The sequence below is a fragment of the Proteus sp. G2675 genome (genome assembly GCF_963886535.1).
Classification (GTDB): Bacteria; Pseudomonadota; Gammaproteobacteria; order Enterobacterales; family Enterobacteriaceae; genus Proteus; species Proteus mirabilis.
Map to the genome: position 1 here is coordinate 1 of NZ_CAWPCB010000012.1, position 57,671 is coordinate 57,671.

Genomic DNA, 57,671 nt, shown 5'->3' on the forward strand with positions numbered 1-57,671 from the left:
AGACCGCCCGTCGAAGCAGGAACCCGCCGAGGTGATTCAGACATCAGTCTGAACGCAGTAGGGCTCCACGTCCTTTAGGGCGTGGAGGATGTCAAATGGCACAGCCAAATAGATAAGTTTGATTAGGGCGTTGGTAGTGGCCAACCACCTAATTTTTTCCAGCGGTTAACTAATTCACAAAACAGTAATGATGTACGATTGGTATCGTATAAAGCCCCATGAGCGAGTTTACTATCAAAGGGGATACCTGCAGTAATACAGGCTTTCGCTAAAATAGTTTGTCCTAGTACTAAACCACTTAAAGCCGCAGTATCAAAAGTAGCAAAAGGGTGGAAAGGGTTACGCTTTAAACCTGCTCGCTCAGCTGCCGCCATAACAAAGCTATGATCAAAATTAGCATTATGAGCCACAATGATCGCACGGTTACAGTTGGCGTCTTTCATTCCTTTACGTACCATTTTAAAAATGGCGTGTAACGCTTCATATTCGCTGACAGCACCACGAAGAGGATTTGTAGGATCAATTCCGGTAAATTCTAACGCCGCTGGCTCTAAATTTGCGCCCTCAAAGGGGTCGACATGAAAATGCAATGTATTATCAGGTTTTAACCAACCTTGCTCATCCATTTTTAAAGTGATAGCAGCAATTTCAAGTAAGCCATCTGTTTTGGCATTAAATCCACCCGTTTCAACATCAATAACGACTGGATAGTAACCTCGAAAGCGGTTACATAATTCATTAGGGTTTATTTTATCAGGCATTAAACTGTACTTATCCGATGAAAATAGCACATCAGAAATTAATAATAATCAGGAACCAGAAAAGCAATACACGCCTTTCTGGTTTTACTAATATTTAGTTACCCAGTGCTTGACTGGCACTTTTGTTTTCGATTAATTCAATTTTATATCCATCAGGATCTTCTACAAAGGCGATAATTGTTGTACCACCTTTAACAGGGCCTGCTTCACGGGTAACGTTACCCCCCGCTTGACGGATAGCCTCACAAGTTGCAGCTACATCATCAACCCCTAATGCGACATGGCCAAATGCAGTCCCCATTTCGTAGCTAGTCACACCCCAGTTATAGGTTAATTCAATAACAGCACCGCTACTTTCATCACCATAGCCAACAAAAGCCAACGAGTATTTATATTCCTCATTCTCACTGGTGCGTAGAAGTTGCATACCTAAAACTTTGGTATAAAAATCGATAGAGCGTTGTAAATCGCCTACACGGATCATGGTATGAAGTACTCGCATATAAACCTCTCGTGTTTGTTAAATATGACACCCGACAGTATAAACTGATGGTGTTGTACTATAACGCGTTACAGCCCTATAGTTCAATTTACGCTTTACTCATCAGTATTGTAGTAAATGGGCAGATAATATCTCTTTTTACTATACTCTATAGTAACAAATAATTGGGGAGAATAATCAATGCAAGAACAATTAGAATTCTTCGATATCCCAAGCCCTTGCATTGGTCGATGTGAATCTAATTTACAAGGGTATTGCATTGGTTGTTACCGTAGTCGTCAAGAACGCTTTAGTTGGTCAACGATGAGTCAACAAGAAAAACGAAATGTATTGAGACTTTGTCGACAACGATATTTAAGAGCTCAACAAAAAACAGTGTCTGAAACAGAAAAAGAGAATGAACAGCTGGATTTATTTTAAATTTATTATTTATTTTTAAATTTTAAAATAAAACTAACGTTTTAATATAATTTAATTGGTTTATTGATTATATTTAGTTAGTTCATTTTATTTAATTTTTAAGGTAAATAATATTCATTGTAAATATTTGTTTTGTTAATGATTTTTAATTCCGTGAATTGTAAGGTTTTTTTGTTTTCTCGGCATTTCTTGTGAAATAATAATGATTATTATGTAAAAAAATATAGATTAGTTTTTATAACAAGGTTATTCTTTATAGAGATTCATTCGTGGCGATAAATATACATAATTGGATCTTAAAAATAATTTCCTATCTAATAAATAGGATTCTAATATTATAAAAATAAGATAAAGAGGTCGGCTCATCAATCAATAAATAATGTAATTTACAAAATAGTGTTTTTAAAGAACATATCTAAACTTTGTAAAAGCTGAAAGAAAAGCGAATTTAAGGAGGGATAAGTGGAATCAACATTAGGAGCTGATTTAGCGCGTTTAGTTCGATTATGGCGTGCCTTAATTGATCACCGACTCAAGCCATTAAAATTGACTCAAACTCATTGGGTAACGTTGTATAATATTAGTCAACTGCCTCCAGAACAATCTCAAATCCAGTTGGCTAAAGCAATTGGTATTGAACAACCATCATTAGTGAGAACTCTCGATCAGTTAGAAGAAAAAAAACTGATTTGTAGACATACTTGTTCAAGTGATCGCAGAGCAAAGCGTATAACGTTAACAAAAGAATCAGAACCTTTTATTTCAGAAGTTTATGCAGTTATTGAGAAGACACGTCAAGAAATATTAAGTGGTATAAAGAAGGAAGAAATAGACAACTTGATTTATCTTATTAAAAAGCTAGAGAAAAATATAATTAGATTACATGACTAATTAAATTGGGCTAATTTACAGCAATTTTATTTCTAATGGTTTTATTTGTAATAATTCTATTTATTATTTAATTTCAAAGGATTTATTATAATTCTACTAGAGGGTAGATAAGATGATTTTATCTATGAAGTCTATTGTTGATCTTATAATAAAAGCGTTATCAATTAATAATTGATGATAAAAGACGAGTGATTTTTATCATTAATTAAAGATAGATAATGCAATGTTTGAATTAATTAATAAGTTATAAAACTGGTTATTATAAGTAAAATAATTTCTATTAATAAAACAGGCAACTAGAATGGTTGCCTGTTTTGCTTATCACACATCTCAAGTAAATAAACTTAGCGTGGAGAAACGGTGAGATTATTGCCGTTACCAATCACAGCAACACGTTGACCTTGTCTATAGGCAGTATTGTCTGCTTTTTGTACGACAACCACGGTTTTACCGCTATCTAAACGTACTTCCAATTGCACACCCTTGGTTGTATTTAAAGCACCTTGTGCTTGTTGTCCAGCCATACCACCAGCAATAGCACCCGCTGCGGTTGCTAGGTTACGGCCTGTACCACCACCAATTGTATTACCTAATAAACCACCTAATACGGCACCACCGATAGCACCAAGAACATTTTCATCACTACCGGCTTGAATATTTACTGCACGTACTGAAACAATGGTGCCATAAGTTACGTTTTGTGCTTGTTTAGCTTGACTTGCCGTATAAGTATCACCTGATAAAGAGCTTGTATTTACACAACCAGCCAGCGTTGTCACAGCAAAAAGACCAACAAGTAAATGCTTAAACATAATTACTCCTAATGGAAATCTGATAATAATTTTTCAGATTATATTAATTTAATTTAATATCAGTTATAGCTTATTTTTTGCATATGTCGACACTGATTTTAATCGTATACCTCTTACTATATAGTAAAGAGCGCAAGTAAACACAGAAGAGATTTCCGAAAAAAAGAATATAACATTATATGTTAAAAAGTTGCATCATCTTGATTATAAGGAAAAGGGCATGAAAGCAGGGCGATACATTGGTGTGATGTCTGGTACAAGTTTAGATGGTGTTGATGTGGTGCTGGCAGCCATTAGTAATAAACTGGTTGCTCAACAAGCCAACCATTTTTTACCTTATCCTCAAACCTTGCGTCAACGCATTTTAGCCGTTTGCCAAGGCCAACCTGTGACGTTGCATGAGTTAGGCTTATTAGATGCGCAACTGGGTGAACTCTATGCAAAAGCTATTATGGAATTATTAGCGAAAGCGCGATTAAGTGCTGCTGATATCACGGCGATAGGATGTCATGGTCAAACAATTTGGCATGAGCCAGAAAGTGATATCCCGTTTACCATGCAAATTGGTGATAACAATAGAGTGGCTGCCTTGACAGGAATAACCACTGTCGGGGATTTTCGTCGTCGTGATATGGCATATGGTGGGCAAGGTGCACCATTGGTTCCTGCATTTCATCTTGCAGTATTAGGCCATCCTACAGAAAAACGCATTGTGTTAAATATTGGTGGTATTGCCAATATTTCGCTGCTATTACCTGGCGTTGCAGTGAAAGGATATGACACAGGCCCTGGCAATATGCTGTTAGACAGTTGGAACTGGGTTCATAATCAGACAGCCTATGATGATAATGGGCAATGGGCAGCAACTGGAAATGTGAATACCCAATTATTACAGGAAATGCTGGCAGATCCCTATTTTTCTCGTTCAGCGCCAAAAAGTACGGGACGAGAATATTTTAATACCCAATGGTTACATTATCATTTGGCTAAAGTACCCAATGTATTTCCAGAGGATGTACAGGCAACTTTAGTAGAGCTAACCGCTATCAGTATTGCACAGCAAGTACAACTCAATGGTGGATGTGAGCGTTTATTGGTGTGTGGTGGCGGGGCAAAAAACGGTCAAATTATGCATCGTCTTGCTAGTTTATTACCGGGTACAGAAGTCTCGTTAACGGACAAATATGGTCTTAGTGGCGATGATATGGAAGCATTAGCTTTTGCGTGGTTGGCCGCACGAACAATGGCAAATGAACCCGGCAATTTACCTTCTGTTACAGGGGCATCACGAGAAACAATTTTAGGGGCGATTTATCCTACAAATCCTCGATAAGCGTGATATGCTGAGCACAGTATCTCAAAAGAGAGAGTGAAAAATGACAGATCTGGATTTTATTGATGTTGCTGATCTTCGACGTGAATATATGAAAGGTGGATTACGCCGTCATGAATTAACCGAACAGCCATTAGTTTTATTTGAAAAATGGCTTAAGCAAGCTTGTGAAGCTCGCTTAAGTGATCCTACTGCCATGTGTGTGGCAACCGTTGATGAAAATGGACAACCTTATCAACGTATTGTGCTGTTAAAGCACTTTGATGAAAAAGGTTTAGTTTTTTATACCAACTTAGGTAGCCGTAAAGCGAGTCATTTAGAACATAACCAAAGAGTCAGTTTACTCTTCCCTTGGTATCCTTTAGAGCGACAAGTCTGTTTTTTAGGGAAAGCTGAGAAACTTTCAGCATTTGAAGTCGTAAAATATTTCCATAGCCGCCCTAAAGATAGCCAAATAGCAGCTTGGGCATCAAAACAATCTTCTCGCATTTCTGCCCGTGGGGTGCTTGAAAGTAAGTTTTTGGAGTTAAAACAAAAATTTCAACATGGAGAAGTACCTCTACCCAGTTTCTGGGGAGGATATCGAGTCACTTTTGACTCTGTTGAATTTTGGCAAGGTAGAGAAAATCGTCTACACGATCGCTTTATATACCAAAAATCACCAGAAGGATGGTCTATTGAACGTTTAGCACCTTAATTGGGCTAATAAATTTGTATCAAAAAGGCTTTTTCTACTGGTACTTAATGTAGTGGCGCTTTATGCTATACCACTTGTGTTTCACTTATATTTTAAATAGACAAAAAACAATAAACCGATGGAGTCATTGATGTCTAGCAAGAACCTAATCACACAATTGCAGGAGCGTGGGCTTATCGCTCAGGTCACGGATGAGGCAGCTTTAGTGGAGCGTTTGGAGCAAGGTCCTATCGCTCTCTATTGTGGCTTCGATCCTACCGCTGATAGCCTGCACTTGGGGCATTTGGTTCCTTTGCTGTGTTTAAAACGATTCCAACTAGCCGGGCATAAGCCTGTGGCGTTGGTGGGTGGTGCAACGGGTCTTATTGGTGATCCTAGTTTTAAAGCCACCGAGCGCAAACTGAATACCCAAGATACTGTTCACGAGTGGGTAGAAAAAATTCGTAAACAAGTGTCACCTTTCTTAGATTTCGACCGTGGTGAAAACAGTGCGGAATTAGCAAACAACTATGACTGGTTTGGTCAAATGGATGTGCTAACCTTCCTGCGTGATATCGGTAAACACTTCTCTGTGAACCAAATGATCAACAAAGAAGCGGTTAAACAGCGTTTAAACCGTGACGATGTGGGGATCTCTTTTACTGAATTCGCTTATAATCTGTTACAAGCTTATGACTTTGCGTCATTAAACAAAAACCTCGGTGTCGAGTTACAAATTGGTGGCTCAGATCAGTGGGGTAACATTACTTCGGGTATTGATCTAACTCGCCGTTTCAACCAAAAACAAGTATTTGGTATGACAGTACCTTTAATTACCAAATCTGATGGTACTAAATTTGGTAAAACAGAAGGTGGTGCTGTTTGGTTAGATCCGAAGAAAACGAGCCCATATAAATTCTACCAATTCTGGATCAATACCGCGGATGCGGATGTGTATCGCTTCTTAAAATTCTTCACTTTTATGAGCATTGAGGAGATTAATGCACTGGAAGAGGAAGATAAAAACAGCGGTCAAGCACCTCGCGCCCAACGTGTGTTAGCAGAACAAGTTACACGTTTAGTTCATGGTGAAGAAGGTTTAACTGCCGCTAAACGTATTACCGATAGCCTATTTTCAGGAGCTATTGCAGATTTAACGCAAGCTGATCTTGAACAATTAGCGCAAGATGGTATGCCAACTATTGAGTTAGAAAAAGGCAATGATTTACAACAAGCACTGGTCAATGCAGAATTAGTTCCTTCTCGTGGTCAAGCTCGTACAATGATTGGCTCTAACGCAGTATCTATTAATGGCGAAAAACAGGATAATCCTGAATACGTCTTTGAAGAAAAAGATTTCTTATTTGGTCATTATTCCATTTTACGTCGCGGTAAAAAACATTACTGCCTTGTTATCTGGAAATAATTGACAACAAAAGGGCAACAGTAGGTTGCCCTTTTTTGATAACAATAAATAAATGTGTATACCTCGCCTATGATAATAAAGCTTGGGTGTTGTGTGTATTCACAATAATCGGTTTATGTCATGAAAAATATACTCTCTATTCAATCTCATGTAGTTTTTGGTCACGCAGGTAATAGCGCAGCTGAATTTCCAATGCGCCGTATGGGGGTAAATGTTTGGCCTTTAAATACGGTTCAATTTTCCAACCACACACAATATCCAGAAAAATGGACGGGTTGTGTGATGTCGGCGGAGCATATCACTGAGATCGTTGATGGTATCGCTGCTATTGGTAAATTAGCACAGTGTGATGCGGTATTAAGTGGTTATCTTGGCTCGGCAGAGCAAGGCCGACGCATTGTTGATATTGTAAAAAAAGTCAAACAAGCTAATCCTAACGCATGGTACTTTTGTGATCCGGTTATGGGACATCCTGAAAAAGGTTGTATTGTGCCTCCAGAAGTTTCTGGCGTACTTTGTGAAGATGCCTTGCCCATCAGTGATATTATTGCACCCAACTTATTAGAACTTGAAACATTAGCTGGTGGAGCAACGCTGCATAATGTTGACCAATGTGTAAAAGCGGCCCGTCAATTATGCCAGCAAGGGCCTAAAATTGTATTAGTAAAACATTTATCACGAGCAGGCTTTCGTCATGATCGCTTTGAAATGTTACTGGTGACTGCAGATCACAGTTGGCACGTGAGCCGACCGCTGGTTGATTTTGGTGAACGTCAGCCTGTTGGTGTCGGGGATCTAACCAGTGGTTTAATGCTGGTGGATTTACTAAAAGGTGTTGAGCTAAAAACGGCATTAGAGCATGTTGCTGCTGCTGTTTATGAAGTGATGTTAAAAACTAAAGAGATGAATGAGTACGAGTTACAACTCGTCGCCGCTCAAGATCAAATGGTGCACCCAACCCATAACTTCTGTGCAACGCAGTTAGATTAATCATATTGTTAATATAAAGCGGAAGTCATTAATTTCCGCTTTTTATGTTTATTAATAAGACTTGCCTTTATAGCAACTTACTCTTTTATTAATCCTTCCGTGACTAGTGCACTATGCACATTAGGGCGTTGTGCAATGCGTGCTAGATAGTCTTGTAAATGGCTTAAGTCGGTTAAATCTAGCGCCACATGAGGTGCCCATTGACTTAACGTAAACAGATACGCGTCCGCCACAGTAAAGTGATCACCACAAACACATTTTTGTTTGCTTAGTACATCATTAATATAAACAAATTTACTTTTTAGTTTGTTTTTTACCACAGGGAGATAACTTTCAGGCGTATCAGATGAAAATAGAGGGCTGTAGCCTTTATGAACTTCACTGGCAAGAAAGTTTAGCCACTCAATTTGATGATAACGTTCTAATGCTTTTGGTGGGGCAATAAGATTTCTATCTGGCTTCAGATCGGCAAGATACTGCACAATAGCAACACCCTCCGTTAAAATATCACCATTATCTAATTGAAGAACCGGAACTTGCCCTTTAGGGTTGATGGCAAGAAAATCTTTCCCTGACTCTGTTTTTTTGGTGCGTAAATCAATGCGCTCAATAGAAAAGTCGAGACCCGTTTCACGTAGAACGATATGAGGAGAAAGCGAGCAACTACCCGGCGTGTAGTACAATTTCATCTTAAATAACTCCCTATCAATGAATGGTGATACCCGTGAAGATAAGAAATACCCTCACTAATATTAGATAATAAGGCGTTATAAGAATTTAGCAAACGCAAATCTGGCAAATAAAATAGGCTTTTGTAAATCTGTGAACAGTACAACTTATTCGTGAAAAAAGAAAACCTCGAAGAATTTCGAGGTTTTCAGAAAGAATACAATGAAATAAAGGGAAATTATTTCAATTCTAATTCATTCATTGCGGCAATGCTAAAACCACCGTCTACGTGAATGATTTCACCGGTGATCCCGCCAGATAAGTCAGAGCATAAGAAAGCTGCAGTATTACCCACATCTTCAGTAGTGACTGTGCGACGTAAAGGGGTGACGGATTCGCAATGATTTAACATTTTACGGAAATCTTTGATACCAGATGCCGCTAAGGTACGAATTGGACCTGCAGAGATACCGTTAACACGAATACCTTCAGGACCCATAGCATTTGCCATATAACGTACGTTTGCTTCTAGAGAAGCTTTAGCTAACCCCATAACATTATAGTTAGGAATTGCACGCTCAGCACCGAGGTAAGTCAGCGTTAATAATGCAGAGTTTGGATTTAACATTGCACGGCTTGCTTTTGCCATTGCAACAAAGCTATATGCACTGATGTCATGGGCAATTTTAAAGCCTTCACGAGTGACAGCGTTAACATAGTCGCCATCTAATTGGTCAGCAGGTGCGAAACCGATAGAGTGAACAAAACCATCATATTTAGGCCAAACTTTTGCTAGCTCTGCATACATTGCGTCAATGCTTTCATCTTTTGACACATCACACTCTAATACGATGTTAGAATTTAATGAGGCTGCAAACTCTTCAACGCGAGGTTTGAGTTTTTCATTCTGATAAGTAAAAGCCAGTTCAGCGCCTTGATCGTGCATGGCTTTGGCAATACCATAAGCAATTGATAATTTGCTCGCAACACCAGTAATCAGAATGCGTTTGCCGGTCATAAAGCCCATAGCTGTATCCTTGTTTGTTCGTAAATTGCGATAATAACATCATGCAGAATTTTATTTATCTGTTAGGTTATCACGCTTATTGTTAATAAATCGTGGCTGATTCTACCACGACATTTGTAAATTTGTTTAATTTCCCTTGCACCTCCGAGGAGTTGAAGGAAAAAGGTGAAATAATAAACAATTAATATGATGTTAATGCTGTTTAATATTAAGGTAAATCTTGTCGCCAAGCTTCTGCCGTAAGTGCTTCCCCAAAATGACTAGCCACTAATCGACGAGTCACTTCATGTAAAGGCGATGCCAACACCTCAGCGGTGTTACCACGCTCGACCACTTCGCCATTATCCATCACCATGACTTTATCACTAATATGCTTAGTCATTCCTAAATTTTGTGTCACATAGATATAGGCAATTTCATGTGTCTCTTGTAGCTCTAACATCAAATTAATAATTTGTGAACGTAAAGACATATCTAAAGAGGCAATAGCTTCATCCGCTATAATCACCTGTGGCTGTAAAATAAGAGCACGAGCTAAGGCGATCCGTTGGCGTTGTCCTGAGGCAAACATATGTGGATAGTAATTAGCATGTTCTGGTAATAGTCCTACTTGCCGCAAAGTTTGATAAATGCGTTTTTCTCGCTCTATGCCACTAAGTTCGGTATTAAGTCGTAATGGTAAATCTAATGTTTGCCCAATACGCTGACGTGGATTGAGTGAGTTTGTGGGATCTTGAAATATCATCCGAATGCGTTGACTACGATAAGAGTAATCGCCAAAACTTAATTGATGACCGTTTATAAAAATATCACCACCCGTTGGCTCTGTAACGCCGGATAACATTCTAGCTAATGTTGATTTACCTGAACCATTAGCGCCAATAATCGCCAGTGTTTGCTTCGGTTCAAGAGTGAAACTCACCGGTTTTACCGCTTTCAACTGCTGGCGATGAAATAATCCTGTACGGTAACGAAATGTTTTTGATAAGTTTTTGACTTCAAGTAATTTATCGAACATCTGTCGTCTCCACATTTAATGGGAAATGACAAGCCACCGCATGATTTTTAAATGCACGTAATCGAGGTGCTTCAATACATTGACGTTGTGCATAAGGACAACGGGGGCCTAATCGGCACCCAACAGGTAGGTGCTCTAAAGAGGGGATCGCACCGGGTAGCGTATTTAAACGGCTTTTATGAGGCAAAGAGTTAGTAAAATCAGGAATAGAGCGGATAAGGGCTTGTGTATAAGGATGATAGGGGGTAACCAATAGTTCCTCAGGTATGGCGGTTTCCACGGTCTGACCACAATACATGACCGTAATTTTACTGGCTAATTTACTCATCCACTGCAAATCATGGCTAATTAATAAAATAGTCATATTATTATTTTGATTTAAACGGGTGAGTAAACGAAATATTTGTGTTTGCGTTGCCGGCTCCATCGCATTAGTTGGTTCATCGGCAATCAGTAAACGGGGTTGGTTAGCAATGGCAATGGCTATCATCACTTTTTGGCATTCACCCTCGGTTAATTCATAAGGATAGCTGCGCATGATATCTTTATGATCTTTAATACCAACCCGATGAAGTAACTCAATTGCACGGCGTTTTCGCCAATGAAAACGTTGCCACCAGTGGCCTTTAAATGTCCAACCAGGGATTGCTTGAATAAGCTGATGCTCAATTTTGGTCGCCGGATCAAGACAAGATTGAGGCTCTTGGAAAATCATCGACACATTATGACCAATTACCCGACGACGTGCTCTTGGTGACAATTTAAGTAAATCAATATCATCGAACCGAAAGCGATCCGCAGTCACTTTAATATTATCTTTAGTCACGCCACAAATTGCCTTAGCGATCAAACTTTTTCCGGAGCCTGATTCACCGACTAAACCTCTCACCTCTCCCTCACTGAGGGTAATGGAAACGCGATCTACCGCTTTTACTGGGCCATCGGGCGTCATAAATTCAATAGTTAGGTTGCGTATGTCTAATAATGGCATTATTCCACCCCCTCATTAATGGCACGTTGTAAGCCATCCCCTAATAAATTGACAAGTAATACACTGATCATAATGGTGGCTCCGGGGATAAGGACTGTCCAAGGTGCAGCATAGATTAACTCTAGGGAATCGCCGAGCATCGCCCCCCATTCAGGTGAAGGTAATTGAGCGCCTAAATTCAGAAAACCCAATGCCGTGATATCTAATATTGCGATAGAAAAAGCTCGAGTTAATTCAGAAACCAATACTGGGGTAATATTCGGCAATACGGTATACCATAAAATAGATATATTTGATGCACCATCAAGACGAGAGGCAATAACGTACTCTTTATTTAATTCATCATTTACCGCTGAATAGATCATTCTCACTAAGCGGGGGAGTAGTGCTAGCCAAATTGCTATCATGGCGTGCTCTAAACTTGCCCCTACAAAAGCGACCACAATAATGGCTAATAAGAGTGATGGAATGGATAACAGTGTATCTAAAATATGATTTAACACTGCGGATTTTAGGCCGTGGGTCATTCCTGCAAGGCAACCCATAATTAACCCCATAAGTGTCGCCGCAAAGGTGACAATAAAAGCGCCACCAAAGGTCATACTCGTACCAATTAAAATACGGCTAAAGACATCGCGCCCTAAATCATCAGTACCAAAAAAGAAGGTGACATTACCGTTTTGATACCAAGAAGGTGGTGTTAATTGATGACCGAAGAATTGTTGGTCGAGTGCATAAGGCGCAATATAAGGACCAACAATACTTAATATTAACAGGAAGATAACACCATAAAAGCCCACCATGGAGAGAATATCTTTAGAAAAACATTGCCAAATCACCGCAGCTGGTGATGGTGTTTTTTTCTCTTTATAAAACTGGCTATCTAAAGGCATATCCCACCTTGTGTTTCATTGGATTACTCATCGCACCGACAATATCTGATAACACATTGACGATGATAACCATTGAACCAACAACCATAACACCGGCTGAAATAGCCGAATAGTCTTGTTGGCGAATGGCCGTTACTAGCCAACGGCCTAATCCTGGCCAGTTAAAAACAATTTCGGTCACCATCGTCAGTGTTAACATGGTAGAAAACTGTAAGCCTAATTTGGGAATAATAGGGGGTAATGCATTATGTAGAATATGACGGCGAATAATAGTAAAGCGCGATAAGCCACGGGTTGCCGCTGCTTTCACATAATTCTCAACCATGATCTCTTCTGTACTATTACGCATCAACCTAATGACTTCCGTAGTAGGAGCAATAGCTAGTGTAGTCACGGGTAGAATTAAATGTTGCAAAACGTTTATGATCATCTGTTGACGATAAGGCGAATCCGATAGCCAAGCATCAACGACTGCGATCCCCGTTATAGGCTGTAAGTTATACAGTAAATCAATACGGCCTGAAACAGGTAGCCAACCTAGCTTTAATGAAAAGAAAAGTGTCAGTAATAATGCAAGACCAAAGACCGGAACTGAAAAGCCCAAAAGTGCGAGATGACTAATAAAAGTATCTGCAGGTTTATTGCGCCATACACCCGCGATGATCCCCGCAGGAATGCCGATAAGCAGGGCAAAGATAAATGCCAGTGCACATAACTCCATAGTGGCAGGAAATGCTTCAATAAGTTGTGCTTTAATGGGTTCGCCATTAATTGAAGAAATTCCAAAATCAAAATGGAACATATTGTGGGTATAAAAAAAGTAGGCATCAAATAAAGAAGCACCACTTAACGGCCCATTGGGTGTGTAATAGCTGAGACTAAAACTCACCAGTGACAAGAAAAAGAGCGTCACAATTAATAACAGTAAGCGACGTATCGAGTAGATAATCATGGGTTTGTTGTAGCCTCTTGGTTGTGACTATCCTCATCAACTTCTGCTTCGCGATACACACCGGCAAAAGAAGCGTTACCAAATGTACTTAATACAAGTCCTTTAATATCATAACGATAAGCCTGCATACGTAAAGAATTAGCTAATGGTAAAACCGGTAACTCTTGCGCTAAAATATCTTGTGCTTGGTGATAATAGTCTATACGAGAGGCCAGTTGTTGGCTATAAAGCGCCTGTTGTAGCACATTATCAAATGCCGGTGAGCACCAATGACTTAAATTGGTTTGCGAACTAATAGCCGCACAACTAAATAATGGGCGGAAAAAACTATCGGGGTCGTTACTGTCTGTTGACCATCCTGATAAAGTCATATCATGAGTTCTATCCATCAAACTGGTTTCTTGATAGCGACCTTCTATAGGTCGAATATTCATTTGGATACCTACTTGGGCTAAATCAGCTTGAATTAACTCAGCCATTTTTAACGGGCTGGGATTATAAGATTGCGGAGCACTGGGGACCCAAAGGTTTAATTTAAGTCCTTCAAGTCCCAACTCTTTTAATATTTGCTTCGATTTTTCAGGATTATATTCGGTAATTTTAGCGCGATTATCATAAGCCCAAGAGGCACGAGGTAAAACCGATGCGGCTGTTTCAGCCGTACCGTAATAAATAGATCCCATTAGTCGTTCATTATTAATCGCATAAGCGATGGCTTGACGCACTTTTAGATCGTTAAACGGTGGCTTATTAGTATTAAACGCAAGATAAGCAATATTCATTCCTGAACGTAATGTAAGGCGTAAACGAGGATCATCACGTAAGACCTTTAATTGGCTTGCTGCAGGATAGGCCAATACATCACACTCTCCCGTTAAGAGTTTAGATATACGTCCAGTACCGCCTGCACCCGTGTCTATAACCACTTGTTGCATTTTGGGCTGACCTTTCCAGTATTGCTCATTTCTCAGTAATCGAACAAATTGGCCTGGCTGAAATTCATCAAGATAAAAAGGCCCTGAGCCTACAGGTTTCCAATCAAGTTGCGATTGATTACCCGATTTTTCAAGGTTACTGGCATATTCTTCTGAAAGGATAGGCGCATAATGGGTTGCTAAATGCCATAAAAAAGAAGCATCAGGAGATTTTAGATTAAATTCAACGGTGTATTTGCCTAACTTTTTAATTGATTTGATATTATCCGCCAAACTTAAACTATCAAAATAGGGGTATTTACCACCATTAACTTGATTATAAGGATTATTGGCAGAAAACATGCGCTCAAAACTAAAGATAACATCGTCTGCGGTGAGTTTACGTGTAGGCGTAAACCAAGGTGTTGTCTGGAATGACACATTTTTACGCAAATAAAAGCGATAAGTTGCGCCATTATCGAGAGATTCCCAACGTGCGGCAATTTCAGGGATCAAGCGATAGGTATAAGGGTCAACATCTAAAAGACGATCGTAAAGTTGCGCGGCTAGGGGATCAATAATTAATCCACTACTTGAAAGTTGAGGATTAAAGGTATTTACACTGCCATCAACACAATAGACAAAGCCATTTTGATGAATGTTTGTAGGCTCTTGCGCGACAGATAGCTCTGTAGCTTTGGTAGCTATCTCTGCCATACAAGTCATACTTATTGAAGCTAGTAGCATAGTACTAATAAGTAAAATAGGGCGCATAATTATGTCTTTTAGATAAACGATTTGGCTATTGTAACTTAAAAAACTGGCTAGCCCAAAATTGTCAAAAAAAACAAATTGAGAAAAATTCTCAATAAAAAGCTTTACAAACGCTAATGATAAAGATTATCATCCGTATTGTCCTTTGGCGATAGAGGTTTTTCGCACAAGGGCACGACATTGCTCACATTGCTTCCAGTATTATTTTACTAGCCAGCTCGGGTGCTGGCTTTTTTTTTGTCTGTATTTAATTCTGTCTTTGCTCATCTTATACAAAACTAGACCGACAATTTTATGTGATGTTTTTTTATTAATCCGCGTAATTGATCATAGCTCAATGCTAATTTTTCTGCCGCCATCTTCTGGTTATAACGACTCTCTTTCAATGCTTGCTCTAGTAAGTTTTTTTCTGTGCTATGTTGCCACTGGCGTAAATCTAGCGGTAATGGTGGTAATGAAAAGATCATCTCCTTTTGAGGCTGAGGTTGCTCAGCTATGGTTGAAGACAAAAAGCGCGCAAAAGGGTCGATAATAATATTATCCAGTTCACGCTCACTGGTGCCATGGCGATAAACAGAACGTTCAACCACATTTTTTAGTTCGCGAATATTCCCCGGCCAACGGTAATCTAAAAGAATTTGGCGGGCATTGTCACTAAAACCGGGGAAAAAGGGCAACCCTAACTCTTGGCACATAGCAATTGCAAAGTTTTCAGCCAGTAGCATAATATCGGCTTTACGCTCTCTTAAAGGGGGCAGGCGAATTACGTCAAAGGCCAATCTATCCAGTAAATCAGCACGAAATTTACCCTCGTCCGCCATTGCCGGTAGATCTGCGTTAGTGGCACAGATAAGGCGCACATCGACATGCAGCGATTGACTACCTCCCACTCGTTCTAAATGGCCATACTCAATAACGCGTAGCAACTTTTCTTGCACCAGCATCGGTGCAGTGGCTAGCTCATCAAGGAAAAGAGAGCCGCCATCGGCACGCTCAAAACGTCCTTGATGGCGGTTTTTCGCTCCGGTAAATGCCCCCGCTTCATGACCAAACAGCTCTGAATCAAGCAAATTATCGTTTAATGCCGAACAGTTAATGGAAATAAATGGTCCTTGCCACCAAGGTGATAAATAGTGTAATCGATGAGCGATAAGCTCTTTACCAGTACCACGTTCACCAATAATCAATACTGGTTTTTTGAGTTGAGCGAGGGCTGAGGTTTGTTCTAAAACATCGATAAAATGACTATCAACACCAATTATTGTCTCTAAATTCTCTTGCATTGGTTAAAATCACCATATTGAGGTATTTCTCACCAGTCTATCAGTAGTGTAAAAAATAGGCGAGGAAAAATAAAATGTTATTTATTAATGTGTTAAGTTATTTTGAAAAGTTGGCACGCAAATTGTATTAACTATAGCAACTGGGCGTTATTGTTAATAACGCTATTTAATCAACACTCAAGGCTATTATTTATCATAGCTATTAAGGATAACATCATGGGTATATTTTCACGTTTTGCTGATATTATTAATGCCAACATCGCTTCTTTGCTGGATAAAGCAGAAGATCCTGAAAAAATGATCCGCTTAATGATCCAAGAAATGGAAGACATGTTAGTTGAGATCAGAACAACTTCTGCACGTACGCTAGCAGAGAAAAAAAGCTTAGAGCGTCGTATTGAGCAAGCAGAAAAACAAATTAAAGATTGGCAAGATAAAGCGGAACTCGCGCTGATTAAAGATAAAGAAGATTTAGCACGTGCGGCGTTAATTGAAAAACAACGTGTTGCTTCAATGTGCGATACCTTAAAACACGAACTAATTATCATTGATGAAACATTAGATCGCCTCAAAGGTGAAATCAGTGAATTAGAAAATAAACTGACAGAAACGCGTGCTAAACAGCAATCATTAGTGGTTCGCCACCAAGCTGCAAACTCTTCACGTCAGGTTCGTCGTCAATTAGATAGCGGTAAAATGGATGCGGCAATGGCGCGCTTTGAACAATTTGAGCGTCGAATTGATCATATGGAAGGCGAAGCGCAAAGCTATGGATTAGGTAAAGAAAAATCATTAGAACAACAGTTTGCTGAGCTGAAAGCCGATGATGAAATTAGCGCGCAATTAGCGGCATTAAAAGCTAAAATCAATACTAATAAAGAGTAACAGCAAGCGTAATAACCATCTTATAAAGGATATGTAATGGGCTATATATTTCTGGGAATACCACTGACAATTTTTGTGTTATTTATTCTTCCTATTTGGTTATGGTTGCACTATAACAGCCAAAAAGGGGGAGGGAAGGTTCAGTTAACCCAACAAGAAATGCAGCGACTGAGCGCGCTGGTGGATAAAGCTCAGCAAATGCAGGAACGCATTAAGACATTAGAAGATATTCTTGATGCAGAACATCCTAACTGGAGGCAATCATAATGACGATGCAGAGCAAATCATTGTATCGCTTGCCACAAGAAGGCATGATCCGTGGCGTATGTGCTGGGCTTGCCCATTATTTTAATATTCCTGTGCTATTAGTCAGGGTTATTGCGGTGATTGCACTCTTTGCTGGTTTTTTTGGCTTAACCATTGTTGTTTATCTTGTTTTAAGTTTCTTTATGGAGCCTGCACCTGATAATTATAACCAACATCAGGAACAGCAAGAGGATTTAAAAGCTATTTTAAAAGAAGTGGATAGTCAATTAACAAAAGGTGAAAAACGTTTACAACAAATGGAACGTTATATTACTTCTTCGACTTATCAGCTCAATAAACGCTTTCAAGATTTATAATTTTCTTGCCACTTAATCTAATATGACGCTCCAATACTAGGAGCGTCTTTATTTGGATATAAACCATTTGCTTATTAAGGAGGAATGATGAATTCCACTTTGATACCGACAACCGTTAAAACAAATAAACTCACTAAATGGGCGAAAAAAGGGGTAACATTTGCTTTAATGTTATTAACTTTATTTGGGCCAGCCGCAATAACCGGCGGTATATTAAAACGTGTGAGTTATAAACCGTTACGTTGGTTGGTTCTATTGATAGCTGAGCCTATGATAAAAATGGGGCTAGATAAGTTATCGCGTCACGTGTCTTGGGAGAAACATGAAACGCTTACAAAATGAACTAACTGCACTGATTAATCGAGGCGTAGATAGGCATTTACGCCTCGCTGTTACAGGGTTAAGCCGCAGTGGTAAAACAGCCTTTATTACCTCTTTAGTCAATCAACTCACCAATGTACATAGTGGGGCGCGTTTACCTTTATTTTCTGCGGCACGCAACCAACAGTTATTAGGGGTTAAACGTATACCGCAACATAACTTAAGTATTCCACGCTTTACTTATGATGAAGCTATGGAGTCACTTTACCATACGCCTCCTAGCTGGCCTGTTCCCACTAAGGGTGTCAGTGAAATACGTTTGCAATTACGCTATCGCTCTCATGAGTCTTTAACGCGTTTTATAAAAGAGACTTCATCGCTCTATTTAGAAATTGTTGATTATCCCGGTGAATGGTTACTTGATTTACCTATGCTTGAGCAAGATTATTTTGAATGGTCTGAGCAGATGAATAGAGTTAATCAACAACGAACGGCACCTGTGCAACAGTGGCAGTCGTTAATAAAAAAATGTGATCCCTTTGCCCCTGCTGATGAAACGCTGTTAGCCGAGATCGCCGCAGCTTATACTGAATACTTATTAGCCTGTAAAAAACAGGGACTACATTTTATTCAACCGGGACGCTTTGTTTTACCGGGGGAATTATCCGGCGCGCCTGTTTTACAATTTTTCCCTTGGGCTGACTTAACGCAATACGATAGTGCTAAATTAAAAAATGCCGATAAAAAAACCAATATTGGTATGTTAAAAAAGCGCTATGAATATTATGGTCAACATATTGTAAAAGGATTTTATCGCGACCATTTTCAAGGGTTTGACAGACAAATTGTCTTAGTCGATTGCCTACAACCCCTAAATCAAGGTGCGGATGTTTTTAATGATATGAGACAAGCGCTCACACAATTAATGCGCAGCTTTCATTATGGCAAACGAACCTTATTAAGACGTTTATTCTCCCCCTGTATTGATAAACTGCTATTTGCAGCCACTAAGGCTGACCATATCACGCCAGATCAGCATGAAAATTTAGTCTCTTTGTTACAGCAACTTATTCAAGATGCGAAACAGAATGCTATTTTTGAAGGAATAAGCATTGATTGTATGGGGCTTGCTTCTATTGCTGCGACAGAAAGTGGCATTGTCGATCATCATGGTGAAAAAATCCCAGCCGTAAAAGGCTACCGACTAACGGATAATCAGCCGCTCGTTTATTTTCCAGGAGAAGTTCCTAAGAGATTGCCTGAAAAGGCATTTTGGCAAAAGCAAGGATTTAGTTTTGAATCTTTCCGGCCTCAACAAATATCGAGAGACAGTGCCGTTCCCCATATTCGTATGGATAGTGCCTTGGAGTTTTTATTAGGGGATAAACTAAAATGAATGAGCCATTAAAATCACGTATTGATTTTAAACAATCAACCTTACAAAACGAAGAAATCAGCTTAAAAAAAGGGCTTGATTTCAATCAAGATGAACAATTTGTTCCCTACAATCCGCAATTAGAGGCACAGGAAAATGAAGGGCGTTTAGAAGGTGAGATCCAATCGGCCCTAAAGCCTAGAAAAAGTTTATGGAAACGCTTAATAACAGTGGCGAGTACTATTTTAGGTGTTAGTGTTATTGCTCAAGCGGGACAGTGGATCTATCAATCATGGATAAATTCTGATTGGATTGCTTTAGGTGCAGCCAGTGCGGGAGGATTAATTGTTATTGCGGGTATGGGATCGGTAATTACTGAGTGGCGTCGTATTTATCGTTTACGCCAACGGGCTGACGAGCGTGATAAAGCGAGAGAATTACTCTATAGTCATGCAATAGGGAATGGTCGCCCTTTTTGTGAAGATTTAGCCAAACAAGCAGGTATTAATTCACAACATCCTGCTTATATTCGTTGGCAAAGTACATTACATGATACGCATAACGATAGAGAAATTTTAGAATTATATAGCCAATTAGTACAACCGATTTTAGATAAGCAAGCACGGGCTGAAATTAGTCGTTCTGCAGCGGAATCAACCCTTATGATTGCAGTAAGTCCATTAGCAATGGTGGATATGGCGTTTATTGGTTGGAGAAATATTCGGTTAATTAATCGTATTGCACAAATATATGGTATTGAACTTGGTTACTATAGCCGACTAAAGCTATTTCGCTTGGTACTCGTCAATATTGCGTTTGCTGGGGCGACTGAATTAGTGAGAGAAGTGGGAATGGATTGGCTTTCACAAGATTTGGCTGCTCGGTTATCCACGCGTGCTGCTCAAGGTATTGGCGCTGGATTATTAACTGCCCGATTGGGAATTAAAGCAATGGAGTTATGCCGTCCATTACCCTGGATTGATAATAAGCCTAAATTGAGTGACTTTAGAAAAGAGCTTATCGGTCAATTAAAAAATACATTAGGTAATAAGAAGAAAGAGTGAGTTGCCTATCAATATATTCTTTAATTCAATATAAATTGAATAGCCTCAACAATAAGTATTATTGTTGAGGCTTTTTTATCGCTAAATTAATTGTTAGTGTATATAAAAGTGATGTGTGCATGAGTGCAAGGGAATAATTTATTTCTATCAAAAAATATACATTTTATTGTTGTAAAGTTAGTTGGTATTACATTGGTAAAAAAATAGTTATAAGTAAAGATTAATAGCTTTAAGATGCTTGGTTAACTCATTGTATTTATTTATTTTTATTTCTTTTTTAACATTTGGCTAACGTTTTTTTCTTTTTTTGATAGTAAAGCTTATTTACTTTAGTATGATAAATAGCGTCAACATAATATAAATGTATAACTGCGATGATGTTTAATATTAAATTATTAGCTGGTTAGTATTTTATATAATAGTGTTTTTATATTAGTTTATATCTAAAGTACGAGGAAAGAAAAATGAAGATTGAAACAATAAAAAAACTTTCAAAACAAAGACGCAAGTTTTATATTGGTTCTTCTTTGAATATTACTCATATTAACCGTCAATTGGCCTTTTTAACGCCTATTTTGGATGATGCAATTGATAAAATAAAATATGCACAACAAAAGCAAGCTCTATTATCACCAATTAAAGAAACGGCACAGATCTTTGAGTATGTAAAAAACAATAATAAAAAGAAAGCAGCGATATATGCACTAGATTATCTCATTTTTTGTTTTTCTCATGGTTGTTGTACAATCAAAAAATTTATAAGAAGAGAACTTATGTTTTTATTGGAAAGGATCAAGCATTTTATCGCTTATGAGTTAAAAGAGATCATTCAACCTTCAACATTTTTCTGTTTTAATTTTTTAAAAGCGTTAAAAAAGCATTTATAATCAAAATATCACCTCTTTTGTGTAAAAATAAATGCTAATAGTGTCAACTTTTGCTGACAAAGCCCTTTATTTAATTGATATTAATGTATAATATCAGCAATTAGTTCAGGGGCACTCAGTATTAAGAAGGTTTAAAATGCGCTTAGAAGTTACCTGTAAAGATCGCATCGGGTTAACCCGCGAATTACTCGATCTGCTTGTATTAAAAAATATCGATTTGCGTGGAATTGAAATCTTTCCTATTGGTCTTATTTATCTAAATTTTTCGCAAATCGATTTTAATATATTTCAACCTTTAATGGCTGAAATCAGAAGAATTGAGGGGGTTATCGATGTTCGTACTGTGGCTTTTATGCCATCAGAGCAAGAGCATCGAGCTATGTGGACACTATTAGAATCAGTACCTGTCCCTGTCTTTTCTATTAATACCAAAGGTCAAATTAAGTTATTAAACCCAGCTACACGGCATCTGTTTGAATTAGATGAAAATGATAAAAATGAAAAATCTTTTAACCAACTGATACCTAACTTTAATATCCATCGCTGGTTAGAACAAAAAGATCCTCATGCTGAAATTATCTCCATCAAATTAAAAAAACAACATTTTGATATGGAGATTGTGCCAATAAAACTGACTGATGATAATCAGTTTAATCATTGTGTTGGTGCGCTCATTTTATTGAAATATCGCGGAATAATTCATGAGCATCCGAAATTAATTGTTAATGATAATTCGGGGTTTGAACAAGTTATTGCTGTTAGCACCCCCATGAAACAATTAGTTGAACGCGCTAAAAAAATGGCAAAAATGGATGATCCTTTATTATTAGTGGGGGATACGGGGACGGGCAAAGATCTATTTGCTAAAGCTTGCCACTTATTAAGTCCTCGAGCCAGAGAGCCATTTTTAGGCCTTAACTGTGCCTCTATGCCTGATGATGTGGTTGAAAGTGAGTTATTTGGTTATGCGGCAGGTGCATATCCTAATGCTATCGAAGGTAAAAAAGGCTTTTTTGAACAAGCCAATCGAGGCACTGTTTTGCTGGATGAAATTGGCGAAATGTCGCCACAAATGCAAATTAAACTCCTGCGTTTTTTAAATGATGGTACTTTCCGTCGTGTTGGGGAAGAGCACGAAGTTAAAGTTGATGTTCGAATAATTTGTGCAACACAAAAAAACTTATGGGAATTAGTACAAAAAGGGCTATTTAGGGAAGATCTCTACTATCGACTTAATGTATTGACATTAACTCTACCACCGCTACGGGAAAGAAAAGCGGATATCATGCCGTTAGCACTGCATTTTATTAATCAATATTGTTTAGAGCAGAAAGCATCAAAACCTGTTATTTCCCCTGATTTATCTGCTTATTTAGTACAATATGGCTGGCCTGGTAATGTTCGCCAATTAAGAAACACAATTTATCAAGCCATGGCTCAGTTAGTAGGCAATACATTGCGACCTCAAGATATCGCCTTGCCTGAGCATACTGCGGATACTTTATTTGATGAAGATTTGCTTGAAGGCTCGTTAGATGAAATGACTAAGCGATTTGAAGCTTCTATTTTAAGGCGTCTATATCGTGATTATCCAAGTACACGTAAACTGGCTAAACGTTTAGGTATTTCTCATACCGCGATCGCAAATAAATTACGTGAATATGATTTAACAAGTAAAAAAGCGGATAAAACAGAGAAATAATACTATATTACAATGTGTTAATGGTTTTTATTTAAACAAACGGGCTGTATTAGCCCGTTTGTTTTTTACATTACTCGGTATGAATAACGTTATTGTCAATTATTTTAGTACAGCTAATGCTGCGTCATAATTAGGTTCAGTGGTGATTTCATCAACTAATTGGGTGTAGATAACGTTGTTACTTTCATCAAGTACAATCACAGCACGGCTAGTTAATCCCGCTAAAGGACCTGACGTAATCGCGACACCGTAGTTTTCTTTAAATTCCGCACCACGCATTGTTGATAATGTGACAACATTATCTAAACCTTCAGCACCGCAAAAACGTGCTTGTGCAAAAGGTAAATCTGCTGAAATACACAGTACAACGGTATTATTTAATTCGTTGGCTACTTTATTAAATTGGCGAACACTCGCTGCACAAACACCAGTATCTACACTTGGGAAAATATTTAATACTTTACGTTTGCCGGCAAATTGCGCTAAAGAAACATCATTTAGATCTTTACCTACTAAAGAAAAATCGGCTGCTTTTTGGCCTACAGTGGGGAAATTTCCAGCTAAAGTCACCGCATTACCTTGTAAAGTCACTTGATGTGCCATTGTTGTTCTCCTTTGTTACTTATTGAACTAACCATTATTAATACTAAATTATTAACGATAATATTCGTTAATGCGTAACCATGATTAAAATTTGTCTACATCTCTAAAATAAAAGAGTGAAAACGGTAAAATTGATAAAATTTTTGCAATCAGTGATTGTGCCTTTTTATCAGGCTTTTATAATTATTAAGTTAACTCGCTTATAGACTACAGGACGAAACAGACATGCGCAAAATATTCGTTATATCATGTGCACTTGTCGTTCAAGGATTGCTCATATCACAGGCTAATGCGGCAGTGGTGCCATCAGGAACGATACTCGACAAAAAACAGGAAGTAGTGCGACATTTAAAAGATGAACCCGCATCACTTGATCCCATTAATGCCGTAGGTTTAACGGAGGCTCAAGTTCAACGAGACTTATTTGAAGGATTAGTGATAGAAGATGAGCGAGGGCGTCCCATTCCTGGAGTGGCACAATCATGGCGAACAGAAGATAACCGGGTTTGGATTTTTACATTACGTGATAATGCTAAATGGTCAAATGGCGAAAAGGTGACGGCTTCTGACTTTGTTTATAGTTGGCAAAGATTAGTTGATCCAAAAAATCTTTCTCCTTTTGCTTGGTATGCAGCCCTAGCTTCTATTGAGAATGCCCAAAAAATTATTGATGGTAAATTAAAACCAACCGCGTTAGGTGTGGAAGCCATTGATGAAAAAACGTTAAAAGTTACCTTAGAACGACCTGTTCCTTATTTCCCTAGTTTAGCGACCAATTTTTCACTTTATCCTGTACCTAAACACACAATCGAAAAATACGGTTCAGAATGGATCAAAGTAGGTAATTTAGTCGGCAATGGGGCTTTTATACTAAAAGATCGCGTTGTGAATGAGAAAATTGTGTTAACGCCAAACCCTTACTATTGGGATCACCACAATACGGTGTTAACCAAAGTCACTTTTGTGCCTATTAATCATGAATCACAAGCGACTAAACGTTATTTAGCTGGGGATATTGATATTACAGAGTCTTTTCCTAAACACTTATATCACAAATTGATGAAAGATATTCCTGATCAAGTGTATATCCCTGAGCAGTTAGGTACTTACTATTATGCATTTAATACACAAGCAGGGCCTACCAAAGATATTCGGGTTCGCAAAGCGTTAGCTATGGCAATTGATAGAAAAATTATTACAGACAAAGTCCTTGGTACTGGAGAAAAATCAGCGAATCGCTTTACTCCTGATGTGACGGCTAATTTTACGCCTGAGCCAACACTATATGATGAATACAGTCAGGATGAATTAGATAGCCAAGCAAAAATATTGTTATCAGCAGCCGGCTATGGTCCTCATAATCCTTTAACTCTCTCTCTGCTTTATAATAATTCAGAAAATCATCAAAAGATCGCCATTGCTGTCGCTTCTATGTGGAAGAAAAAGTTAGGCGTAAAGGTAAACTTACGCAATCAAGAATGGAAAACTTATATTGATAGTCGTAATTCAGGTGATTTTGATGTGATAAGAGCATCATGGATAGGCGATTACAATGAACCCTCCACATTATTATCTTTATTAGGCTCTAAGCATGCTGGAAATATCCCAAAATATCAGAGCCAGCAATATGATGAGATTTTAGTCCAAGCCAATATGACGACAGATGAAGAGGAAAGAAATCGTCTCTATAATCGTGCTGAACAGGTTATTGCGGAAGAGGCGCCTATTGCCCCTATCTATCAGTATACTAATGGTCGTCTAATCAAACCTTGGCTAAAAGGTTATCCCATTGAGAATCCTGAAGATGTCGCTTATAGCCATATGCTGTATGTTATAAAGCATTAAATAAGTGTTACAGGCAATAAGATAAGAAAGCCAAAATATTAGCAAAGAGTACGTAATGATTATTGCGTACTTTTTTTTAGGGGAAGAGAGATAGAGAAAAAAAATCCCTCTGTTATGCAACAGAAGGAGACTCAAAAGGAATAAACATTGCAAAATTATGTTAATATAATTTTGCATGAATGTTTTGACTAATCGTGCAGTTGATGCAAAGTATAAATTTATACTTTTTATTTATAGGTATAACTACTTAATATAGCCTTATAATTATAATTTCAGTGGTCAGTAAACGTATTTTAACAACAAATAAAATTGATAAGATTATTTTTAACTTATGTTATCGTTTATTTATAAAACATTAAAAACGATAGCCTAGGGATAATTGGATACTATTTAGTCTAATATTATGTTTGTTTGACTCAGTATCTGAATGTAAATAGCCAAGATTAATGCCTACATTTTTTCTAAGGCTATAATCAATACCCGCTTGAAACATCACATTGGTGGTGTCGACGATAATGGTATCGGTTACCGCAACGCCTGAATAACTTTTATCAACTCGATATTTTAATTTTTTAGGCCCCATTTGGGCGTAGATAGCCAAAGAAGGTGTAATTCGATACGTTGGGCCTATTAACAATGCAGAAACCTTTGCATGTTCATCTTTTGTGCCTAGTTTAAGTGAGCTAGCGTCTATAAAATGGCTTTGATGTGTTGACTTGATATGCAGTAATGAAAGTAACATTCCCCAGTGAATATCGGATCCATAGTGATAACTTATTATTGCACCATTTGCTTTGTGGTTTTTTATTTTTCCATATATATAACCGCCATAAATTGCCTGATTATTCTCAAAAGCATGTAGTGATGGAGAGAAAGGTAAAATAAAGCTTATAAATAAAATAAGATTTTTTTTCATTATCGCGTATCTAATTTGTTGGAGATGGCGATATTTTTAGTGAGTTAATAACATATTTCAAGTTAATTTCTTTGGAATGATTCTTAAAAAAAACTAGCATTCTTATTGAGTTAAAAGAAATTATTTTGGTATTAATAGAAGGGTAATTACTATAATCTTAGATAATATAAGATATTTTATAAATAATCGTTATTATTATTGGATCTTATTTATAATTTATAGCTAAAGGAAAATGTAATAATAGCGAAATAAACAATGGATCCGAAAATCCATTGTTTAGCTAGTGAGTTACTTACTTTTTATCTAAGATCTCAACCAGTGTATATTTGATGCTTGGTGCATCCGCAGGAGGATTAGGAATATCTGTAACTTTGACTTTTACTTTGTACTGCGTTCCCGCTTGGTAATCAAATCCTTCGATATTTTGATAGAAGAAAGACCATTCACCAGCAGGTAATTCTTTTACTTTCATGCATTTCATTGGCGCAACACCAACACAATCATAAAGCTGAGAGTCAATAAGCAGTGTTTTTGTCGAATCGTTCATAACTTGGGTGTTGGTTCCTGTCGCTGTATTGCATCCTGCTAAAAGTAAAAATAAAGGAATGGTGAGAAACTTTTTCATATTAATAGCCTTATTTCAGGGGCGACAAATTAATTTAATATTTACGTTTATTTTAAGCAAATTTCATTTTTATGACTAATATCTAGTGCCAATCGATAACCTAAATATAGGCATATATTGAAAAATCTATCATAACCTAATAATTAATGCTTATTTTAGTGTAAAAATCTTAAAGTAGAAAATATTTTACTCAATAATGTTGTTGTAGATGGGGGAACGTGATGGCGTTAAGCTAGGCTAAATAGTGGCTTGATTTAACCTCTTGCAACATAATCAAATAAAGGCAATATTATTGATTGTTTACATGATTTTAGAAAAAAGCATAAAATTATATTTTAAATGATGGTATCAAGGAGGACGAATAATGAAAAGTGTCAATAACGCTATAATCGAAGATTCTGATGCTATCTATACGGCTCAGCTTAATGGGCATGGCGGAATTATGCCGATCACGGCTAATAGCATAGCAAGTAATGAAAGGCCTTTTTGGGTTCATCTCGATTATCGTAAACCCAAAAGTGATCAGTGGATTAATCAGACTGAGTTACTTCCTCCTATCGCAAAAGATGTGCTTTTAGCTGAAAATGTTCGACCTAAGGCACAGCGTATCGGGGAAGGGGTTATTATTAATTTGCAAACGATTAATAACAACCCCGATGATCGGCCGGATGAACTGATTGCGTATCGTATTTATATTAATGGTCAAATGATTATTTCGAGCCGACATCGTCGCGTTAATTCCGTTGATTCGGTGATCCACTCTTTAGAAGTGGGTGATGGTCCAGAAAATAGTGGTAGTTGGTTGATCACTATGGCCGATGCAGTGACAGATGAAATAGGTGATTTTGTTGAAACACTTCATGACCAATTAATTGAGTTGGAAGATATGATCCTCGATCAGCAAATTCCGGCTCGAGGTGAATTGGCATTGCTACGTAAGCAACTGATTGTGTTACGCCGTTATATGGCGCCACAACGTGATGTATTCTCTCGACTCTCTATCGAAAAATTACCTTGGATGAGCGACAGTGATCGCATTAGTTTGGTTGAAATATCAGAACGTCTCTCGCGTCGATTAGAAGATTTAGATAGTAGTATTTCTCGTACAGCCGTTATTGCTGATGAAATTACTTCAATGATGGCAGATGCGATGAACAGACGAACATATACCATGTCATTAATGGCGATGCTATTTTTGCCCACGACCTTTTTGACAGGACTATTTGGGGTTAATTTAGGGGGGATCCCCGGCAATGAATTTCCTTATGGCTTTGCTATATTTTGCTTTTCACTGTTTTTCTTGATTGTGATTGTTGCTTGGTGGTTAAAGCGTAGTAGGTGGTTGTGAAATTTCAGCAAATTAATCGTAACTAAATGGATTTAAAAAAGAATTCTCTAACTCTGTTTGAGATATATCAATTTTTTAAATGCCAACATCTGGCATTATAACTCTCGCAGGTGAATACAACGTTGAGCGATGAACGTTGTGCTCCATAATTGTAGTTTTTCTCATATTGAGTTCTTAATACAGAATAATTGACCATTATTACACCGATGTTAAATAAACATCGGTTTTTTTTTGCTTATTATTTTCGTCATAAGTAAAGCATATTAAACCCCAGCGCAACGACGATGGTTTGCTAGGGATAATACTGGCTATGCTTATTTTACCTCAACAACATCCAATCTAGCTTGGCTAAAATCAGGACGCTCATCTTCATCATCGGAAAGAATAGGGCTTGTTGGAATATCATCCTTATCAAATGCTAGATCACCGCCGTTAATAATCTCATCACCCTGTTTGATATTAGCAAAGTCAAATAATTGGGTATCACATAGATGCGACGGAACAATATTTTGGGTTGCCCTAAACATGGTTTCAATGCGCCCAGGGTAACGTTTATCCCAATCTCTTAGCATCTCTTTGATCACTTGGCGCTGTAAGTTAGGTTGAGAGCCACAAAGATTACAGGGAATAATAGGGAAATTTTTTGCTTGAGCAAAACGCTCAATGTCTTTTTCTCGGGCATAAGCCAATGGACGAATAACGATATGTTTTCCGTCATCACTCATTAATTTAGGTGGCATGCCCTTTAGCTTTCCACCATAAAACATGTTCAGAAACAGCGTTTCTAAAATATCATCACGATGGTGACCTAAAGCAATTTTTGTTGCCCCAACTTCGGTGGCTGTACGGTATAAAATACCACGACGTAAGCGAGAGCAAAGTGAACAGGTGGTTTTACCTTCTGGAATGATCTCTTTTACAATACCGTAAGTATTCTCTTCAACAATTTTATACTCTACACCCAGTTGCTCAAGATATTCAGGTAAAATATGCTCAGGGAAGCCCGGTTGTTTTTGATCTAAATTAACGGCAATTAAGGAAAATTGTATTGGCGCGCTTTTTTGCAAATTCATTAAGATAGATAGGAGAGTATAGCTATCTTTCCCGCCAGAAAGGCACACCATGATTTTATCGCCATCTTCAATCATATTAAAATCAGCGATAGCTTGCCCAACGTTACGGCGTAAGCGTTTTTGTAATTTGTTAAAATTATATTGCTCTTTTGGGATGCTCATTTTTTACGGTTCTATATCGTTGCTAAGGTTTTTTAACTTACTTTAAAGGGATTTTCTGCTTTGTTTTCAATTTGTTGTATGACGTGCTTTATCGGAATAACATAATATCTATGCGTTTAAACGAATAAAGCTAAAAAGCAAAATTTAATCACCACTTATTGCAAGGAAATGATAAGCCGACAATGATAACAGAAGCATCGCGCATTTCGAAACTGCTAAGTAAAATAATCGCCACCCTGTGGGGCTGACTTACTGACCAAGATAGTAACGGGGAAAATAGCGATTACTACAAAGATAATCGCTATTGATAACAACAGCCTCTTATTTAAGTCACTAAAGGACGTCTATTTAAGAGGAGAGTGTGGCAAGTTTGGTGGCAAACCCCATAAAAAATAGCCCAACAATACCATTTCCCAGTTTAGCGATATTTTTACGTGAACCGAAGAAACGCGCCAATGCTACACCACCAAAAATAAGAAAAGAGAGATAAACAAAGCTAAATGCTTCAAGCATAGAAGCTAAGATCAAGTAGGATAAACCAGTATGTGCATAGTTAAAGTCGATAAATTGCACAAAAAAGGAGATATAAAACAAAATCGCTTTGGGGTTGGTTAAGCTTAATGTTAATGCCTTACGAAATACATGCTCTTGAATACAGTTTGTCTCAGTATGGCTTTGCTTTTTGGCAAAGAAGTTAGCATGAATAATTTTGATACCGAGATAGAGTAGATAAAAAGCACCTAAGAAACGGACAATAGTAAAAAGCACAGGAGAGGCTTTAATAACTGATGCCACACCGATAAATGCTAAGAAAATTAAGATAGCATCGCCAATAAAAACCCCTAATGCGGCTCGATAACCTGCACCAACTCCTCTTGATGCACTGGTTTTAAGCACATAAAGGGAATTAGGGCCGGGGACGATAATAATAAAGAACATACCCGCAAGATATGTCCAAATATTGAGCACTCCAAATTGTTCAAGCCACACAGTAACCCCCATACTTTTACTGTACATGATATAAACGCTGACCTGTTATTATATAAAGATAAACAGAAAAATTTAAACGCCTATTTTTATACACTTTTAGCATAATTATTCGTAAATAATGATTTTTATACAGAAAGTAAGTTGTTTTTTAGTAGAAAATAGGGGGGAAGATCATCGTGATACAGAACAGAAGTGAATAGAGTAAATATTATCTTAAAAAGTAGAGTTTATCTTATTGATTTATCTATTTTTATCAAAAATAATAGCAACGTATACACTTGCATATAAAACTAAGGAAATAGATCATGGCAACCACTTTTCTACCTATTGGTCTTTTTGGGCCATTAAACCCTATTGGTTTGGGCGGTATTATGTTTGAATTTTTCTATTATTTTTAATCATAATATAACCTCTATAATAGTAAATAGTAGCTCATCACCATTCTATATTAATAGTAAGGGATATTTATGATAAAGGTTATTGCAGAAGATTTTATTAAATCAGCATCAATAGAAACGGTCTTACCACTTTACCAAGAATTGGTGAAAGCTAGCCAACAAGAAGCACTTTGTATTAGCTATGATTTATTTGTTGATGAGAAAGATCCCGGTCACTTTATTTTTATTGAATCATGGCCAAATAAAGAAGCACTAGATATTCATTGTAATAGTGAACATTTTCGTCGCATCATTCCGATGATTAAACAATATACAAAAGCAGAGTCAAAAATCACTTTAGTCAATAGTGTATTTGATAAAAATATAGATTAATCATTTTATGTTTATATTTTAACGTATTAATAAATAATATATTAATTTGGGCCGCATTATTTATTGCGGCCTTGTTATATGTTGTGAACTATATTGAATAAAGCTCTAAAGGTAAGCCATCGGGATCTTGAAAAAAGGTAAAACGTTTTTGGCTACTAGGATCTATACGTATTGGCTCACATTGAATATTGTTTTGTTGTAAATAAGCAACTGAAGCATCAAGATCGTCCACTGCAAATGCCACATGGCGTAGACCACGAGCTTCTGGGTAACTTAAGCGTGCTGGCGCATCTGGGAAGCTAAATAATTCAATTTGGTAGACTGTACCTAACGCAAGCTCTGCTTTCCAAGATTGTATTTCTTCACGGTATTTTTCATTTAATAGGGTAAGCCCCAGTATTTGACAATAAAAATGTTTGCTGATCTTATAATCAGAACAAATAATCGCCACATGATGAATTTTATTTAATTTTAACATTGATAACTCAACTAATAAAAAAATAACATAAGATAAATTATGCTATAAAGATAGCATAAAATAATAGATTTAATAATATATATTTTATATAAGCGTATGATTTTTTATTTTTATATTTTGGTTAATTTAGAATAATCAAAAATAATAACAATTCTTAATATTTACTTAATGGTGGATAAAAATAATATAAGTTTACTCTAATTAAAGAGAGAGATTTTATTTTCATTTTATTAATAAGAATTTCTTTATAATAAATGTTTTTTATTGTATCGTTTTTATTGTTTAAAGATGCTTAACTTCATAAAAAATATAATTTTTTTAGTTTTTTTGTTATTTTATATAGAGAATAAAAATGAAATTTAATTTTTTGCTTTCAACTTCAATACTCGTTGTTTCTACTCTTTCTTTTAATGCTTATGCAACATTAGAAAATACAGTGTCGATAGGGTATGCTAAATCTAAATTGAAAGTCGATGAAGATTTAATAAATGATAACCTTAAAGGTATTAACTTAAAATATAATCATGAAGTAGCTAATGATTGGGGCGTTATCAGTTCGTTTTCATATGCAAAAAATAAAAATGATGGTTATGATCATTGGGGATATGCAGGTACTTCAAAGATTAGCTACTATTCGTTAACGGCAGGTCCAAGTTACCGCCTTAACAATTATGTCAGTGCATATGGACTAATAGGTTTTGGCTATTTTCATGAAGACTTTCACTACTATGATGAAAGAGAAAAAGAAAATAAGATATCAATGGCTTATGGATTAGGTGTACAAGTAAACCCAATCACTAACTTAGCTATTGATGTTTCTTATGAGTACTCCAAACTATATGATATTGATTTTACTACTTGGGTAGTGGGTATCGGTTATCGTTTTTAATCAAAGGTGTCACACACGATAGTCAATATATTTTCTAAGGTCGCTTTTGCGACCTTTTTAGTCTTTATATAAGCTACTTTTAAACAAAGTAAAATTGATAAGTTCGCCAGTGTAGTTAAACAGACAAATTATGTGGTTATTAAGAAGTTAAGATTTCCAAATAATATGGTACATGGGTTGCAGGGGATCACGACTAATTAATACGCGACCAAAAATATCATCAATATCGGCGTTTTCATCCGGTGCAAGACCGATAATCACTTCACTAAACCGGGCTGATGAAACAGGTAAACCGACAATAAATTGCCAATCATTCCCTAATGTAACAACTTCAGCCGCACCTCGTTCTTCAAATTGTAAATTAAAAAGCAGCTGATCGGCTACATCAAGATTATCAGCGGCTTGCGCTAAAAAGAGATCATAGGCTTGTTCTAAAGCTTCTTCTTCACTGATTAAGGTTGGTTGGTTCATGGTCATGCCTATAAATTATGTCAATATTGTCGCGCTATTTATATCGATAGTTAGCTGTTTTCGCTAACTATTTTATTGTTGATATAATTACTGAGCTGATTGTATCACTCTTTCTAGAGAAGTGGGCTAAAGAAATAACAAAGGCGTTCTAACACCCGATTCATAAATGGACGTTTTTCCCATTCATCAAGAGTAAGTTGTGTTGAACGGGCAATATAATCATATTGTACGATGCTAAGATCACTAGCAAAACATTCATCATCAATCACAACAGTTATTTCAAAATTAAGCCATAAACTACGCATATCAAGGTTAACCGAGCCAACCATACTCAGTTGACCATCAACCATTACACTTTTTGTATGTAATAGGCCATCTTCAAATTGAAAAACTTTTACACCCGCCTCAAGTATTTCAGTAAAAAAGGCTCGGCTTGCCCAACGTACCAGGAAAGAGTCATTACTTCGTGGCACAATAATACTGACATCAACACCACGCATAGCGGCAGTTGAAATGGCATGAGCCAGATCGTCACTTGGCACGAAGTAGGGGGTTGTCATGACTAATTCTTTTCTGGCTGAATAGATGGCCGTAATTAATGATTGTTGAATGAGTTCTTCAGGAAAGCCGGGACCTGAGGCAATCACCTGTGTAGTATGCCCATTTGCTTGTTCAAATGGCATAATATTGTTATCTGGTGGCGGTGGTAAGTGGCGTTCACCGGTTTCCATTTCCCAGTCGAAAGCATAAATAATACCCAGTGTCGTAGAAACAGGGCCTTCCATTCTGACCATAATATCAATCCACTGACCGACACCCGCATCTTGTTTAAAATAGCGTGGATCGACCATATTCATACTGCCGGTATAGGAAATGTAGTTATCAATTAATACTATTTTACGATGCTGACGTAAGTCCATACGACGCAAGAAGAAACGGAACAGATTGACTTGTAATGACTCGACAAATTCAATGCCGGCGGCTCGCATTCTTGCAGGGCCATTGGTGCGAAAGAAACTACGGCTTCCTGCAGAATCCACCATAATGCGACATTTTACACCACGTTTAGCCGCTTGAATAAGGGCTTCAGTGACTTCCTCTACCAATCCTCCGGATTGCCAGATATAAAACACCATTTCAATATTATCGCGCGCATTATTAATATCACGCGTGATGGCATTTAATGAGTCTTCGCAAGTTGTTAGTAGCTGGATCTTATTACCTTTTACACCATTAATACCTTGGCGTTTAGCGGTTAACTGAAAAATGGGCTCCGCAACATCACTATAGTGTTTAGCGAAAATATGTTTACATTTTTTTAATTCTTCAAGCCATGCAACTACGGAAGGCCACATCTGCCTAGCATGTTCGACACGGCGTTTACCAAGATGAAGTTCACCAAAAGCAAAATAGGCGATAACACCGACTAAAGGAAGGATATAAATAATCAGTAGCCATGTCATCGTTGAGGTGACAGGTCGTCGATGCATTAGGACACGAAATGTGACCCCTGCGATCAATAGCCAATAGAAGAAAAAAGTTAGCCAACTTAATACAGTATAAAATGTTGTCATAGTAAAGCTATTTTCCGTTGAAAAAGAATCGCATGAATAGGTCGGAGGCAATTTACTAACAATAGTTCATTATTTCTATTATTTGCCAAATGTTGTTATTAAATCAGGATTATTTTCTCTGTCAAATCTCTCTGGTAAGAGATAAACATCAAATAAGTCGCTAGATACTTATTTTGATACATTTTATTTTTGAGAGAAAGGTATAAAGCATAAATAAAAAATAAGGCAAATTATCAATCCCCCCTTGGATCATAAAATGAACGTCCTATAATACACCACTTATTTGAAAAAATAGGTATTGATTGCAATGAGACATAGCAGGAATGAAGTGGCACGTTGGCGAATGATGAGACAAGCGTTACGTCGCCGTCGCCGTTGGTTAGAGGGTCAATCACGCCGTAACTTACGTATTTACCAAATGCGTAAGCTTGATACTTCTAGAAAACATAGAGCGCTGTTGTTCGTGCAATACACCGAACTAAATTGATCTTTAGCTTTTTTAGTTGTTATAGCAATCATTTTGATAAACGTTATTGAATATGATTGCTATTTGCATTTAAACTAGAGGCATTATTTTTTGTTTAGGTGAAATAAGATCAGTTATGCGCTTTAAGCTTTGGGTATTTATATCACTGTGTTTGCATGCCTCGCTTGTTGCGGCTGCCATACTGTATGTTGTAGAAGATAAGCCAATTGCACCAGAACCTATCTCTATACAGATGCTAGCCTTTGCTGCAGATGAGCCAGTAGGAGAGCCTGAGCCTGTAGTTGAAGAGGTGACGCCACCGGAGCCTGAGCCTGTTGTCGAGCCAGAACCTGAGCCAGAACCAGAACCGATCCCAGATGTAAAACCGGTGATTGAAAAACCGATAGAGAAGAAGCCCGAACCCAAACCTAAGCCAAAACCGGTGGAAAAACCAAAGCCACCCGTCGAACGGCCACAGCAACAACCATTGGCGCTGAACAAGGGAAATGAGATGAAAAATCTTAATCCCAACGCTACACCGAGTAATAAAGGTGAGGAAAAGCCTGTTGCGACAACTAGCCAAGGAGAAGGGAAAGTACCTAATGTGCTTCGCCAAGGGTTACCTATCTATCCTTCTCGTGCCAAGGCAGTGGGTATTGAGGGGTCAATAAAAGTACGCTTTGATATCGATGCCGATGGACGGGTAGATAATGTAGAAATTCTCTCTGCTAACCCCAAAAATGTCTTTGAACGCGAAGTGAGAAAAGCAATGCGTCAATGGCGTTATGAGAAAATCCCTTATAAAGGTAAAGTGGTTATCATTGATTTTAATATAGATGGTGTTTCTGCAAGTTAATAAGAAGCCATTGATTGATAAAGCTTCACATCACTCAATGATAAAAAAGGCACTTTTGATAAGTGCCTTTTTTGTTGGTTTTATTGAGCTTAAAAAGGTTATTCCATGGTACTTGCTAAGGTAAAATTGGTTTTACCTTCAGGTAGGCGACGAGCGCTATTATTCTCATCGACTGCCACATAAGTAAACACGGCTTCAGTGGCACGATACCGTTGACCTACCGGCTCGGTTGCTACTTTTTTAACCCACACTTCAATATTAACAGTAATTGAAGAGTTACCGGTTTTTAAACAACGAGCATAACAGCAAACGACGTCGCCAACGGCAACAGGTTTTAGAAAGGTAATGCCTGTTACACTTACAGTAACAACGCGACCTAAGGCAATTTCTTTCGCTAAAATGGCACCACCAATGTCCATTTGAGACATTATCCAGCCACCGAAAATATCACCATTGGCGTTAGTATCAGCTGGCATGGCAAGCGTACGTAATACTAGCTCACCATTAGGCAAAGATTGTTGTTCAGTCATGGGGAAATACTATCTATCAATGTTAAAACTAAGGAGACTCCTTTGAGGCAGTCTCCCGATAAAATAGAGGTCATTATTCAGATTTAGATGTCACATCTTTATGTAATACTTTAGATGTTGATGTTGTTCCGTTATCTGATGTTTCAGATGTATGACTTTCTGTTGATTCCTCTTTCGTCTCTTCTTCGGGTAACCGGTTGTTCCAGATATACACAACACTAATCACAGTAAAGATTAAGGTTAATATTGTTAACCCAAAGACTTTAAAGTTTACCCAAGTTTCTTGAGATAAAGAAAATGCGACATAAAGATTACCCAGCGCACAAGCTAAAAAGAACAGTACCCAAGCGATATTGAGTTTTTTCCAATTAGTCGCTGGCATCGCTAATTCTTTACCTAGCATTCTTTCCATTAATGTTTTCGGCGTAAAGAGTTGCATCGCAATAAGCACTAGCGCAAAAATGGCGTAGATTGCGGTGACTTTCCATTTAATAAAGACATCTGAATGGAAAGCGATAGTCAATGTACCAAATATCGTTACAACGATTGCGGTGATCAGTGGTGCTTTTTCGACTTTATGGAAAATAAGCCATGTTAAACCGACTGAGATCCATGTTGCTACAATTAATGCGCCAGAAGCATAGAAAATATCTTGCCATTTATAAAAGATAAAAAACACTAATAGTGGAGCGAAATCAAGTAATTGCTTAAGCCAGCCGTTTTTCATAACCGATAGAAACCTATTGTCGTTAAATTTATAAACTAGGTTATTCTAATGCAAAGCGACATGAAAAGGGTAAACAATTGCATATCTTTAATAAGATCAGGCTTATTTATCACAATATGGCGGTTTTATATTAGATTAACTCATTGAATATAAGGTTTAATTTAATCTTGTGTCATTTAAAGATAAAGTATTGATTATGGTAGGAGATTAAAACATCACTCTAGTATATGATTCATTGAGCCATTATCTCTTCACGCGACTTTTTGATGAATGCGCGAAAAAGTAATTCAGATAAGAGGAAATCAATGAACGGAAAAAGAATAATAAAATGGATGCCTGGATTAGGCTTATTGTTTAATTATCAGCGTGAATATCTTGGATATGATATTAAAGCAGGGCTTTCTGTTGCTGCGGTTGCATTGCCTGTTGCTATCGCTTATACCGAATTACTCGGTATCAATGCCATTGTGGGATTATACGCCTGTATCTTACCCATGATCATGTATGCTTTATTTGGCACTTCACGCCAATTAATTACTGGCCCTGATGCTGCAACTTGTGCCGTGATAGCCGCAGTTGTCATTCCTCTTTCTGCGGGGGATGAAAATACCCGTTGGCAACTGGCCATTATAATGACTGCAATGACCGGTTTTTGGTGCATTCTTGCGAGTCATTTTCGCTTTGGCGCATTTACGGACTTTCTCTCTAGACCTATATTACAAGGTCTATTAAATGGCGTTGCCATCACTATCATGGTGGGGCAATTGAGTAAAGTATTTGGTTTTACCACCTCCCCAGAATATTTAATTGAAAAATTACTTGAAGTACCTTTTCGATTAAAAGAAGCACATTGGCCAACACTGTTGATGTCGGCGCTAACCTTAGCATTACTATTAGGTATTCGTCATTTTAGACAACGTTGGCCCGCTCCGTTAATTGCTATGGTGGTGATGACCTATTTAAGTTGGCAATTTGATTTAGTCAATTATGGGATTGCTATTGTTGATAAAGAAGCAGACAACGGTGATCTCTTTTTACCCATCGTTTCAATGAGTGGCTTTCATCTTGGATCACTTCGTGAATTAATTGTTCCTTCCATTAACCTTGCGGTGATTAGTTTTGTTAGCTTTATGATGACGGCAAGAAGTTTTGCTAGCAAAAATGGCTATGATGTTGATGCCGACCAAGAATTAAAGGCATTAGGCATTGCTAATATCGCATCGGCACTTTCGCAAGGATTTGCAGTAAGTGCCGCCAGTAGCCGTACTGCGGTGAATGATTCTGTTGGCGGTAAAACACAATTGGTCTCTATTGTGGCTGCGTTAGTCATTTTAGTTGTGTTGCTTTTTATGACCGACTTTATTGCCTACATTCCGTTATCTTCTTTAGGCGTTGTGCTGATTGTTTCCTCTTGGTCATTGCTAAGTATTCGTCATATTTGGTCTTATCGTAAACGAAATCGACAAGCTTTTACCTTAGCAACGTTTACTTTATTAGCGGTGTTGTTAGCGGGATTGATTAACGGCATTGGTTTTGCTGTGTTACTTGGGTTATTGCAATTTTTACGTATTGTATTCCGCCCAAGTGATCAGTTATTAGGTGTTGATGAACAAGGAATGATCCACTCAATCAACCAAGGTAACGGCATTGAATCGATATCAGGATTGATGATGTATCGTTTTAATTCCCCCTTAACCTATTTCAATGTTGGCTATTTTAAAAAGCGGGTACTACAGCTAGTGGACAGCGCGCCACAACGTCCTGCATGGTTAGCGGTTGATGCTACCGTAAGTTTTACTTATGACGATGTGAGTGTTTTTGCTGTTATTGATGAGCTAATTAGAGAGCTTAGGATCAAAGGCGTTAAATTGGTATTGGCTGGGCGCAGAACAGAATTAAATCGTTGGATTGCACGTAACAAGATCACTATCAATGATGATGATTTAATTATTGCCCCCGATCTCTATTTTGTTATTCGTTTATATCAAAGTCGACAACAAATAAAAGAAAAACACAAACAGCAACAACAAGTGCCGTTTGCTGAAGATAACCAAGCCACTTTCATCAAGGATACGGAAACGAGGGGATAGAATGAATAACATGGGGTTTAGTGGCTGGATAGGTGTGTAAGGTTAATTGATTATTTTTAAATGATTATGTTAATAACAATGCCGTGCTAATCTATTAATCACATTAGCACGGCATTGTTTGCTGCGAGGGGGTTACTTGGTGATATATTTATTTTCAGTCAGCATAAACAGACGGAATAGATAAATAATCATCCATGCAGACGTAATATTCTTTAAAAAATAATATAAAAATTTGTGGATCATGTTAGGCAATTCACCCGTAATATTGCTTAAGAAGCCAATCCCAAATTGTAATAAAATCCAAATTCCTAAGGCAGGGATCAGCGCCCCTGATTCACCAAAGCCCATTTTCCAGCCTAGACGTATTGCGCTACCAATAGATTGTTGGCGTACCAGTACGACTGGCGCTAGTGCAAATCCCACTAATAAAATGATACCAGGGATAATCAACATAAAGCCTGCACTAATTAAAATAGAGCAGAGCAAAATTAGCAGAAACATCTTCGGTAAACGGGGTAAGCTGGCATTAAACGTTTGGTTCAATGTCACGTTATGACCGGCAGAAAGTGCCATTGCCAACATTAAAATCACTAAAACCAGAATACTTTGCTGAAAAAGCTCAAAAACATAGACCAGTAAGACCTTTTGAAATACCCCAATAACACTGTTATTCATCGCTTCTAATTCAGCGGGTGAGACATCAGCGAATCTGGTTTTTTGAAAATTAATAATAAAGTCATTAATTATTTGTGATTCTTGTGCATTAGGGCCAACCAATAGATATATGACAGCTAAAATGAGGGCCAAAACTGCAGATAGCGTGATAATGCTACGTTGTTCATTTTTATAAAAGTTAAGACTATCACGGTAGATTGTGCGTGCCGGGGTAGGCATGAAACTGCTCCTATACAAATAGACTAAGTCAATGGGACATATTGTACCTTTTAAGACAACAAAAAGGGATCATTTCTGTTATTTCTATAGCTATTGTTATTGAAAGGTTTTTTTCATTCGTTTGGCGAATGAAAATTAAATAATCAAATCAGATGAAACATTAAATTAACAACTAAATAACGATATTGTCAAATATCATCTTTTAATGAGGTTCTTTTATTTAATGATTCTTAAAAACAATAAATTTAATTATAAGAAAATATTGTATTAATGCTAAATTTGATGTGGATCAATTATAAATAATCAGCATCATAAATAATAAAGAGAGGAATAACACTTTCTGCAAAAATAATTCCAAAGTTGTGATCGGCATTAGATCATAATTACTTATTAATGGGTATATTTTAGCGGAGATTTTACTTATTACAGGAATGGGTTAAATAATGAAAAAACTTTCTGCGCTTATTCTAGCGGCTGCAACACTTGCACCGTCTATTTCTTTTGCTCATCAAGCGGGTGATTTTTTATTCCGTGCGGGTACTGCAACAGTTCGTCCTAATGCAGGATCTGATAATGTATTAAATGTCGGTCACTTTGATGTAAATAATAACACTCAATTAGGTTTAACCTTTGGTTATATGGTAACTGATAATATTGGGGTTGAGTTATTAGCAGCAACACCTTTTGAGCATAAAGTTACGTTAACAGGTGTGGGTGAAATTGCTAAAGTTAAACATTTACCACCAACATTAATGGCACAGTATTACTTTGGTCATTCTGAAGATAAATTACGCCCTTATTTAGGTGCTGGTCTAAACTTTACGACCTTCTTTGATGAAAAATTCAATAACAATGAAACAGTGAATGCTCTAGGTCTGAATAGCCTAGACCTTAAAAACTCTTGGGGCTTTGCAGCACAAGCAGGTTTAGACTATAACCTTGATAAAAACTGGATGCTGAATGCCTCTGTTTGGTGGATGAATATCGAAACTGATGTTAAGTTCAAAGGGGATAATATCCCTGATCAAAAAATTAATACACGCATAGACCCATTTGTGTTTATGTTCGGTGTTGGTTATCGTTTCTAATTATTCTTGCAATAACAGAATATGCTATTAAGTATCAGCGGGGCAGTGGCTCCGCTTTTTTTTATCTGTGTTAATCATAATTGCTTATCTACAGTGATCGTGTTTAGACTAAAAAATTTTATTACCTCTATTATGTGTATTAAGGCTTAGCTGATTATAACTAAAATAATAGAGGTATATTTTAATGGTGTATTAAAAATGCATCTTTATATTTTTTATTAGTAAAAAAATAATCACTATTCTCGATGAGCATTTAATTGGCTCGCATAAATGGGAATGTATAGATGTATTTTATTTGCATGTTTTATCTGCCCATGATATTGCCTAATAATAATTAAAAAATAGTGCCTAAATCGGCCAAAAATATTATTACTGATATTGAATAGTACTATTAAGAAAATGATGGTCGCATCAAATTTAAGTGAAAGTCACCAGTGTGGTGAAAATAACATCGAAAAAAGATAAGTATAACTTTAGTTTTAACGGTTTTTTTTGGGGTATTTTACCCGTAAAAAACAAACGGCTTATTTTAGTAAAACAGAGAATTTGTCAAAAATTGATCTTCATATCAAAGAGTGTGGATTGCTTTAGATGAGACAAGAAAAAAACCACCGAAGTGGCTTTTTTCTTACTGACTTATAAAAAATAGCTTAACGGATAACCATTGAGTTAATGACACCTTTAACGCCAGTGACTTTACGTGCGGTTTCTATGGCGCGATTTGCATCAGCCTGTGAAGAGACAAAACCACTTAACTGAACTTTACCTTTAAATGTCTCAACGCTAATTTGTGTTGAGTTTAGGTTTTTCTCACCAATTAAAGCTGTTTTTACTTTAGTGGTGATCACCGAGTCATCAAAATATCCCCCAGTGCCTTCTGATGTTGCCGTTGGAGAGCATGCAGATAAAGTCATGGCCATAAGTAATGCCGCTAATACGGTAGAAATTTTTGCCCATAGTTTCATTATCAAACTCCTTATAATGACATTATTGATTGAGTACTACTGAATAGAAAACCTAAAGCTGTATACCCTATATAAAGTATGTGCAAGAAATGACAGATTGCCAACTGACTGAGCAAAAATAGTTTTATGCTTGTTCAGGCGAATCAAGCATTACTCGCGCTACGAATAGAGGCTGATGGGGAAGTGATGGTCGATTGTTAATGATTAAATTAGGAAAAATCTGCTTAGGAAAAAGTTTTCTCTAAGCAGACGGCGATAATAATTTTAGAATTAAACGCTTATTGTTGCGGCTTTCATTTGTTGCACAAACTGCGTCAACATTTTTAACATCACATCAGGTTGATGTAGGTTATTTTCAATAATTTGTACAACGGCTGATCCTGAGATAGCGCCAAATGCACCATTACTAATGGCCTGTGAAACTTGTTGTGGCTCAGAAATCCCAAAACCTTGTAATGCAGGTGGTGCATTATAAGCTTTAAGTTTACTGGTTAAATGAGTGAGTGACTGTTCTGCTCGTTTATCTGTCCCCGTAACACCGGCTCTTGATAATAGATAAGTATATCCCTCTGCGCTGGTGGCTAACTCTTGTAATAACTCATCATCTGCATTGGGCGGGCAAATAAAAATCGGGGCAATATTCGCGCTTAATGCCGCTTCTCGAAATTGTTTTGCTTCACGTAAGGGAACATCACCAATCAGTACTGAATCAACACCCGCTTGTTGGCATTTATGGTAAAAATTATCAACGCCATTGCTAAAAACAAGATTTGCATACACCAATAGTCCAATCGGAATAGTGGGGTGTTTTTGGCGGATCTGGCTTAATAACTCAAAACAGAGGGTTGGGGTGACATTAGCATTTAATGCCCGTAAGTTTGCCCCTTGAATAGTAGGGCCATCAGCCAGTGGATCAGAAAATGGAATGCCTATCTCTAACGCATCTGCACCCCCTTCAATTAATGCGTCAATAATTTTTAACGACAGTTCAGCATCGGGATCACCTAAAGTGACAAAGGGAACAAACGCGCCTTGTTGTTTTTGTGCTAATGCTTCAAAGCATAATTGATAACGGCTCATTAAATTTCTCCTCGTGCAGCTAAAATATCGTTAACAGTAAAAATATCTTTGTCACCTCGTCCGGATAAATTGACAATTAAGAGTTGTTCTTTATCTGGATTTTGGGCAATCAGTTTCAACGCATAGGCCAGAGCATGTGACGATTCTAATGCGGGGATGATCCCTTCACGGCGTGATAGCGTTTTAAAAGCCTCAATGGCTTCATCATCTGTCACAGAAACATAATCTGCACGGCCAATGCTGTTTAAATGCGCATGTTGAGGGCCTACGGATGGGAAATCTAATCCTGCAGAAATAGAATAGGACTCTTCAATTTGGCCTTCTTCGGTTTGCATAATCGGTGATTTCATACCGAAATAAATGCCTAACTTGCCATGTTTTAATGGTGCTCCGTGCTCTCCTGTTTCGATCCCTTTTCCTGCCGGCTCAACACCAATTAATTGTACTGAGGTTTCTGGTATAAATGAGGCGAATAAGCCAATGGCGTTAGAGCCACCGCCAATACAGGCGATAACGGCATCAGGGAGACGACCTTCACGGGCTAAAATTTGCGCCTTAGCTTCATCCCCAATCATGCGCTGGAATTCGCGAACAATAGTGGGATAAGGATGCGGGCCTGCCGCAGTGCCTAATAAGTAGTGAGCACGCTCGTAGCAGCCAGACCAGTCACGTAACGCTTCATTACACGCATCTTTTAATGTTGATGAACCACTATGCACCGGAATAACTTCGGCACCCATTAAACGCATACGAAATACATTGGGTGATTGACGTTCAACATCTTTTGCCCCCATATAAATACGGCACTTCATATTTAACAGAGCACAAGCTAACGCAGTGGCAACACCATGTTGCCCAGCGCCCGTTTCTGCAATAATCTCTGTTTTTCCCATCCGTTTTGCTAGCAGTGCTTGGCCTAATACTTGGTTTGTTTTATGAGCACCGCCATGCAATAAATCTTCACGTTTTAGATATAAACGGGTACGAGTACCTTGGGTCAAATTGCGACAGAGTGTCAGTGCCGTTGGTCTACCTGCATAATTTTTGAGTAGATCTTGAAACTCTTGCTGAAATGACGGATCGTTTTGTGCGTCAATAAAGGCTTGTTCAAGTTGATCTAATGCAGGGATCAATATTTCTGGTACATATTGACCACCAAACTCACCAAAGTAGGGATTAAGTTTTCTCATTGTGATGTTGTCCTTGTCAGAAATTTTGTGAAAATTTGCCTTGTTGTAATTGTGTAAAGACTTGTGATAGACGTTGTGGATCTTTGTTACCTGCTGAAGATTCCACCCCTGAATTTAAATCAAGTCCTAAGCAACCGGTGTTTAGAGCGTCTAAACAGTTATCACTGTTTAGGCCACCTGCAAGTAATGCTTTATGGCGTAAAGTAGGCGGAATAGTTTGCCAATCAAAGGTGTTGCCTGTGCCACCCGTACCATTATCTAATACATATTTGTTAACTTGCGCAATGTGCTGAATATCATGGTGATAAGCCATATTAAGCGCTTGCCAAATTTCACATTGTGGGGCGATTTTTTCCCTTAGTTGGGCTATAAATTGTGCATCTTCAGCGCCATGTAACTGAACCGCAGATAAATTAAGTTGTTTAGCATAGTCACAAATCAGCTCAATAGATTGGTTTTGAAAAACGCCCACAAAAGCTAATGGCGCTTGTGTTACCAATAATTGCGCTTGTGACAGCGTCACTCTTCGTGGTGATTTCTCAGCAAAAATTAATCCTCCATAATAGGCACCCGCTTGATAGGCCGCTTTAACATCTTGTGTACGGGTTAAGCCGCACACTTTATGCTTTCCCAAAATAAGTGCTCTTACCGCTTGGGCAATATTCTCTTGTGACATCAAGGCACTGCCCACTAAAAAGCCATTAGCATATTGACTTAGTGTTTTAACTTGTTGATGGGTATGAATTCCAGATTCGCTGATAACAATAGCCTCTTGCGGTAAACCTTGGCTAAGTTGTTCGGTACGAGATAAATCAATAGAGAGATCACGTAAATTACGATTATTAATCCCGATCACTTTTGCTTTAAGCTCAATGGCTCGCTGACGCTCTTCTTCGGTGCTCACTTCTGTTAATACTCCCATGTTTAATTGGTGAGCAACGGCACTAAGCGCACGGTACTGTTCATCATTAAGAACAGAAAGCATTAATAAAATGGCATCAGCTTGGTAAAAACGAGCTAAATAAATTTGGTATTCATCGATAATAAAATCTTTACATAAAACAGGTTGATGAACGGCATCACTGACTTGACGTAAGTAATCAAAACAGCCTTGAAAATATTTTTCATCAGTCAGTACCGAAATAGCGGCTGCATAGGGTTGATAAATTTTCGCAATGGCAACAGGATCAAAATCAGAGCGAATAATCCCTTTTGAAGGCGATGCTTTTTTACACTCTAAAATAAACACTGGGTGTGATTGTGTTAATGCTTGATAAAATGAGCGTGTCGATGGCGCAATCTTATCTATAAAGGTTGATAAAGGTTGCTGTGCTTTACGTGCAACTAAATATTCGGCTTTATCTTTAACAATGGCATTTAATACAGTCATTATTTTTATCCTCTTGCGGCTAGCGCATTAACTCGATTAATGGTTTTACCGCTATAGATTGCGTGCATAGCAACTTCGGTATTAGCTTTCAAATCTTCTTGTCCGTGTAAACGCATTAATAAGGCGACATTGGCAGCGACGGATTCAGTGTGTGCGCGTTTACCTTGTCCTTGCAGTAAATTAGCCAATAATTGGCGATTAACCTCAGGTGTACCGCCTTCAAGATCACTTATCGCACAAGGACGCAGACCAAAATCACTTGGGGTTAATTGATAACGAGTGATTTCCCCATTGTGTAACTCAGCCACTTGTGTGGGAGCATGTAATGACACTTCATCCATTCCACCACTATGGACCACTGCCGCACGTTTGTAGCCCAAGACATTTAAGGTATCTGCAATAGGCATTAATAATTCAGGACTATAAACACCAATTAATGCTAAAGGCGGACGGGCTGGATTAATTAATGGGCCTAACACATTAAAGAGCGTGCGTGTTCTTAGCTGTTGGCGCACAGGGGCGGCAAAGCGAAAACCACTGTGATAAAGCGGCGCAAATAAAAAGCATAGTCCAATTTCATCTAACAATTGGCGGGCATCGTTGGCACTTTTATCTAGTGGAATACCAAATGCCGCTAATAAATCTGATGATCCTGAGCGACTAGACACGCTACGATTACCATGTTTAGCCACTTTTAGACCAATTTCTGCCGCGACAAACGCACTGGCTGTTGAAATATTGATGCTATTGGCTCCATCGCCGCCAGTACCCACAATATCGCAAAATAGATAATCTGGGCGTGGAAAAGGAGAGGCATTATCCAATAGGGCACGAGCCGCTCCGGCAATCTCTTGAGGGTGCTCACCACGCATTTTCATACTAATCAATACGGCTGCTAACTGTGATTCTGTTAATTCACCACGAATAATCGCACTAAACAGTGTTTGGCTCTCTTCTAAGCTTAATTGTTGTCCTGCAAATAATTTATTGAAGATAGTATCCATATTATGCGTCTCCTCTTGGTGCTTGTGCCCATGCAATGGTTTGTTGTAAAAGTTGTGCGCCTTTAGTGGTTAAAATTGATTCTGGATGAAACTGAAAACCACAAGTTCGATGTTGGCGATGGCGCACGGCCATCACGGTGTTATCACACCACGCATTGACGATAAGTTGCTCAGGCACAACTTCGCCAGAGAGTGAATGATAACGAGCGACGGGCAGAGGATTTGGCAGATGTTCAAACATCGCCTGCCCATCATGGGTGGCGAGCGTAGCTTTACCGTGTAAAATTTCCCCACAAGAAGAGACTTTACCGCCATAAGCTTCAATAATGGCTTGATGCCCTAAACAGATACCAATAATAGGCAATTTACCTAACATGCGATTAAGTAGCTCAGGCATACAACCCGCTTGTGATGGTGTACCAGGGCCGGGAGACAACATAAGAATAGGGTTATCTAACAGGTTTAATTGTTTTTCGATAAAAGAAGCGCTGACATCATTACGATAGATGATCACTTGATGATGTTGACTGCGTAAAAGGTCGACTAAGTTATAAGTAAAAGAGTCGATATTATCGAGTAGTAAGAGCGTCGCCATTAGCAAGCCTCCTGCATATGCGTTTCAGCATGCGCCTGTAAAATGGCATTGATAACCGCTTGTGATTTATTGCGAGTTTCTTCTGCCTCCATTTTTGGATCAGAATCGAGCACAATACCAGCGCCCACTTGAATAGTTGCAATATCTTTTTCTACATAAGCAGAACGAATAACTATGCAAGTATCAAAATCACCGTTACCAGTAAAGTAGCCAATTGCACCGCCATAACTGCCTCGTTTGGTTTTTTCATATTGTGCAATCAGTTGCATAGCACTGACCTTCGGTGCTCCTGAGAGTGTCCCCATATTCATACAGGCTTGATAGGCATGAAAAATATCTAAGTCATGACGTAATGTTCCTACCACTCTTGATACTAAGTGCATAACAAAAGCGTAGCGATCTACTTTGGTTAATTCGGCGACATAACGGCTTCCAGCTTGGCAGATACGCGCTAAATCATTGCGTGCTAAATCAACCAACATAAGGTGTTCTGATAACTCTTTGGTATCTGTGCGCATTTCAAGTTCAATGCGGCTATCTAAATCAGCATTGATTGAGCCGTTGGCATTGCGACCTCTTGGGCGTGTACCTGCGATAGGATAAATTTCAATTTGGCGATCACTTGCTTGATATTTCAACGCACTTTCAGGTGACGCACCAAAAACGGTAAATAACGCATCTTGCATATAAAACAAATAGGGACTGGGGTTTTTTTGTTTCAAAACTTGATAGGCAGCCAGTGGTGAAGGGCAGTTAATTTGAAAACGACGTGATGGAACAACTTGGAAAATATCGCCACGACGAATATAGGTTTTCATCGCTTCAACAATAGCACCATACTCTTCGTCATTCATATTGCTACTTACAACCGCTTGCTGAGGTGTTAATGGTTGACGTTGTGGTTGTTTTAAAGGTTGCTGTGCGAGTGCAACTAATTGTGCCTGACGGGTATCAAGACGCTGACACTCTTGTGGATTATCCGTAAAGGCAACGGAAATTAATTGGCTATGATGATGTTGATGGTCGATCACAATTAACTGTTCAGCTAAATAAAAACAGTAGTCAGGGCAAGAAAAAACCGCTTCTAAATCAGGTAAGGATTCAAATCCGTTCACTAAATCATAGGCAAATAACCCTCCCACAAAAATAGCATTGGCTTCTTTTGCAGCGCTATTTGCTAGGAAAAAACGTAAAACATCAAATACGCTAGCCGCTTTTAACTTGCTCTCTTCATCTTGAGGGAAAGATGATGATGCAAAAGTAAATACACATTGTTCCGCTCGCTCTATGGAGAGTGTGCTTTTTTCTTTTAGTGCGTTTTTTAACAACGCTAAGATATGTTGGCCGTTGAGACTTAACGCATCGACAGTCACTTGATTTTTGTTTGCACTAATACGCAATGCACTATCAACGATTAACAAACTTTTTAAATTGGCTTTGGTATCAATTTGTGCGGATTCTAACAATAAGGTGTGATGACGATGTTCACACAACGTATTGAAAAGTAACGCCGGCTCGCTGTGATAAGGCAATGCCGTTACCTTAGTTGTTAATGGGAATGCAAGTGAAGTATTCATTATTATCGCTCTATTTTCTTTTTTCTGGTGCTGATAAGCACAAAATTGGCACATAAAAAAACCCGCGGTAGGCGGGTTTTAGATATCACTGATGCTAAGCAGGAGATCAAACCGCCCATAAAAGAGTTTTGCGCCACCACAGAGCAATAAGATGTTGATTGATATTCATAAGATCTCCTTACAGCGGATGATAAGTTTATATTTAATAGACTAGCTCATATTGTGTACTAGTAAACTGGATTATATTAGGTTCGTCAAGTACTTTATGGCATACTCTTAAAAATTCGTTGTATCACTGAGGATAAACAGGGAGAAGGAATGACTGAATTGCTATCTGATTTACGCGTGATTTATGATCTGCATAGCCATACTACTGCATCAGATGGCGAGCTCTCACCTGATGAATTAATCGATAGAGCCATTGAAAAACAAATTACGGTATTAGCGATAACCGATCACGATACTACCGCTGCTATCCAACCTGCCAAAAATTATATTGCAGAAAAAAGTTTACCTTTAACTTTGATATCAGGTGTCGAGATATCGACTTTGTGGGAGAATATAGAAATCCATATTGTTGGATTACAGATTGATATCGAACACCAAGCTATGACGACATGCCTAGCAAAACAGAGTCAATGCCGTGAAACTCGCGCTAAAATGATCGGCGAACGTTTAGCTAAAGCGGGTATTGCTGGGGCATGGGAAGGGGCAAGTGCCCTAGCGAAAGGCGGGCAAGTGACACGAGGACACTTTGCGCGTTTTTTGGTTAATGAAGGGCATGTGGCATCGGTCAATAAAGTATTTAAACGCTATCTAGCGAAAGGAAAAACAGGTTATGTACCGCCACAATGGTGCTCAATTGGTGACGCTGTCACGGCTATTCATCAAGCGGGTGGAGTTGCGGTATTGGCACATCCTGGTCGCTATGGTCTATCCTCTAAATGGTTAAAGCGATTAGTGCTTTATTTTAAACAACAAGGTGGTGATGCTATAGAAGTGGCACAATGCCAACAACCACCACAAGAGCGAGAACAACACGCAGCTTTAGCACAAGCTTATGATCTTAAAGCTTCGTTAGGTTCTGATTTTCATCGCCCTTGCTCGTGGATAGAGCTAGGACGTAATTTATGGTTACCCGCTAATGTTGAACCTGTATGGACATTATGGCAGGGATAACATCAAAAAGTCGTTGAGGGATATATGAGCCAACTTTTTTACATTCACCCTGATAATCCGCAGGCTCGTTTAATTGAACAAAGTGCGGATGTTTTACGCAAAGGCGGAGTGGTAATTTATCCAACAGATTCAGGCTATGCGATAGGTTGTTGTTTGGATAATAAAGATGCGATGACGCGTATTTGTCGAATTCGCCAACTCGATAAACATCATAATTTCACTCTAATGTGTCGAGATTTATCAGAAATTGCCACTTATGCCTATGTTGATAATGTTGTTTTCCGTTTAATTAAAAATAATACGCCTGGTAACTACACCTTTATTTTAAAAGCCACCAAAGATGTACCTAAGCGTTTAATGAATGATAAACGTAAAACAATTGGTTTACGTGTACCTTCTAATCCTATTGCGCTGGCATTATTAGAAAATATCGGTGAGCCATTAATGTCTACCAGCTTAATATTACCGGGTAATGATTTTGCAGAGTCAGATCCGGAAGAGATTAATGACTTATTGGGTAAACAGGTTGATTTAGTGATCCACGGCGGTTACTTGGGGCAAAAGCCAACCACGGTGATTGATTTAACAGAAGATAGCCCCGTTATTGTCCGTGAAGGAATGGGCGATATTACGCCTTTTCAATAACCTTTTAAATTTGGTAAATGCATCATAGGGGACTTATTATAGTGAGATAAAAGGTGAAGAGATTTATTGCTTGTGTTAAATTTACGCACTGCGATAAAGCCATTGGGCGCATCTTGTGGTTAGTGACATCAAGAAAGCTGTTTTGGAAGTAAACGGCATAGTAACGATGGAAGCCTTAGGCGCTATTTTATCGACACGATTTTATTTGTCATGCTCATTTTATTGTCACTTTGGCATGGCTTATCCCTGAATCAATAGACCTGTGTTTGTTAAACAGTTTAATAAACATGGGTTATTTTTTACCTGATTGATTTTAAAACTAATTTATTTTATGACGCCTGTGAAGGCGACACATGAGGTTGTTTCATGAGCGATAAATCGCAACGTACTGAAAAATTACAAAAAATTCTTGCTCGTTCTGGTCATGGTTCTCGACGTGAGATTGAAGGCTATCTTCAAGAAGGCCGTATCAGTATTGATGGCGTGAAGGCAAAATTAGGCGATCGTATTGATGCCAATTCTACAGCCAAAATCCGTTTAGATGGTCGTATATTAAGTATTCGCGAAGCACAAAAAGATGTTTGTCGAGTGTTAGCTTATTACAAGCCAGAAGGTGAGCTATGTACACGTAGTGATCCACAGGGCAGACCGACCGTATTCCAACGTCTTCCGCGTTTAAATAGTGCGCGTTGGATAGCCGTTGGTCGTCTTGATGTTAACACCAGTGGTTTATTACTCTTTACCACTGATGGTGAGTTAGCCAATCGCTTAATGCACCCAAGTCGTGAAGTTGAGCGTGAATATGCGGTACGTGTTTTTGGTGAAATTGATGATGCAAAAATTCGTCAATTGACTCGTGGGGTACAATTAGAAGATGGGCCGGCATCATTCCGTTCGGTTTCTTATCGCGGTGGTGAAGGCATTAACCAATGGTACAATGTATCGCTAACGGAAGGACGCAATCGAGAAGTCCGTCGTATGTGGGAAGCGGTAGGTGTGCAGGTTAGTCGCCTTATTCGTGTTCGTTATGGTGATATTGATTTGCCTAAAGGACTTCCACGTGGCGGATGGGTTGAGCTAGGCTTAAATCAAATTAACTATTTACGCCAGCTGGTGGAACTAAACGATGAGACAGTAACCAAAGTGGCTGTCGAAAAAGATCAGCGTCGAATTAAAGCAAATCAAATTCGTCGGGCGGTGAAACGTCATACCAAAATTTCTGCGCGTACTTCAACTTCACCGGCTAAGCGTGCTTCAAGTCGCCGCCAATCAGCGGGAAGTAAAAGCAAATAAACGAATAATTATTGATAAATTCAAATTAAATTTTCAGTTAGATACAGAAGTCTGCTAATTTTTAGCAGACTTCTTTTTTTGATAGCTTTATTTTTATAATAAATAAAACTATGATGCTTATATTAATACGATGATAAGCTGTTTCTATCATATTAATATTTTATTTGTATTTATTACGATAAGGTATACGCGATAATATGCATCGTTATATTTATTTAACAACAGTGTTGTGTATGAACTTTCTTAGTTTAGGCTGTGATGAGGCAACAACATCGACAACACAAACAGGCATTTTTTATATCAGTAACAATAACAATGTGCCGTTACAATTTAAAATTGATACTAATCATTTTTCGATTAATAAAGGTGAGGTAAAAAAAATAACATTAACCAATGGAGAGCATATATTAGAATCAAACTCAGGTGAAAAGAAAGTATTTATGGTTTACCCTGGAAATAATGGGGGGATTATTAATCCCTCTCAGGAAATATACTATAGCTTTACTTCCGTGTTTACTTCAGAAGAAAATAAAGAACACTTTTATTTAGATACGCGCTCTGTTTGGATCAATGGACAATTAATACATGGTGCCATTAATAGCACAGATGCTGTGTTTATCGACAACAATATCTTTCGTTGTGACATTCCATTAAATGAGCCTATTCCTCCTTATTTACCAGATTGGAAGAATTCTGGGGTAGGCAATGTATTGACTAAATGCTTCTCTCAAGAGGAGTTTCAAACGTTTTTAGCCAAATATCCTTATGGTATTCATTTCGAGAATAATCACGATTTATTAACCAAACAAGCTAAGAAAGAACAGTTTAGTTGGATAAATGAAAAAGATACACGTACTGAGGATTTTAATCCTACACTGAGTGAAATAAATTTTAATAATAAAGAATTAGTACAAGAAGCCAATACTATTTATGAAATAGTTTACTCGTATTTAGCGTCTCGTGATCCTGATAAGAAACAAGAGCTTTATAATATTTATCATCTGCATATCATGTCTATGGCATGGATTTATAGCCAACAAATACAAAATGATATACTGGATGATAAAGAAGCCTACTTTCAATTAATAAAAGAGACCGGAAGAATATTTGGTGCAGGTATATTAGGTGAACCTGTATTGATATAAATATATTACGGCAATCTGAACACATAATACGAGTTTATTATACGCGTTTATTTTACCAATCAATTCCTTTTTGTGCTTTGATACCACTGTCAAACGCATGCTTAATAGGACGCATTTCCGTAACGGTGTCTGCTAATTCTATTAATTGTCTATGACAGCCTCGTCCTGTAATAATAACACTTTGATGATCAGGACGAGAAGTAATAGCCGCAACCACATCTTCAAGTGGTAGATAATGAAAACTGATCATATAAGTAAGTTCATCTAAGACAACTAAATCATAGTCAGGTGAATTGAGTAATTGCAGTGCATATTGCCAAGTATTTAAACAGGCTTGTGTATCGGCAGCTTTATCTTGAGTTTCCCATGTAAAACCGGTTTCCATAACATAGAAGGGAACGCCGGCTTGTTCTAAAAGATTACGTTCTCCATTTTCCCATGTCCCTTTAATAAATTGCACAACACCGACTTTTTTATGATGACCAACCGCACGTGTAGCGGTTCCCATGGCGGCGGTGGTTTTCCCTTTACCATTACCAGTAAAAATCATCAAAATGCCTTGTTCGCGTTGCGCCTGCGCAATTCGGGCATCAACTTTTTCTTTCAAACGTTGTTGGCGCTGTTGGTGTTGTGCATCACTCATAGGATAAACCTTATATTCTCAAGTTATTCAGCAGGTCCGGCTTTACGATCGGGTTGTGCATCTAAAGATTGACCACTCACTTCAATGCTGTCATCACTCATTAGATAGAGATATAACGGCATTAGATCTTTTGGCGTTTTAAGTTTTTGTGCATTTTCATCGGGGAAAGCACTTGCTCGCATACTGGTGCGTGTTCCACCCGGATTGATGCAGTTAATACGCAAGCTACTGTCTTTATATTCTTCATGTAACACTTGCATTAAGCCTTCTGTGGCAAATTTAGAGACAGAATAAGCCCCCCAACCATAACGGCCTTGGCGACCTACACTGGAGGTTGTCAAAATAAGGCTTGCATGAGGTGCCTTAAGCATTAGGGGGATTAAGGCTTTAGTCAACATAAAGGTTGCATTAACGTTGACTTGCATCACATCATGCCAAAGTGTACTTGGTTGGTTAATTATCGGCTCAACGACACCGAGTAGGCCGGCATTTTGTAATACACCGTCCAAATGAGGAAAACGTTTTACGATAGTATCAGCAAATTCCTGATAATCGTTCTCGCTCGCGGTGAGTAGATCTAAAGGGTAAAGCATCGGTTGTTGCCCGCCTGAAGTGATAATCTCATTTTGTACATCTTCAAGCTTAGATAAGGTACGTCCTAACAAGATTAATGTCGCACCATAGCGAGCATATGTGAGAGCAGCTTCTTTACCTATGCCATCACCAGCCCCCGTTACTAGAATTATTTTATCTCTTAATACAGTATGATCGGGTTGATATTGCAACATATTAATATCCTGTTTATTGAAAAATAAATAAAGTGTAACGTCTTATGTGCTTAAGAACCAGTTTAGCGACTCATTTTTAAAGTGATTAACGGCTAGTGATACAGATAATAACTGCCAGAATGGCGCCTTTGTTACTGGCATCAGCGTAAAATTTCGTTAAACTAGGTGCTATGATTTCACTGTGTTTTATTAACCTTAAAAGAGGCCTTTGTGGAGTATATTTTACAATATGGACTGTTTTTAGCTGAGATTGCGACTGTTGTAGTCGCTATTATTGCTATTGTTTCGTTTTTTGTGGTTATCGGTAGTAAAAAGCAACATCGAAAAGGCACATTAAAGGTGACTGATCTTGCTGAGTCTTACCATGATAAACAACGTGTTATGCAACAAGCCAAAATGGATGAGGCTGAATTGAAAGTGTGGCATAAAGCGTTTAAAAAACAACAAAAGAAAGAGCAAAAACTGAGTAAAAACAATGCTAAAGAAGGGCGCAAAGGCGTTGTTAAACCTTGTTTATATGTTATTGATTTTAAAGGTAGCATGGATGCCCATGAAGTTGGTGCATTACGTGAAGAGATAAGCGCTATCCTCTCTGTGGCACAAGCGGGTGATGAAGTACTGCTTCGTCTTGAAAGCCCCGGTGGTATGGTTCACGGTTATGGCCTAGCAGCAGCCCAGTTAACTCGTTTAAAAGATAAAGGGATCAAATTAACTGCAGTGGTCGATAAAGTCGCCGCCAGTGGGGGTTATATGATGGCCTGTGTCGCTGATAAAATTGTTGCGGCACCTTTTGCGATTATCGGCTCTATCGGTGTGGTCGCTCAAATACCCAATATTCATCGTTTATTAAAGAAAAATGACATTGATGTTGAGTTACATACTGCCGGTGAATATAAACGCACGCTAACCCTATTAGGGGAAAATACGGATGAAGGTCGTGAGAAATTTAAACAAGATCTCAATGAAACTCATCTGCTATTTAAGTCTTTCGTACATAAATATCGCCCTGAATTAGATATCGATAGTGTTGCAACCGGCGAGTATTGGTATGGAACGGATGCTGTAGATAAAGGGCTGATTGATGAAGTGGGGGTCAGCGATGATTGGCTCATCAGTCGTATTAATGATTTTGAAGTATTATCCGTTCAATATATCCTGAAGAAAAAAATGGTAGAACGAGTTACTGGTGGCGCAATGGAAAGCGTGGATAAATTAATGATGCGTTGGCTACAAAGGGGTAAAAACCCACTGTTATAAGCATTATCAAATAACGAGTTGCTATCAAATTAGCGATATTCAGTAGTTAGATGTAAGCTGAGTATCGCTATTTTTTTATTATTTATTCAGCGATTTTCGAATAAAAAAAGCCAGTGAGGTACACACTGGCATAAAAATAATTGATAATTTTTAACAACAATCGGGCAATATTTCCTCTTTCTAGGAAGACTCAATATAGCGATAAAGAGAAAATAAATATAATTGATATTACATATTGAATTGATAGGCTCTGAAAATCTTCTCTATATCTTATATTGATAGTTAATAACCGATTTGTTGGCAATAAGTGCCAAAATAGTCAGCAAACATCATCACGCTAGATGGTATTTTTCAGATAACACATGTGCTAAATGTTTAAACATATTGAATGCAGCGGTACTTTTAGCCGTGGGTAAACCCTGTTCATCTAAAAAAAATTCGCCTTTAAATACCAGTACATTGCCTTTTTGTTCAACAGAATCTGCGTACATACCTTGTAAATAGTCTTCATGTTCACGTATGATTTTATTCGCTTTTTCAAGTAGCATCTCTGCGGAAATAGGTGTAGTTTGTGTCGACATCATTTATGCTCCTTAGAAAAATAATTTGTTGCGCCTCGCTTTTTATCAGGTAGAGTGTGGCATTTTTAAAAGCTTAGCTACTCTATATACATAGACATCGCTATGTTTTAGACCTGAATCAGTGATGAGGTGATTAAAATACCTCAAAAAAAGTAACGTGTTTTGCGTTTAAACAAAAGCTTTGAATAAAAACAGGTTGATATATTGCAAAACTAACGCAATATAAAAAGAGATTTCAAAAGTTTTCTGAGCTGAGGGTATTAAACAATACCGTCATGACAAAGTTTAATTAGGTAAAGGTAATTATGGGTAAAGCTCTTGTTATCGTGGAGTCCCCGGCTAAAGCCAAAACAATCAATAAATATCTTGGCAATGACTACGTAGTAAAATCTAGCGTGGGTCACATTCGTGATTTGCCAAAAAGTGGTTCTGGCAGCCAGAAGAGCGAAAACTCATCCGCCACGAAAGGCGTGAAAAAGGTTAAAAAGGATGAGAAATCAGCCTTAGTCAGCCGTATGGGTGTCGATCCTTATAATGGTTGGCATACAAACTACCAAATTCTGCCGGGTAAAGAGAAGGTAGTCGCTGAACTAAAAGCATTGGCTGAAAAAGCAGATCATATCTATCTCGCAACGGACCTTGACCGCGAAGGAGAAGCTATCGCGTGGCATTTACGCGAAGTGATCGGCGGTGAAGATGATAGATTTAGTCGTGTCGTATTTAATGAAATTACGAAAAATGCCATTACACAAGCA

58 protein-coding genes and 1 pseudogene (1 of these 59 running past the window's edge) are annotated in these 57,671 nt (G+C 38.0%); 28 read left to right on the top strand and 31 right to left on the bottom strand.

From position 1 onward, the window contains the following. Positions 1 to 122: 122 nt before the first annotated feature. Entirely contained in the window at positions 123 to 761 is a 639-nt protein-coding gene (rnt, locus tag AACQ49_RS02940; RefSeq protein ID WP_004243132.1) for a ribonuclease T, read from the bottom strand. A 94-nt stretch (positions 762 to 855) separates the two neighbouring features. Continuing rightward, positions 856 to 1,263 (bottom strand): lactoylglutathione lyase, encoded by a 408-nt coding sequence (gene gloA / locus AACQ49_RS02945; RefSeq protein WP_012367981.1) that lies wholly within the window; start codon positions 1,261 to 1,263, stop codon positions 856 to 858. A gap of 180 nt (positions 1,264 to 1,443) precedes the next feature. Between gloA and AACQ49_RS02950 the strand changes: the two genes are divergently transcribed. Together AACQ49_RS02950 and slyA are read left to right on the top strand one after the other, a co-directional pair. Then, entirely contained in the window at positions 1,444 to 1,683 is a 240-nt protein-coding gene (locus AACQ49_RS02950; protein ID WP_004243130.1) for a DUF1289 domain-containing protein, read from the top strand. 462 nt (positions 1,684 to 2,145) lie between these two features. Continuing rightward, positions 2,146 to 2,574, top strand: coding sequence for a transcriptional regulator SlyA (slyA, locus tag AACQ49_RS02955; RefSeq protein WP_004243123.1), 429 nt, complete (start codon positions 2,146 to 2,148; stop codon positions 2,572 to 2,574). Between the two features lie 344 nt (positions 2,575 to 2,918). Here slyA and AACQ49_RS02960 read toward each other — a convergent pair whose 3' ends face one another. Then, positions 2,919 to 3,386: an outer membrane lipoprotein gene (locus AACQ49_RS02960; protein WP_004243121.1), complete on the bottom strand. Its 468-nt coding sequence runs from the start codon at positions 3,384 to 3,386 to the stop codon at positions 2,919 to 2,921. A gap of 220 nt (positions 3,387 to 3,606) precedes the next feature. Here AACQ49_RS02960 and anmK point away from each other — a divergent pair, with 220 nt between their 5' ends. The 4 genes from anmK (at position 3,607) to pdxY (ending at position 7,811) form a co-directional block, all read left to right on the top strand. Then, on the top strand, positions 3,607 to 4,719 hold the full coding sequence (gene anmK, locus AACQ49_RS02965) for an anhydro-N-acetylmuramic acid kinase (RefSeq protein WP_004243120.1): 1,113 nt from the start codon (positions 3,607 to 3,609) through the stop codon (positions 4,717 to 4,719). A 43-nt stretch (positions 4,720 to 4,762) separates the two neighbouring features. Continuing rightward, a complete protein-coding gene (gene pdxH, locus AACQ49_RS02970; protein ID WP_004243118.1) occupies positions 4,763 to 5,416 on the top strand; it encodes a pyridoxamine 5'-phosphate oxidase in 654 nt (217 codons plus the stop codon). A gap of 130 nt (positions 5,417 to 5,546) precedes the next feature. Further along, on the top strand, positions 5,547 to 6,821 hold the full coding sequence (gene tyrS, locus AACQ49_RS02975) for a tyrosine--tRNA ligase (protein ID WP_004248155.1): 1,275 nt from the start codon (positions 5,547 to 5,549) through the stop codon (positions 6,819 to 6,821). Positions 6,822 to 6,941: 120 nt separating this feature from the next. Continuing rightward, a complete protein-coding gene (gene pdxY / locus AACQ49_RS02980) occupies positions 6,942 to 7,811 on the top strand; it encodes a pyridoxal kinase PdxY (RefSeq protein WP_004248153.1) in 870 nt (289 codons plus the stop codon). A 77-nt stretch (positions 7,812 to 7,888) separates the two neighbouring features. Here pdxY and gstA read toward each other — a convergent pair whose 3' ends face one another. The 8 genes from gstA to pspF form a co-directional block, all read right to left on the bottom strand. Then, the gene (gstA, locus tag AACQ49_RS02985) at positions 7,889 to 8,500 is read right to left on the bottom strand and encodes a glutathione transferase GstA (protein ID WP_004248152.1); all 612 of its coding nucleotides are present in this window, start codon (positions 8,498 to 8,500) and stop codon (positions 7,889 to 7,891) included. A gap of 218 nt (positions 8,501 to 8,718) precedes the next feature. After that, positions 8,719 to 9,507 (bottom strand): enoyl-ACP reductase FabI, encoded by a 789-nt coding sequence (gene fabI, locus AACQ49_RS02990; protein WP_012367980.1) that lies wholly within the window; start codon positions 9,505 to 9,507, stop codon positions 8,719 to 8,721. Positions 9,508 to 9,715: 208 nt separating this feature from the next. Next, complete coding sequence (gene sapF / locus AACQ49_RS02995) at positions 9,716 to 10,525, bottom strand: putrescine export ABC transporter ATP-binding protein SapF (protein ID WP_004243110.1); 810 nt, start codon at positions 10,523 to 10,525, stop codon at positions 9,716 to 9,718. Beyond that, positions 10,515 to 11,516, bottom strand: a complete 1,002-nt coding sequence (gene sapD / locus AACQ49_RS03000; protein WP_004248150.1) for a putrescine export ABC transporter ATP-binding protein SapD — start codon at positions 11,514 to 11,516, stop codon at positions 10,515 to 10,517. Before sapD ends, sapF begins: the two co-directional genes overlap by 11 nt. Then, on the bottom strand, positions 11,516 to 12,409 hold the full coding sequence (sapC, locus tag AACQ49_RS03005; protein ID WP_004243108.1) for a putrescine export ABC transporter permease SapC: 894 nt from the start codon (positions 12,407 to 12,409) through the stop codon (positions 11,516 to 11,518). The genes sapD and sapC overlap by 1 nt, the downstream gene beginning before the upstream one ends. Further along, entirely contained in the window at positions 12,396 to 13,361 is a 966-nt protein-coding gene (sapB, locus tag AACQ49_RS03010; RefSeq protein WP_017628082.1) for a putrescine export ABC transporter permease SapB, read from the bottom strand. Before sapB ends, sapC begins: the two co-directional genes overlap by 14 nt. Next, on the bottom strand, positions 13,358 to 15,049 hold the full coding sequence (gene sapA, locus AACQ49_RS03015) for an ABC transporter substrate-binding protein SapA (RefSeq protein WP_004243105.1): 1,692 nt from the start codon (positions 15,047 to 15,049) through the stop codon (positions 13,358 to 13,360). Before sapA ends, sapB begins: the two co-directional genes overlap by 4 nt. A gap of 278 nt (positions 15,050 to 15,327) precedes the next feature. Beyond that, entirely contained in the window at positions 15,328 to 16,332 is a 1,005-nt protein-coding gene (gene pspF, locus AACQ49_RS03020) for a phage shock protein operon transcriptional activator (protein ID WP_161778810.1), read from the bottom strand. A 216-nt stretch (positions 16,333 to 16,548) separates the two neighbouring features. On the opposite strand from pspF, the gene pspA reads away from it, so the two are divergent. The 8 genes from pspA to tyrR all read left to right on the top strand — a co-directional run bounded on the left by pspA (position 16,549) and on the right by tyrR (position 23,189). After that, positions 16,549 to 17,217 (top strand): phage shock protein PspA, encoded by a 669-nt coding sequence (gene pspA, locus AACQ49_RS03025; RefSeq protein ID WP_017628083.1) that lies wholly within the window; start codon positions 16,549 to 16,551, stop codon positions 17,215 to 17,217. A gap of 36 nt (positions 17,218 to 17,253) precedes the next feature. Then, on the top strand, positions 17,254 to 17,484 hold the full coding sequence (gene pspB, locus AACQ49_RS03030; RefSeq protein WP_004243100.1) for an envelope stress response membrane protein PspB: 231 nt from the start codon (positions 17,254 to 17,256) through the stop codon (positions 17,482 to 17,484). Then, the gene (pspC, locus tag AACQ49_RS03035) at positions 17,484 to 17,840 is read left to right on the top strand and encodes an envelope stress response membrane protein PspC (protein ID WP_004243099.1); all 357 of its coding nucleotides are present in this window, start codon (positions 17,484 to 17,486) and stop codon (positions 17,838 to 17,840) included. The genes pspB and pspC overlap by 1 nt, the downstream gene beginning before the upstream one ends. Positions 17,841 to 17,924: 84 nt before the next feature. Then, positions 17,925 to 18,182, top strand: coding sequence for a phage shock protein PspD (pspD, locus tag AACQ49_RS03040; RefSeq protein ID WP_004243098.1), 258 nt, complete (start codon positions 17,925 to 17,927; stop codon positions 18,180 to 18,182). Beyond that, positions 18,163 to 19,557 carry a YcjX family protein gene (locus tag AACQ49_RS03045; protein ID WP_004243096.1) on the top strand — a complete coding sequence of 465 codons (1,395 nt, stop codon included), beginning with the start codon at positions 18,163 to 18,165 and terminating at the stop codon, positions 19,555 to 19,557. The genes pspD and AACQ49_RS03045 overlap by 20 nt, the downstream gene beginning before the upstream one ends. Beyond that, positions 19,554 to 20,600 carry a YcjF family protein gene (locus AACQ49_RS03050; protein ID WP_004243095.1) on the top strand — a complete coding sequence of 349 codons (1,047 nt, stop codon included), beginning with the start codon at positions 19,554 to 19,556 and terminating at the stop codon, positions 20,598 to 20,600. The genes AACQ49_RS03045 and AACQ49_RS03050 overlap by 4 nt, the downstream gene beginning before the upstream one ends. A gap of 464 nt (positions 20,601 to 21,064) precedes the next feature. Then, positions 21,065 to 21,487 carry a hypothetical protein gene (locus tag AACQ49_RS03055; RefSeq protein WP_004243094.1) on the top strand — a complete coding sequence of 141 codons (423 nt, stop codon included), beginning with the start codon at positions 21,065 to 21,067 and terminating at the stop codon, positions 21,485 to 21,487. A gap of 136 nt (positions 21,488 to 21,623) precedes the next feature. Next, a complete protein-coding gene (tyrR, locus tag AACQ49_RS03060) occupies positions 21,624 to 23,189 on the top strand; it encodes a transcriptional regulator TyrR (RefSeq protein ID WP_004243093.1) in 1,566 nt (521 codons plus the stop codon). A gap of 99 nt (positions 23,190 to 23,288) precedes the next feature. Here the strand turns inward: tyrR and tpx are convergent, their stop codons facing one another. Continuing rightward, entirely contained in the window at positions 23,289 to 23,792 is a 504-nt protein-coding gene (gene tpx / locus AACQ49_RS03065) for a thiol peroxidase (RefSeq protein ID WP_004243092.1), read from the bottom strand. A 225-nt stretch (positions 23,793 to 24,017) separates the two neighbouring features. Here tpx and AACQ49_RS03070 point away from each other — a divergent pair, with 225 nt between their 5' ends. Continuing rightward, positions 24,018 to 25,637, top strand: coding sequence for a peptide ABC transporter substrate-binding protein (locus AACQ49_RS03070; RefSeq protein WP_161778811.1), 1,620 nt, complete (start codon positions 24,018 to 24,020; stop codon positions 25,635 to 25,637). Positions 25,638 to 25,992: 355 nt separating this feature from the next. Here the strand turns inward: AACQ49_RS03070 and AACQ49_RS03075 are convergent, their stop codons facing one another. Both AACQ49_RS03075 and AACQ49_RS03080 read right to left on the bottom strand, forming a co-directional pair. Continuing rightward, positions 25,993 to 26,553 (bottom strand): outer membrane beta-barrel protein, encoded by a 561-nt coding sequence (locus tag AACQ49_RS03075; RefSeq protein WP_004243090.1) that lies wholly within the window; start codon positions 26,551 to 26,553, stop codon positions 25,993 to 25,995. A 292-nt stretch (positions 26,554 to 26,845) separates the two neighbouring features. Next, complete coding sequence (locus tag AACQ49_RS03080; RefSeq protein WP_049196272.1) at positions 26,846 to 27,178, bottom strand: DUF4377 domain-containing protein; 333 nt, start codon at positions 27,176 to 27,178, stop codon at positions 26,846 to 26,848. Between the two features lie 364 nt (positions 27,179 to 27,542). On the opposite strand from AACQ49_RS03080, the gene zntB reads away from it, so the two are divergent. Further along, positions 27,543 to 28,526: a zinc transporter ZntB gene (zntB, locus tag AACQ49_RS03085; protein ID WP_004243087.1), complete on the top strand. Its 984-nt coding sequence runs from the start codon at positions 27,543 to 27,545 to the stop codon at positions 28,524 to 28,526. A 314-nt stretch (positions 28,527 to 28,840) separates the two neighbouring features. Here the strand turns inward: zntB and ttcA are convergent, their stop codons facing one another. Further along, positions 28,841 to 29,761 carry a tRNA 2-thiocytidine(32) synthetase TtcA gene (gene ttcA / locus AACQ49_RS03090; protein ID WP_004243086.1) on the bottom strand — a complete coding sequence of 307 codons (921 nt, stop codon included), beginning with the start codon at positions 29,759 to 29,761 and terminating at the stop codon, positions 28,841 to 28,843. 348 nt (positions 29,762 to 30,109) lie between these two features. Then, on the bottom strand, positions 30,110 to 30,778 hold the full coding sequence (leuE, locus tag AACQ49_RS03095; RefSeq protein WP_004243084.1) for a leucine efflux protein LeuE: 669 nt from the start codon (positions 30,776 to 30,778) through the stop codon (positions 30,110 to 30,112). Between the two features lie 440 nt (positions 30,779 to 31,218). On the opposite strand from leuE, the gene AACQ49_RS03100 reads away from it, so the two are divergent. After that, positions 31,219 to 31,521, top strand: coding sequence for a putative quinol monooxygenase (locus AACQ49_RS03100; RefSeq protein ID WP_004243082.1), 303 nt, complete (start codon positions 31,219 to 31,221; stop codon positions 31,519 to 31,521). An 88-nt stretch (positions 31,522 to 31,609) separates the two neighbouring features. Here AACQ49_RS03100 and gloA2 read toward each other — a convergent pair whose 3' ends face one another. Beyond that, positions 31,610 to 31,999, bottom strand: coding sequence for an SMU1112c/YaeR family gloxylase I-like metalloprotein (gene gloA2 / locus AACQ49_RS03105; protein WP_004243081.1), 390 nt, complete (start codon positions 31,997 to 31,999; stop codon positions 31,610 to 31,612). Between the two features lie 352 nt (positions 32,000 to 32,351). On the opposite strand from gloA2, the gene AACQ49_RS03110 reads away from it, so the two are divergent. Beyond that, positions 32,352 to 32,888 (top strand): Ail/Lom family outer membrane beta-barrel protein, encoded by a 537-nt coding sequence (locus tag AACQ49_RS03110; protein ID WP_004243080.1) that lies wholly within the window; start codon positions 32,352 to 32,354, stop codon positions 32,886 to 32,888. A gap of 147 nt (positions 32,889 to 33,035) precedes the next feature. On the opposite strand, the gene AACQ49_RS03115 is transcribed toward AACQ49_RS03110, so the two are convergent. Next, entirely contained in the window at positions 33,036 to 33,365 is a 330-nt protein-coding gene (locus AACQ49_RS03115) for an HI1450 family dsDNA-mimic protein (protein ID WP_012367973.1), read from the bottom strand. A gap of 107 nt (positions 33,366 to 33,472) precedes the next feature. Beyond that, on the bottom strand, positions 33,473 to 34,933 hold the full coding sequence (gene cls / locus AACQ49_RS03120) for a cardiolipin synthase (protein ID WP_004248139.1): 1,461 nt from the start codon (positions 34,931 to 34,933) through the stop codon (positions 33,473 to 33,475). Between the two features lie 307 nt (positions 34,934 to 35,240). Between cls and AACQ49_RS03125 the strand changes: the two genes are divergently transcribed. After that, a complete protein-coding gene (locus tag AACQ49_RS03125; RefSeq protein WP_004248137.1) occupies positions 35,241 to 35,420 on the top strand; it encodes a YciY family protein in 180 nt (59 codons plus the stop codon). Between the two features lie 115 nt (positions 35,421 to 35,535). Further along, a complete protein-coding gene (tonB, locus tag AACQ49_RS03130) occupies positions 35,536 to 36,255 on the top strand; it encodes a TonB system transport protein TonB (protein ID WP_161778812.1) in 720 nt (239 codons plus the stop codon). Positions 36,256 to 36,353: 98 nt separating this feature from the next. On the opposite strand, the gene yciA is transcribed toward tonB, so the two are convergent. Both yciA and AACQ49_RS03140 read right to left on the bottom strand, forming a co-directional pair. Further along, positions 36,354 to 36,785, bottom strand: coding sequence for an acyl-CoA thioester hydrolase YciA (gene yciA / locus AACQ49_RS03135; RefSeq protein ID WP_004243075.1), 432 nt, complete (start codon positions 36,783 to 36,785; stop codon positions 36,354 to 36,356). 73 nt (positions 36,786 to 36,858) lie between these two features. Further along, positions 36,859 to 37,512: a septation protein A gene (locus tag AACQ49_RS03140; RefSeq protein ID WP_004243074.1), complete on the bottom strand. Its 654-nt coding sequence runs from the start codon at positions 37,510 to 37,512 to the stop codon at positions 36,859 to 36,861. Positions 37,513 to 37,817: 305 nt separating this feature from the next. Here AACQ49_RS03140 and AACQ49_RS03145 point away from each other — a divergent pair, with 305 nt between their 5' ends. Then, complete coding sequence (locus tag AACQ49_RS03145) at positions 37,818 to 39,602, top strand: SulP family inorganic anion transporter (RefSeq protein ID WP_004248134.1); 1,785 nt, start codon at positions 37,818 to 37,820, stop codon at positions 39,600 to 39,602. A gap of 132 nt (positions 39,603 to 39,734) precedes the next feature. Here AACQ49_RS03145 and AACQ49_RS03150 read toward each other — a convergent pair whose 3' ends face one another. Next, positions 39,735 to 40,496, bottom strand: coding sequence for a YciC family protein (locus AACQ49_RS03150; protein WP_004243072.1), 762 nt, complete (start codon positions 40,494 to 40,496; stop codon positions 39,735 to 39,737). A gap of 443 nt (positions 40,497 to 40,939) precedes the next feature. On the opposite strand from AACQ49_RS03150, the gene ompW reads away from it, so the two are divergent. Continuing rightward, on the top strand, positions 40,940 to 41,584 hold the full coding sequence (gene ompW, locus AACQ49_RS03155; RefSeq protein ID WP_049196279.1) for an outer membrane protein OmpW: 645 nt from the start codon (positions 40,940 to 40,942) through the stop codon (positions 41,582 to 41,584). 650 nt (positions 41,585 to 42,234) lie between these two features. Here ompW and AACQ49_RS03160 read toward each other — a convergent pair. From AACQ49_RS03160 to AACQ49_RS03185, 6 genes and pseudogenes are all read right to left on the bottom strand, one after another. Beyond that, positions 42,235 to 42,549 carry a BON domain-containing protein gene (locus AACQ49_RS03160; protein WP_004243069.1) on the bottom strand — a complete coding sequence of 105 codons (315 nt, stop codon included), beginning with the start codon at positions 42,547 to 42,549 and terminating at the stop codon, positions 42,235 to 42,237. A 270-nt stretch (positions 42,550 to 42,819) separates the two neighbouring features. After that, positions 42,820 to 43,629, bottom strand: a complete 810-nt coding sequence (trpA, locus tag AACQ49_RS03165) for a tryptophan synthase subunit alpha (RefSeq protein WP_004243068.1) — start codon at positions 43,627 to 43,629, stop codon at positions 42,820 to 42,822. Further along, positions 43,629 to 44,819 carry a tryptophan synthase subunit beta gene (gene trpB, locus AACQ49_RS03170; protein WP_004243066.1) on the bottom strand — a complete coding sequence of 397 codons (1,191 nt, stop codon included), beginning with the start codon at positions 44,817 to 44,819 and terminating at the stop codon, positions 43,629 to 43,631. The genes trpA and trpB overlap by 1 nt, the downstream gene beginning before the upstream one ends. 16 nt (positions 44,820 to 44,835) lie before the next feature. Next, a complete protein-coding gene (gene trpCF, locus AACQ49_RS03175) occupies positions 44,836 to 46,209 on the bottom strand; it encodes a bifunctional indole-3-glycerol-phosphate synthase TrpC/phosphoribosylanthranilate isomerase TrpF (RefSeq protein WP_161778813.1) in 1,374 nt (457 codons plus the stop codon). Between the two features lie 5 nt (positions 46,210 to 46,214). Further along, a pseudogene (gene trpD, locus AACQ49_RS03180) lies at positions 46,215 to 47,808 on the bottom strand (bifunctional anthranilate synthase glutamate amidotransferase component TrpG/anthranilate phosphoribosyltransferase TrpD). Beyond that, complete coding sequence (locus AACQ49_RS03185) at positions 47,808 to 49,385, bottom strand: anthranilate synthase component 1 (protein ID WP_161778814.1); 1,578 nt, start codon at positions 49,383 to 49,385, stop codon at positions 47,808 to 47,810. Before AACQ49_RS03185 ends, trpD begins: the two are co-directional and overlap by 1 nt. Positions 49,386 to 49,703: 318 nt before the next feature. Here AACQ49_RS03185 and rnm point away from each other — a divergent pair, with 318 nt between their 5' ends. From rnm to AACQ49_RS03205, 4 genes are all read left to right on the top strand, one after another. Then, entirely contained in the window at positions 49,704 to 50,564 is an 861-nt protein-coding gene (gene rnm, locus AACQ49_RS03190; RefSeq protein ID WP_004243058.1) for an RNase RNM, read from the top strand. A gap of 24 nt (positions 50,565 to 50,588) precedes the next feature. Then, complete coding sequence (locus tag AACQ49_RS03195) at positions 50,589 to 51,209, top strand: L-threonylcarbamoyladenylate synthase (protein WP_004243057.1); 621 nt, start codon at positions 50,589 to 50,591, stop codon at positions 51,207 to 51,209. Between the two features lie 366 nt (positions 51,210 to 51,575). Then, positions 51,576 to 52,502, top strand: coding sequence for a 23S rRNA pseudouridine(2605) synthase RluB (gene rluB, locus AACQ49_RS03200; RefSeq protein ID WP_004243055.1), 927 nt, complete (start codon positions 51,576 to 51,578; stop codon positions 52,500 to 52,502). A gap of 233 nt (positions 52,503 to 52,735) precedes the next feature. Then, a complete protein-coding gene (locus AACQ49_RS03205; RefSeq protein WP_223231924.1) occupies positions 52,736 to 53,647 on the top strand; it encodes a hypothetical protein in 912 nt (303 codons plus the stop codon). Between the two features lie 52 nt (positions 53,648 to 53,699). Here the strand turns inward: AACQ49_RS03205 and cobO are convergent, their stop codons facing one another. Beyond that, positions 53,700 to 54,290, bottom strand: a complete 591-nt coding sequence (gene cobO, locus AACQ49_RS03210) for a cob(I)yrinic acid a,c-diamide adenosyltransferase (RefSeq protein ID WP_004243052.1) — start codon at positions 54,288 to 54,290, stop codon at positions 53,700 to 53,702. A gap of 23 nt (positions 54,291 to 54,313) precedes the next feature. Further along, positions 54,314 to 55,075, bottom strand: a complete 762-nt coding sequence (locus tag AACQ49_RS03215) for a YciK family oxidoreductase (RefSeq protein ID WP_026090429.1) — start codon at positions 55,073 to 55,075, stop codon at positions 54,314 to 54,316. A gap of 213 nt (positions 55,076 to 55,288) precedes the next feature. Between AACQ49_RS03215 and sohB the strand changes: the two genes are divergently transcribed. Further along, positions 55,289 to 56,335, top strand: coding sequence for a protease SohB (sohB, locus tag AACQ49_RS03220; RefSeq protein ID WP_004243049.1), 1,047 nt, complete (start codon positions 55,289 to 55,291; stop codon positions 56,333 to 56,335). Positions 56,336 to 56,667: 332 nt separating this feature from the next. Here the strand turns inward: sohB and AACQ49_RS03225 are convergent, their stop codons facing one another. Then, positions 56,668 to 56,916 (bottom strand): YciN family protein, encoded by a 249-nt coding sequence (locus AACQ49_RS03225; protein ID WP_036896103.1) that lies wholly within the window; start codon positions 56,914 to 56,916, stop codon positions 56,668 to 56,670. Between the two features lie 305 nt (positions 56,917 to 57,221). On the opposite strand from AACQ49_RS03225, the gene topA reads away from it, so the two are divergent. Further along, positions 57,222 to 57,671, top strand: partial view of a type I DNA topoisomerase gene (gene topA, locus AACQ49_RS03230; protein WP_161778815.1) — the beginning only. The gene runs 2,148 nt beyond the window's last position; only the first 450 of its 2,598 coding nucleotides appear in the window; it begins with the start codon at positions 57,222 to 57,224; the stop codon falls past the right edge of the window.

Bases quoted from the DNA above. Each gene is read 5' to 3' on its own strand.
- rnt (WP_004243132.1), bottom strand. From the start codon at position 761: ATGCCTGATAAAATAAACCCTAATGAATTATGTAACCGCTTTCGAGGT.
- AACQ49_RS03070 (WP_161778811.1), top strand. From the start codon at position 24,018: ATGCGCAAAATATTCGTTATATCATGTGCACTTGTCGTTCAAGGATTG.
- pdxY (WP_004248153.1), top strand. From the start codon at position 6,942: ATGAAAAATATACTCTCTATTCAATCTCATGTAGTTTTTGGTCACGCA.
- sapA (WP_004243105.1), bottom strand. From the start codon at position 15,049: ATGCGCCCTATTTTACTTATTAGTACTATGCTACTAGCTTCAATAAGT.
- sapB (WP_017628082.1), bottom strand. From the start codon at position 13,361: ATGATTATCTACTCGATACGTCGCTTACTGTTATTAATTGTGACGCTC.
- ttcA (WP_004243086.1), bottom strand. From the start codon at position 29,761: ATGAGCATCCCAAAAGAGCAATATAATTTTAACAAATTACAAAAACGC.
- pspF (WP_161778810.1), bottom strand. From the start codon at position 16,332: ATGCAAGAGAATTTAGAGACAATAATTGGTGTTGATAGTCATTTTATC.
- trpB (WP_004243066.1), bottom strand. From the start codon at position 44,819: ATGAGAAAACTTAATCCCTACTTTGGTGAGTTTGGTGGTCAATATGTA.
- tyrR (WP_004243093.1), top strand. From the start codon at position 21,624: ATGCGCTTAGAAGTTACCTGTAAAGATCGCATCGGGTTAACCCGCGAA.
- gloA (WP_012367981.1), bottom strand. From the start codon at position 1,263: ATGCGAGTACTTCATACCATGATCCGTGTAGGCGATTTACAACGCTCT.
- tonB (WP_161778812.1), top strand. From the start codon at position 35,536: ATGCGCTTTAAGCTTTGGGTATTTATATCACTGTGTTTGCATGCCTCG.
- AACQ49_RS03125 (WP_004248137.1), top strand. From the start codon at position 35,241: ATGAGACATAGCAGGAATGAAGTGGCACGTTGGCGAATGATGAGACAA.
- leuE (WP_004243084.1), bottom strand. From the start codon at position 30,778: ATGTACAGTAAAAGTATGGGGGTTACTGTGTGGCTTGAACAATTTGGA.
- cobO (WP_004243052.1), bottom strand. From the start codon at position 54,290: ATGAGTGATGCACAACACCAACAGCGCCAACAACGTTTGAAAGAAAAA.
- pspB (WP_004243100.1), top strand. From the start codon at position 17,254: ATGGGCTATATATTTCTGGGAATACCACTGACAATTTTTGTGTTATTT.
- cls (WP_004248139.1), bottom strand. From the start codon at position 34,933: ATGACAACATTTTATACTGTATTAAGTTGGCTAACTTTTTTCTTCTAT.
- pspA (WP_017628083.1), top strand. From the start codon at position 16,549: ATGGGTATATTTTCACGTTTTGCTGATATTATTAATGCCAACATCGCT.
- yciA (WP_004243075.1), bottom strand. From the start codon at position 36,785: ATGACTGAACAACAATCTTTGCCTAATGGTGAGCTAGTATTACGTACG.
- AACQ49_RS03160 (WP_004243069.1), bottom strand. From the start codon at position 42,549: ATGAAACTATGGGCAAAAATTTCTACCGTATTAGCGGCATTACTTATG.
- AACQ49_RS02960 (WP_004243121.1), bottom strand. From the start codon at position 3,386: ATGTTTAAGCATTTACTTGTTGGTCTTTTTGCTGTGACAACGCTGGCT.
- AACQ49_RS03075 (WP_004243090.1), bottom strand. From the start codon at position 26,553: ATGAAAAAAAATCTTATTTTATTTATAAGCTTTATTTTACCTTTCTCT.
- rnm (WP_004243058.1), top strand. From the start codon at position 49,704: ATGACTGAATTGCTATCTGATTTACGCGTGATTTATGATCTGCATAGC.
- ompW (WP_049196279.1), top strand. From the start codon at position 40,940: ATGAAAAAACTTTCTGCGCTTATTCTAGCGGCTGCAACACTTGCACCG.
- AACQ49_RS03150 (WP_004243072.1), bottom strand. From the start codon at position 40,496: ATGCCTACCCCGGCACGCACAATCTACCGTGATAGTCTTAACTTTTAT.
- rluB (WP_004243055.1), top strand. From the start codon at position 51,576: ATGAGCGATAAATCGCAACGTACTGAAAAATTACAAAAAATTCTTGCT.
- trpCF (WP_161778813.1), bottom strand. From the start codon at position 46,209: ATGACTGTATTAAATGCCATTGTTAAAGATAAAGCCGAATATTTAGTT.
- AACQ49_RS03195 (WP_004243057.1), top strand. From the start codon at position 50,589: ATGAGCCAACTTTTTTACATTCACCCTGATAATCCGCAGGCTCGTTTA.
- tpx (WP_004243092.1), bottom strand. From the start codon at position 23,792: ATGGCACATCAAGTGACTTTACAAGGTAATGCGGTGACTTTAGCTGGA.
- tyrS (WP_004248155.1), top strand. From the start codon at position 5,547: ATGTCTAGCAAGAACCTAATCACACAATTGCAGGAGCGTGGGCTTATC.
- AACQ49_RS03055 (WP_004243094.1), top strand. From the start codon at position 21,065: ATGAAGATTGAAACAATAAAAAAACTTTCAAAACAAAGACGCAAGTTT.
- gstA (WP_004248152.1), bottom strand. From the start codon at position 8,500: ATGAAATTGTACTACACGCCGGGTAGTTGCTCGCTTTCTCCTCATATC.
- AACQ49_RS03080 (WP_049196272.1), bottom strand. From the start codon at position 27,178: ATGAAAAAGTTTCTCACCATTCCTTTATTTTTACTTTTAGCAGGATGC.
- sapC (WP_004243108.1), bottom strand. From the start codon at position 12,409: ATGCCTTTAGATAGCCAGTTTTATAAAGAGAAAAAAACACCATCACCA.
- pspC (WP_004243099.1), top strand. From the start codon at position 17,484: ATGACGATGCAGAGCAAATCATTGTATCGCTTGCCACAAGAAGGCATG.
- AACQ49_RS03045 (WP_004243096.1), top strand. From the start codon at position 18,163: ATGAAACGCTTACAAAATGAACTAACTGCACTGATTAATCGAGGCGTA.
- AACQ49_RS03185 (WP_161778814.1), bottom strand. From the start codon at position 49,385: ATGAATACTTCACTTGCATTCCCATTAACAACTAAGGTAACGGCATTG.
- AACQ49_RS03145 (WP_004248134.1), top strand. From the start codon at position 37,818: ATGAACGGAAAAAGAATAATAAAATGGATGCCTGGATTAGGCTTATTG.
- sapD (WP_004248150.1), bottom strand. From the start codon at position 11,516: ATGCCATTATTAGACATACGCAACCTAACTATTGAATTTATGACGCCC.
- AACQ49_RS03050 (WP_004243095.1), top strand. From the start codon at position 19,554: ATGAATGAGCCATTAAAATCACGTATTGATTTTAAACAATCAACCTTA.
- AACQ49_RS03225 (WP_036896103.1), bottom strand. From the start codon at position 56,916: ATGTCGACACAAACTACACCTATTTCCGCAGAGATGCTACTTGAAAAA.
- AACQ49_RS03110 (WP_004243080.1), top strand. From the start codon at position 32,352: ATGAAATTTAATTTTTTGCTTTCAACTTCAATACTCGTTGTTTCTACT.
- zntB (WP_004243087.1), top strand. From the start codon at position 27,543: ATGAAAAGTGTCAATAACGCTATAATCGAAGATTCTGATGCTATCTAT.
- AACQ49_RS02950 (WP_004243130.1), top strand. From the start codon at position 1,444: ATGCAAGAACAATTAGAATTCTTCGATATCCCAAGCCCTTGCATTGGT.
- fabI (WP_012367980.1), bottom strand. From the start codon at position 9,507: ATGGGCTTTATGACCGGCAAACGCATTCTGATTACTGGTGTTGCGAGC.
- anmK (WP_004243120.1), top strand. From the start codon at position 3,607: ATGAAAGCAGGGCGATACATTGGTGTGATGTCTGGTACAAGTTTAGAT.
- gloA2 (WP_004243081.1), bottom strand. From the start codon at position 31,999: ATGTTAAAATTAAATAAAATTCATCATGTGGCGATTATTTGTTCTGAT.
- AACQ49_RS03115 (WP_012367973.1), bottom strand. From the start codon at position 33,365: ATGACCATGAACCAACCAACCTTAATCAGTGAAGAAGAAGCTTTAGAA.
- AACQ49_RS03205 (WP_223231924.1), top strand. From the start codon at position 52,736: ATGAACTTTCTTAGTTTAGGCTGTGATGAGGCAACAACATCGACAACA.
- pdxH (WP_004243118.1), top strand. From the start codon at position 4,763: ATGACAGATCTGGATTTTATTGATGTTGCTGATCTTCGACGTGAATAT.
- AACQ49_RS03140 (WP_004243074.1), bottom strand. From the start codon at position 37,512: ATGAAAAACGGCTGGCTTAAGCAATTACTTGATTTCGCTCCACTATTA.
- sapF (WP_004243110.1), bottom strand. From the start codon at position 10,525: ATGTTCGATAAATTACTTGAAGTCAAAAACTTATCAAAAACATTTCGT.
- pspD (WP_004243098.1), top strand. From the start codon at position 17,925: ATGATGAATTCCACTTTGATACCGACAACCGTTAAAACAAATAAACTC.
- AACQ49_RS03100 (WP_004243082.1), top strand. From the start codon at position 31,219: ATGATAAAGGTTATTGCAGAAGATTTTATTAAATCAGCATCAATAGAA.
- trpA (WP_004243068.1), bottom strand. From the start codon at position 43,629: ATGAGCCGTTATCAATTATGCTTTGAAGCATTAGCACAAAAACAACAA.